The sequence below is a fragment of the Roseobacter sp. HKCCA0434 genome (assembly GCF_032464675.1).
Taxonomy (GTDB): domain Bacteria; phylum Pseudomonadota; class Alphaproteobacteria; order Rhodobacterales; family Rhodobacteraceae; genus Pontivivens.
In genome coordinates this window covers 56,652-102,432 of record NZ_JAWDKL010000012.1, presented here as the reverse complement: position 1 = coordinate 102,432, position 45,781 = coordinate 56,652, and the positions used below count along the sequence as shown (strand labels likewise).

Annotated in this window: 37 protein-coding genes, 1 pseudogene and 1 other annotated feature (1 of these 39 running past the window's edge); of the genes and pseudogenes, 26 read left to right on the top strand and 12 right to left on the bottom strand. The window is 63.2% G+C overall.

Annotation, left to right across the window (positions count from 1 at the left end):
* The first annotated feature begins 638 nt into the window (after window positions 1-638).
* From RX333_RS09440 to RX333_RS09420, 5 genes are all read left to right on the top strand, one after another.
* Entirely contained in the window at window positions 639-1,007 is a 369-nt protein-coding gene (locus RX333_RS09440) for a hypothetical protein (protein ID WP_316014686.1), read from the top strand.
* A gap of 61 nt (window positions 1,008-1,068) precedes the next feature.
* A complete protein-coding gene (locus RX333_RS09435; protein WP_316014685.1) occupies window positions 1,069-1,593 on the top strand; it encodes a hypothetical protein in 525 nt (174 codons plus the stop codon).
* Window positions 1,590-2,036, top strand: coding sequence for a hypothetical protein (locus tag RX333_RS09430; protein WP_316014684.1), 447 nt, complete (start codon window positions 1,590-1,592; stop codon window positions 2,034-2,036). Before RX333_RS09435 ends, RX333_RS09430 begins: the two co-directional genes overlap by 4 nt.
* Window positions 2,033-3,385: a DUF4942 domain-containing protein gene (locus RX333_RS09425; RefSeq protein WP_316014683.1), complete on the top strand. Its 1,353-nt coding sequence runs from the start codon at window positions 2,033-2,035 to the stop codon at window positions 3,383-3,385. The genes RX333_RS09430 and RX333_RS09425 overlap by 4 nt, the downstream gene beginning before the upstream one ends.
* A gap of 65 nt (window positions 3,386-3,450) precedes the next feature.
* Window positions 3,451-4,251 carry a phosphoadenosine phosphosulfate reductase family protein gene (locus RX333_RS09420; RefSeq protein WP_316014682.1) on the top strand — a complete coding sequence of 267 codons (801 nt, stop codon included), beginning with the start codon at window positions 3,451-3,453 and terminating at the stop codon, window positions 4,249-4,251.
* Between the two features lie 154 nt (window positions 4,252-4,405).
* Here the strand turns inward: RX333_RS09420 and RX333_RS09415 are convergent, their stop codons facing one another.
* Complete coding sequence (locus RX333_RS09415; RefSeq protein WP_316014681.1) at window positions 4,406-6,283, bottom strand: hypothetical protein; 1,878 nt, start codon at window positions 6,281-6,283, stop codon at window positions 4,406-4,408.
* Between the two features lie 51 nt (window positions 6,284-6,334).
* On the opposite strand from RX333_RS09415, the gene RX333_RS09410 reads away from it, so the two are divergent.
* The 9 genes from RX333_RS09410 to RX333_RS09370 all read left to right on the top strand — a co-directional run bounded on the left by RX333_RS09410 (window position 6,335) and on the right by RX333_RS09370 (window position 12,928).
* The gene (locus tag RX333_RS09410) at window positions 6,335-6,952 is read left to right on the top strand and encodes a hypothetical protein (protein ID WP_316014680.1); all 618 of its coding nucleotides are present in this window, start codon (window positions 6,335-6,337) and stop codon (window positions 6,950-6,952) included.
* A 756-nt stretch (window positions 6,953-7,708) separates the two neighbouring features.
* Window positions 7,709-7,897, top strand: a complete 189-nt coding sequence (locus tag RX333_RS09405) for a hypothetical protein (protein WP_316014679.1) — start codon at window positions 7,709-7,711, stop codon at window positions 7,895-7,897.
* Complete coding sequence (locus RX333_RS09400) at window positions 7,894-8,091, top strand: hypothetical protein (protein WP_316014678.1); 198 nt, start codon at window positions 7,894-7,896, stop codon at window positions 8,089-8,091. The genes RX333_RS09405 and RX333_RS09400 overlap by 4 nt, the downstream gene beginning before the upstream one ends.
* A gap of 354 nt (window positions 8,092-8,445) precedes the next feature.
* On the top strand, window positions 8,446-9,321 hold the full coding sequence (locus RX333_RS09395) for an ArdC family protein (protein ID WP_316014677.1): 876 nt from the start codon (window positions 8,446-8,448) through the stop codon (window positions 9,319-9,321).
* Window positions 9,322-10,154: 833 nt separating this feature from the next.
* On the top strand, window positions 10,155-10,358 hold the full coding sequence (locus RX333_RS09390; RefSeq protein WP_316014676.1) for a hypothetical protein: 204 nt from the start codon (window positions 10,155-10,157) through the stop codon (window positions 10,356-10,358).
* Between the two features lie 889 nt (window positions 10,359-11,247).
* Window positions 11,248-11,637, top strand: a complete 390-nt coding sequence (locus RX333_RS09385) for a DUF3768 domain-containing protein (protein ID WP_316014675.1) — start codon at window positions 11,248-11,250, stop codon at window positions 11,635-11,637.
* Between the two features lie 13 nt (window positions 11,638-11,650).
* Window positions 11,651-11,995: a hypothetical protein gene (locus RX333_RS09380; protein ID WP_316014674.1), complete on the top strand. Its 345-nt coding sequence runs from the start codon at window positions 11,651-11,653 to the stop codon at window positions 11,993-11,995.
* The gene (locus RX333_RS09375; protein WP_316014673.1) at window positions 11,992-12,516 is read left to right on the top strand and encodes an SANT/Myb-like DNA-binding domain-containing protein; all 525 of its coding nucleotides are present in this window, start codon (window positions 11,992-11,994) and stop codon (window positions 12,514-12,516) included. The genes RX333_RS09380 and RX333_RS09375 overlap by 4 nt, the downstream gene beginning before the upstream one ends.
* A 262-nt stretch (window positions 12,517-12,778) precedes the next feature.
* Window positions 12,779-12,928: a hypothetical protein gene (locus RX333_RS09370; RefSeq protein WP_316014672.1), complete on the top strand. Its 150-nt coding sequence runs from the start codon at window positions 12,779-12,781 to the stop codon at window positions 12,926-12,928.
* An 897-nt stretch (window positions 12,929-13,825) separates the two neighbouring features.
* Here RX333_RS09370 and RX333_RS09365 read toward each other — a convergent pair.
* Complete coding sequence (locus tag RX333_RS09365) at window positions 13,826-14,161, bottom strand: hypothetical protein (protein WP_316014671.1); 336 nt, start codon at window positions 14,159-14,161, stop codon at window positions 13,826-13,828.
* A complete protein-coding gene (locus RX333_RS09360) occupies window positions 14,158-14,937 on the bottom strand; it encodes a ParA family protein (protein WP_316014670.1) in 780 nt (259 codons plus the stop codon). The genes RX333_RS09365 and RX333_RS09360 overlap by 4 nt, the downstream gene beginning before the upstream one ends.
* A gap of 502 nt (window positions 14,938-15,439) precedes the next feature.
* Here RX333_RS09360 and RX333_RS09355 point away from each other — a divergent pair.
* The 4 genes and pseudogenes from RX333_RS09355 to RX333_RS09340 form a co-directional block, all read left to right on the top strand.
* Window positions 15,440-20,656 carry an AAA family ATPase gene (locus RX333_RS09355; RefSeq protein ID WP_316014669.1) on the top strand — a complete coding sequence of 1,739 codons (5,217 nt, stop codon included), beginning with the start codon at window positions 15,440-15,442 and terminating at the stop codon, window positions 20,654-20,656.
* Between the two features lie 65 nt (window positions 20,657-20,721).
* Entirely contained in the window at window positions 20,722-24,135 is a 3,414-nt protein-coding gene (locus RX333_RS09350) for a type IV secretory system conjugative DNA transfer family protein (RefSeq protein ID WP_316014668.1), read from the top strand.
* Window positions 24,132-24,539, top strand: a complete 408-nt coding sequence (locus RX333_RS09345) for a hypothetical protein (RefSeq protein WP_316014667.1) — start codon at window positions 24,132-24,134, stop codon at window positions 24,537-24,539. Before RX333_RS09350 ends, RX333_RS09345 begins: the two co-directional genes overlap by 4 nt.
* Before the next feature lie 88 nt (window positions 24,540-24,627).
* Window positions 24,628-25,886: pseudogene (locus tag RX333_RS09340) on the top strand (IS3 family transposase); the annotation flags it as partial.
* Window positions 24,953-25,059: a sequence feature (AL1L pseudoknot), on the top strand. Its footprint overlaps the pseudogene before it by 107 nt.
* 35 nt (window positions 25,887-25,921) lie before the next feature.
* Here the strand turns inward: RX333_RS09340 and RX333_RS09335 are convergent.
* On the bottom strand, window positions 25,922-26,851 hold the full coding sequence (locus tag RX333_RS09335; protein ID WP_316014666.1) for a LysR family transcriptional regulator: 930 nt from the start codon (window positions 26,849-26,851) through the stop codon (window positions 25,922-25,924).
* Between the two features lie 105 nt (window positions 26,852-26,956).
* Here RX333_RS09335 and RX333_RS09330 point away from each other — a divergent pair, with 105 nt between their 5' ends.
* The 8 genes from RX333_RS09330 to RX333_RS09295 all read left to right on the top strand — a co-directional run bounded on the left by RX333_RS09330 (window position 26,957) and on the right by RX333_RS09295 (window position 36,818).
* On the top strand, window positions 26,957-28,117 hold the full coding sequence (locus RX333_RS09330) for an acyl-CoA dehydrogenase family protein (protein WP_316014665.1): 1,161 nt from the start codon (window positions 26,957-26,959) through the stop codon (window positions 28,115-28,117).
* Entirely contained in the window at window positions 28,117-29,211 is a 1,095-nt protein-coding gene (locus RX333_RS09325; RefSeq protein WP_316014664.1) for a CaiB/BaiF CoA-transferase family protein, read from the top strand. The genes RX333_RS09330 and RX333_RS09325 overlap by 1 nt, the downstream gene beginning before the upstream one ends.
* A 2-nt stretch (window positions 29,212-29,213) precedes the next feature.
* A complete protein-coding gene (locus tag RX333_RS09320) occupies window positions 29,214-30,056 on the top strand; it encodes a MaoC family dehydratase N-terminal domain-containing protein (protein ID WP_316014663.1) in 843 nt (280 codons plus the stop codon).
* A complete protein-coding gene (locus RX333_RS09315) occupies window positions 30,050-30,838 on the top strand; it encodes a CoA ester lyase (protein WP_316014662.1) in 789 nt (262 codons plus the stop codon). The genes RX333_RS09320 and RX333_RS09315 overlap by 7 nt, the downstream gene beginning before the upstream one ends.
* Before the next feature lie 5 nt (window positions 30,839-30,843).
* A complete protein-coding gene (locus RX333_RS09310; RefSeq protein WP_316014661.1) occupies window positions 30,844-31,548 on the top strand; it encodes an alpha/beta fold hydrolase in 705 nt (234 codons plus the stop codon).
* A 33-nt stretch (window positions 31,549-31,581) separates the two neighbouring features.
* Window positions 31,582-32,340 carry an electron transfer flavoprotein subunit beta/FixA family protein gene (locus tag RX333_RS09305; RefSeq protein WP_316014660.1) on the top strand — a complete coding sequence of 253 codons (759 nt, stop codon included), beginning with the start codon at window positions 31,582-31,584 and terminating at the stop codon, window positions 32,338-32,340.
* Complete coding sequence (locus tag RX333_RS09300) at window positions 32,340-33,275, top strand: electron transfer flavoprotein subunit alpha/FixB family protein (protein ID WP_316014659.1); 936 nt, start codon at window positions 32,340-32,342, stop codon at window positions 33,273-33,275. Before RX333_RS09305 ends, RX333_RS09300 begins: the two co-directional genes overlap by 1 nt.
* A gap of 105 nt (window positions 33,276-33,380) precedes the next feature.
* Window positions 33,381-36,818 (top strand): pyruvate carboxylase, encoded by a 3,438-nt coding sequence (locus tag RX333_RS09295; RefSeq protein WP_316014658.1) that lies wholly within the window; start codon window positions 33,381-33,383, stop codon window positions 36,816-36,818.
* Between the two features lie 36 nt (window positions 36,819-36,854).
* On the opposite strand, the gene RX333_RS09290 is transcribed toward RX333_RS09295, so the two are convergent.
* The 8 genes in view from RX333_RS09290 to RX333_RS09255 are tightly spaced (at most 59 nt apart) and all read right to left on the bottom strand, a layout consistent with a single transcriptional unit that may run on beyond the window.
* The gene (locus RX333_RS09290) at window positions 36,855-39,398 is read right to left on the bottom strand and encodes a CARDB domain-containing protein (RefSeq protein ID WP_316014657.1); all 2,544 of its coding nucleotides are present in this window, start codon (window positions 39,396-39,398) and stop codon (window positions 36,855-36,857) included.
* A gap of 34 nt (window positions 39,399-39,432) precedes the next feature.
* On the bottom strand, window positions 39,433-39,813 hold the full coding sequence (locus tag RX333_RS09285; RefSeq protein WP_316014656.1) for a hypothetical protein: 381 nt from the start codon (window positions 39,811-39,813) through the stop codon (window positions 39,433-39,435).
* On the bottom strand, window positions 39,810-40,892 hold the full coding sequence (locus tag RX333_RS09280; protein WP_316014655.1) for a hypothetical protein: 1,083 nt from the start codon (window positions 40,890-40,892) through the stop codon (window positions 39,810-39,812). Before RX333_RS09280 ends, RX333_RS09285 begins: the two co-directional genes overlap by 4 nt.
* Before the next feature lie 4 nt (window positions 40,893-40,896).
* Window positions 40,897-41,610 carry a hypothetical protein gene (locus tag RX333_RS09275; protein WP_316014654.1) on the bottom strand — a complete coding sequence of 238 codons (714 nt, stop codon included), beginning with the start codon at window positions 41,608-41,610 and terminating at the stop codon, window positions 40,897-40,899.
* A gap of 59 nt (window positions 41,611-41,669) precedes the next feature.
* Window positions 41,670-43,001 (bottom strand): hypothetical protein, encoded by a 1,332-nt coding sequence (locus tag RX333_RS09270; RefSeq protein ID WP_316014653.1) that lies wholly within the window; start codon window positions 42,999-43,001, stop codon window positions 41,670-41,672.
* Window positions 42,986-44,044, bottom strand: a complete 1,059-nt coding sequence (locus RX333_RS09265; RefSeq protein WP_316014652.1) for a TrbI/VirB10 family protein — start codon at window positions 44,042-44,044, stop codon at window positions 42,986-42,988. Before RX333_RS09265 ends, RX333_RS09270 begins: the two co-directional genes overlap by 16 nt.
* Window positions 44,044-44,709, bottom strand: coding sequence for a VirB8/TrbF family protein (locus tag RX333_RS09260; RefSeq protein WP_316014651.1), 666 nt, complete (start codon window positions 44,707-44,709; stop codon window positions 44,044-44,046). Before RX333_RS09260 ends, RX333_RS09265 begins: the two co-directional genes overlap by 1 nt.
* Window positions 44,706-45,781 carry the 3' portion of a type IV secretion system protein gene (locus RX333_RS09255; RefSeq protein ID WP_316014650.1) on the bottom strand. It continues 37 nt past the right edge of the window, so the window shows 1,076 of its 1,113 coding nt (coding positions 38-1,113); its start codon lies off the right edge, out of view; the stop codon is at window positions 44,706-44,708. Before RX333_RS09255 ends, RX333_RS09260 begins: the two co-directional genes overlap by 4 nt.

Sequence of the window (45,781 nt, the reverse complement as noted above, 5' to 3'; positions counted from 1 at the left end):
TCGGGCTTCCCCCTGTCGGAATCCGTCATGGGCCAGGCTCTAGGGCGGCACGCCGCCCCCGCGCCAGCTCGGCCGAGGTCCGGTGGCGAGAAGCACCGCCGGCCGTCTCCCGAAGGGAGCCGCCCCGCGGCACGTCGCCAGACCGGCCCCTGGCCGATCGGTCGCGGCCCATTCGGGTGACGATCCTTGAGGCAGGGCAGGGGGCATCCCGATCGCTCCATCGCATCCGTCCCGCAGATCCTGGTCGAGATCTCATTCGGTGGAGATCCGCGCGAGGGCGCGCGGATCGAGGAGGGCAGGGGGCCGGCCCGCCTCCGCTGACGCTCCGGTCGAACCGGACACCTCTCTCTTTTCCTTTATCCGCCCACCATCGCCGAGCCCGTCGGTCAATCGGCAAGCGCCACGCTCGCGCGCGTCGTCTTCGGCCCTCCCGTGTTGCCGGTGCCAGGGCACCGGCTGCCCGCTCCTTCGGGCCTGCGACCGATGACAGCCGGTCCCGTCGCCGTGGGTCGGGCTGACGCCCTCTCCCACTTGGTTCCGGAAACATGCGGGGCCTGTTTCCAGACCAGTGAAAGAGGCGCCGCCCATCAGCGGATGTGGCCCAAGGCCGCAACCGCCTCGCCACGAAGGAAAGACCTATGAGCAAGTCCAATACCGTCGTCCACACGCAAGACCTCGGCGACAGCCAGTTCCGCGACGTGACCGTCTACTACGAGAAGGGCGGCATCAACTATTGGGATTATTCCCGCAAACCGATGGGCATCTATGTCAGCGTCACCCGCTACCGGCGCGAGGGGGCCATTCGCACATGGTCCACCGGCCAGAAAGGCGACGGCTATCTCCTGATCGTCCCGCTCGACCGCTATCGCCGCCGCGCCTTCACCGACACCACCGAAGCCGTGAAGGCCAATATCGAGGAATTCCTCGGTCGCTGGGATGCAGGCGATCCCGATGGCGTCGCAGCCCTGCTGACCGGCCAAGCCGAACCCGCAGCCGCCGCCGCCTGATCCTACATACCGGGCCGCTCGCACCGGGCGGTCCCCCTCTCCCTACATCCCGGAGCCTGCCATGAGTATCCTCTCCAGCCGTCATGCGGTTCACACCTTTGCGCGTAGCAATGCCTTTCCGCACATCCCGGTAATTGATGTCACCGGACACCGGCGCGCCCAGATCGTCGCGCGCATTATGTTCGAGCGGACCGGCATCCACCATCTGAACTGTGACCCTGCAATGGCCGTCGCGAGCTTCAAACCCGGCGCGATTCGAGAAATGTCGAGAGACGGCGCAACCGCTCTCTTGCAGATCGCTGAGGCAGAAATGCGGGCCGAGGCCGCAGACAACCCCGAAGCGCTTCCCAAATGGCATCTGCTCATCTTCGATCACGGGGCTTCGACCGATGTACGCCCGAGGTTTCAATATTCGCTCTATCTCGACGAAGACATCGACGTGATCCGCCGCTGCCGCGCGAACCCCTCCCTGATCGAGACCATCCCCGTCTTTGCCGAGGCCATCGACCATCGAGAAGCGGAGGCCCTGTTCGATGCCTTCGTTGCCGAGCGCATGGCGCAGACCGGAGAGGGGGACGCGGCATGAGCCTCGCATTCGCGAACCCGCATTACCTGCGCGCGCTCCTCACCGACGCCGAGACCGGCAGCGACCTCGCGCGGCTTCAGGACCGTTGGGCCTACACCGACGCCAGCGGTGTGCTCTGCACCCATCCCACGCAGGAGGGCGCGGAACGGCTGGCCGCGCGCGAGCGGCGTAATACCGTCCCCGCGCAGGCCGAGACCCCGGCCCCTGCCACCCAGGCACCGGACGCGAGCGAGCTGATCCATCCCGCCTCGTTGGCGCGCACCATCGAGATCGTTGAGCTGGCCTATAGCCACGCCACCGATCCGACCGAGCAGCTGCGCTGGCTTCTGTGCGACCTGCGCCACTTCGCCGACCATCACGGGCTGGCCTTCGGCAATATCGACCGATCCGCGCACCAGCTCTACCGCGACGAGCAGGACGCCCGCCCGGAGGGCACGGCATGAAGGACGCGAACGACATCCCCCGCATCGGTGAAGGCGGCGACGAGACCGCCGCCCTCCCGGCGCATCGCCTCTCCCTGCCCGAGATCATCGCCGATTACATCACCAAGGCCGAGGCCATCCCGCAGCGGATCGCCGAGTTCGAGGCGGCGATGCAGCAGCTCAACAGCGGCACCAGCATTGGCGGAGCCTATGGCGGATCGGTCTTCCGTTCGGAGCCGTCGCTCTACGAGCGCGACCTGCAAGCCACCCTCCTCAAATCCGCATGGCGGCATGTCCATGACGGCTTGCGCATCGGCGATGTCGCCACCGCCAAGGACCGGAAGCGGATCGCGCTGATGCTGGAGAACCCGCCGCCCTTCACCCTCACAGACATCCGCGACCAGTTCGGCGACTATCTGCTCGATCCGCGCCTGCACAAGCTGCGCGGGCTGGCCGAGGTCTTTTGCGACCTCGACCCCGCCTACCGCTCGCATTCCAAGGTGAAGATCGGCGTCGAGGGCCTGCCCAAGCGCATCATCATCGGGCATTGCGCCGATAGCTGGAACAGCTGGGGGCGGGAACGTCTCAAGGACACGATCAATGCCCTGCGCACCTATCGCGGCGAGCCGCAGATCGAATATGCCGAGTTCGAGGCCATGATGCGGGAGGCGCGCCGCTGCGGCGAGAGCGATTTCGGGGGCGGCATCCTCAAGCTCTTCAAGAACGGCAACGCCCATCTGCATTTCGACGGGGCGGCGCGGCTCGACATCAACCGCGCGCTGGCCGAGTTCTATGGCGACGTTCTGCCCGACGCGCCCAGCGAAACCGAAGCGAAGCGGCCGAGTACCGAGGTCGCGCGCGACCTGCAATTCTACCCCACCCCGAGCGCGGTGATCGACACGGTGCTCCACCAGCTGCATTTCACGGACGGGGCGCGTGTGCTGGAGCCGTCCTGCGGCGACGGCCGCATCCTCGATGCGCTCGCCGACTGGCACAATCAGGGCAACCAGTACAAGCGACGGCAGGCGCTCCAGATCTTCGGCATCGAGTACGATGCGGGCCGCGCCGACCTCGCGCGCCGCAAGGGGCATTCGGTGCTGATCGGGAATTTCCTCGAACAGCCCGCGCAGCCGAGCTTCGATTTCGTGGTGATGAACCCGCCTTTCTACGGTCGGCACTACAAGAAGCATCTGGATCACGCGCGCGAGTTCCTGCGCCCCGGCGGAACCCTTGCCTGCATCCTGCCCGCCAGTGCCCATTACGACCACGGCAACAGCATCGGAACCTGGCACGACCTGCCCGTCGGCTCGTTCTGCGAAAGTGGAACCGGCGTGCCCACCGGCTTTTGCATCTGGCGCAAGCCCGGCTGATCCCGTCACGCGGCGGCCGCGCGATGCGCGGCCCCGCCTTCCCCTTTCCGATCACAAGCCCCGCCATGATCCAGCACATCGTCAACATCTCGGGCGGCAAGGACAGCGCCGCCTGCTATCTCCTCGCCCTTCACCGTGGCGTACCCTTCCGGGCCGTCATGGCCGATACCGGACACGAAGCGCCCGAGACCTATGAGTGGGTCGCGCGCCTGCCCGAGCGCACCGGCGGGCCGAAGGTCGAGCTGGTCCGGGCCGAGTTCGCATCGCGGTTCGCCGCGAAGCGCCGCACTATCGCGACCCGCTGGCGCGCGAACGGCATTGCCGAGGTCCGCATCGAGCGCGCCCTCGACCTGCTGCACCCCACCGGCATCCCCTTCCTCGATCTATGCATGATCAAAGGACGCTTCCCCTCGGTGAAGGCTCGCTTCTGCACCGAGGAGCTGAAGGCCATTCCCATCGACACCCAGATCGTGCGGCCCGCCCGGCTACGATCCGGCGTCATCCGCTGGCAGGGCGAACGCTGCGACGAAAGCCCCGCGCGGCGCGGGCTCCCTCGGACCCACATCGTCCGCGAGCGCGGACTGCACAGAATGGTTCTCTACCGCCCGATCCGCGCTTGGTCCCGGTCAAACGTCTTCGAGCTGCACCGGCTGTTCGGTCTCGATCCCAATCCGCTCTATGCGCGCGGCTTCGATCGCGTCGGCTGCTTCCCCTGCATTATGGAGAGCAAGAAGGGGCTCAGCGTCCTCGCGCGCCATCACCCCGAAGCCGTCGCGCGCCCCGGAGTGGGAGGCGCTGGTAGCCGATGTCTCGAAGCGCGGGGCCACGACTTTCTTCGGCCCCAAGACCATCCCGCACGGCCCTGACGCGCAAGGCCGACACCCCGGCGCGGCTCAGGTCTTCGCATGGTCCGGCACCACCCGCTGCGATGCGGCCGCGCCGTAGGACCGTGATGCAGGAGCCATGTGTTCGAGCCAGTACGCCCTTTGCGAGTGAGTGAACTCAAAACAAAATTATGAATTATGCCTCAAGAGAAGTGTCAAGAGATAGCATTATCCAAACCATTTCAACGCCACTATATAAGATTCCGTCGTGCATCCAGGTATCGCCATTTAGATCTGGTTCGTGGAGAGTGGAATCTTGATTCCAAATATCATCATTCCAAATATAATCTTTATCCGAGTATTCGATTATAAGTAGATCTGAACTGCCATTCATGACTACATTCGTCAATGAATGATTTCCGAAATCTGGGTTGCCAAATGAGGTATAGGTCCCGTTACCATTTGACACAAAGGTCGTGTTTGCCGCGGGATCGTTCAGTTCTAAAACTTCTACGTCGATCAAAGCTACGTAATCATAGTTTGAGACGCCACCTCCTTGGCCGAAGAATGCTCGACCCTGCTCAATGTTTAGGATTGCACTTTCATTTGTTTTAGCAATATCAATCCCTTCACCGCCGTCAATAATACGGTAACGATTGCTCAGGTCACCTGAAAATACTACGCCTTCTCCAGTATTGAATTGGAACTCATCATCTCCGGCTCCCCCCTCAATCGTTCGAGTATCATCTGCCACAATCATCACGTCATTGCGATTGGTGCCTATAACGTGTTCGAAGTCTTTGAACGTCGTAACGGTACCGTCACTGGTTCCAAGCGTATAAAACTCGAACTCATCCTTTCCTATCTCGATTCCCGAATTCGCTGAGGTCTCAAATTCGTAATGAGAAAAGTCTAGGATATCGCCATCTGCTGGTCTGGCACCGTCATGTCCACCTGCATCAATTACCGACGCCTTCTGGATTAGACCATCTATATCGCCCCGAATAATCGCGCGATCATCAGCGACCGTCATTTCGACTTGCTCTACATCATACAGATCATCGTAAGCGTTCAATGCGTAGTCGATCTCTGATCCCAGAAGTTTAAAAACTTTCTCCTGTGAGCCGGCACCCGGGACGAAACTAGTCCACTCCCAAACGACCGCCTTGCTCAAACCCTCGTATTTCACGACGTCTATCCCATCTCCGCCATCAATTAGATGCTGACGGACGACATAGTCCGAAACATAGATAGTATCCTGACCATCCGCCGCAATTATATGGCTGTCATCATCGCTAGTAGTGAATGCTCCATTGGAGTTTTTCTGATCCATTTTGATAGTGCTTCCTCCAGAAAGTACTGAAAGGGACAGATCCGAAACCTCAATAGGCCGATTGTATTTTTGGAAGTACACTGCTTGACCCTCCGCATATGCAAGCGCGCTAGTCGCTGCGCCCTCTGCGGCATCCCATATTCCCTGTTCAAAAAATTGCTCGCCAAGCTCCCCAAACCCATCCGGCGAAATCTCGATACCTGCGGCCGCGGCGGACTTTATCAGCGCCATCAAATCGTAGCTGTCGGTAGGGTCTTCGAGAATGTTCTGGCTGAAAAACGAACGGACGCCCAGAGGGACCATCAAGAAGTTGCCTGACCAAATCGCGGGATCGTCACTAAAGGCAGCGAGGGCTTCCAAGGCTTTAGTCGCATCATGCTCGCCGATCTGTTCAAGGCTCGGTAGCGCTCCTGTTGCTAAGATATCGGCCACCACAGTACTTGCAATTGCGTCGGACGCTTCATCCAGCAGCGCCGGCGATAGAGCCTGGCCGGTCCGTATCTCCACTTGGGAAGACGTATAAGTCCGGATCAGATCTGACGCCGGGCCTTCTCCGCGATTGGTGAGGCGCGCCGCAGAAAACCAGGCAATCGTGTTGCCGGGTGCCGAATTCCCGTACACATCTGTGTCTTTGATGTACGTGTAAATCAGGTCATAGGCGTCAGCAAAAGGCTTTTCTGCATCCTGATTCAGCGATGCGGCTTCGATGGCATCAAGTTGATCTTGCGAGAAAACAAACATTGGCTTCACCTCTAGGTTGTGCGATTCTGACCATCCCACAAAGGGGGGATCATGACGAGCTTTGTTGTATCTGGGTCTGCTGTGAAACTGGCTTGCCTTGTACTGCTTGGCTGCAGCTCAATGGCCACCGCCCAAAATGACTTTCCCGGGCTGCCCTTCGGAACGGAAATCATCGAGATGGGCGGACACCAGCTTCGAATTGCCACCCCTGGGAATGCCGGTCTGCGGGAAGAGCCGTACTCGCTCTCTAACACTATGGGTGTTAATGGTTTTTACGATGGTAACGGTTTGGAGTCGGCGTTTCTTATCGGATCCGTTTTTCTTGAAATCCCGACGGATTATTTTTTAAGGAACTACAATAACGGCCACCCTCGCTTTACGCATCGTCGTGACGAGACTATTGCTGGCTATACGGTCCGGTCGAGCGCACCTGTCACCAGATTTTTCTTATTTGAATCCAGCGAAATTGATGGGTATTTCGTTTGCACGACAAGAGACCTGCACGCGATAGAAATCGATGAAGGCACAATATTTAATCACTGCGATATCAATGTCGAGTATGGGAATCTATTTATAGATATTGATACTTATTTCGTAAGTGATATAAGTTTGCTTTGGCCAATTGCAGAGACAGCGGTAAAGATACTTGATCAATACAAGATTAAATGAGGCGCAGTTACTGTCGGTTGCATATGGATCAATTTCGAATATCTCGAATATCGGTAATTGAACCGGATATCTATCCAATTTTTATTGGACGGTAGCAATGCGTCAGTCGTTCCCGGTCTCGGCCGCACGAGATCGTATCGTCATCGCTGCGCTTAAACTAGGAACCTACTGCAGATTGCTTGAAAGGACGTCGATGTCAGCCTTCGGGCCAACGGAAAGAGTGTCCGACGGAGAGAGTGAAGCACCGTCATCTCTGCGATGAGTTCAAACGTTAGGCGGTAGACAGCATGATACTACGCGCTCCAACCATCGCGGATGTCGCTACCCCATTTGGTCGGTCCGACTTCGAATGATGGTCCACCGCGAACCGGCGCTCTATCGCTATCAGCTCACGCGCGGCTTCGATCGCGTCGGCTGCTTCCCCTGCATCATGGACAGCAAGAAGGGGCTCAACGTCATCGCGCGCTACCACCCCGAAGTTGTCGCGCGCCTTCTGGAATGGGAGGCGCTAGTGGCGGATGTCTCGAAGCGGGGGGCCGCCACCTTCTTCGGACCCAAGACCACACGGCCCGGATGCACGAGGCTGACACCCAGGCGCGGATCGGGTCTTCGCATGGTCTGGCACCACCCGCCGCGATGCGGCCGCGCCGTAGGACCGCGATGCCGGAGCAATGTGTTCGAGCCAGTACGCGCTTTGCGAATGACAGAGCCAGCAACTTTCTTGGCTCACCGGACATTATATCCTATAGATAGTTCATGGGCGATGAAGCCTGCCACGACAGGATAATCGACATAACCGACAAGGACATCTACGAGATCGAGCTTATCAAGGCCCAGACCGCGCTCGCGCTGAAACAGGCGCAGACCGAGTTCTGGAAGATCGGCATCGCCACCACGGTTGCAGGTGCGGCCATCGGTGGCGTCATGGTCCGCGCTCTCTTTTGACACCTGACGAGTTCAAAGCCGCCCGGCAATCGCTGGGCCTTTCCCAGCGCGACCTCGCGGCGCGCTGGAGCATGGGCCGCAATGGCGAGCGCACCATCCGCCGATGGGAACAGGGCGATGTGCCGGTCAATCCTATCGCGGCTTACTGCATCACGCTTATGATCGACCATCAGCCCTCTATCTCTTCGTCCTGATCCTGCAATGGTGATCCGCGCACAAGCGCGGATCGAGGAGGGCAGGGGACCGGCCCGCCTCCGCTGACGCTCCGGTCGGGCCGGACACTTTTCCCATTCCTGGTCTTGCGGATCGGTGAGGCCGATCCGCTCTTAGGGGCGCTGCCCCTCGCGGGGTCAACCCAAATAGACGGGGCCGTGTCCTCGCCCCGATGGGGCTGCGGGCCGCACCACCCCCGTCGATTTGCGCTGACCTGTGCGCACCCCGGACTTCGCCAGTCGGTCAGGTTTTAGAGACGACGCCCTTTCAGGGCTCGGCTCAAAACCCGCCCCAGAAGGGGCACCCATCAGACCGATCCCAACGGGGAAACCGACATGGCAAAATTCGATATTCATCAGGAAGTCACCGACCGCATCATCGCAGCACTGGAAGACGGCAAGACGCCGTGGCAGTGCCCGTGGGTCGGCGGCGGCTCCACCATGCCGCTGCGCGCGACCGGCCAAGCCTATCGCGGCGTCAATGTGCTCATGCTCTGGGCGCGCGCCATGCAGGACGGCTACACCGCCCGGCGCTGGTTCACCTTCAAGCAGGCGAAGGAGCTGGGCGCGCAGGTTCGTAAAGGCGAGAAGGGATGCAAGGTCGTCTACTACAAGGTCGCCGAGCGCGAGCGCGAGGACGGCACCGAGGCGCGTATCCCCTTCCTCAAATCCTACACTGTGTTCAACGCCGAGCAGATCGACGGCCTTCCCGAGACCTGCGCGAACGACGCCGCCGAGATCCCCTTGCCCGGCACCACCGTTTCCGAGAGCCTGCAAGGCTTCTTCCGTCGTGCGGGCGTGACCCTCGACCACAGCGACGAGCGCCGCGCCTATTACGACATCAAGGCCGACCGGGTGCACATGCCCAACCCCGAGACTTTCCACAGCGAGCAGGGGTATTTCGCGACGCTGGCCCATGAGAGCGTCCACTGGACGGGCGCGGCGTCCCGCCTCGACAGGTTCCAGACCTTCAACACAAAGAAGGACCTCGCTCGCGAGGAGCTGGTCGCCGAGATCGGCGCGGCCATGCTCTGCGCCATGCTCGGGATCGAGAACGACTACGACCAGAACGCCGCCTATCTCGACAGCTGGCTCGACTGTCTGCGCGAGGACAAGCGCGCGATCTTCAAAGCTGCGACCGCCGCGCAAGCGGGTGCGGATTTCGTGATGGAGGCCGCAGACGCCGCTCTTGTGCTCGGGGAAGCCGCCTGACACGGACCCCATCGGCCCCGGCAGCAGTCGGGGCCAGTTCCTCCGAACGGTCGGGCCACCGGCTCGCTGCTGGCCCGGCACCCTTACTGACGCCTCCCCAAGGGGGAGGCGCGAGCCGATCAAAAAAGTCCAGGGAGGTGGACAGGGAAGCAGACCGGCTCGCGCCTTATGCGCAGGGGCAGAAGAGGGGGGACTGCCCTGCGCGATCTGTCTACCCGAGCAGCTGCGAAGCGCAAGACAGCTATCGTCTCGATTTCGATGCAAATCCGCACATTCCAGCCTCGTGCAACGGAGACCCGCGCCAGACGCGCGGGTCGCGCCTAAGCTGGGCGCGCGGCCCCGGCCTGGCGGCGTGGGGCCGCGCGCGATGGTCCGGGTGGGGAAGTGTCTGCGTGGGGCGGGTCGGGCCTCCGGAACAGGCGGAGAGCGGTCGAGCCCGCAGCTCCCCGCTCGATCTCCATGCACCTCCTTCGCGCGCCGCACAAACGATCTCTTGAAGGGTCGGCACTGGCCCGAGCGTCTTCCGCGCTGCCGCCCTCCCCGGTCTCCTTGCGGGTGCGGCTTCGCTTTAGCCGTTGCGCCTGGTGCGGGCGGCGGGTGGTGCCCCGTCCTCTCGATCGGATCGCGGAGCCGCGTCGCCTGGGCAAGGCCCCTCCCTGTTTCTCTGAGACGCATATCTGGCGGACCTCGGGTCGGCAGCAAGCACGAAACCACCCCTTCGGGCCTGCGGTTTCCACGGCGCACGCGCCGCGGACCCTCCGCTTTCGTGCTTGCTCCCGCCCCTTGACCGGTCCGCCCCTTCGATCTGCGTCGAAACAGAAAGGAACCTCACCATGGCGACCACCTACTACACCGCGACCGTCCCCTTCGAAGACAGCAAGGGCAACACCCGCTACCGCCGCGTCGGCGCCCTCTTCGAGAACACCCGCAAGGAGACCGGGGAGGTCTACTTCAGCCTCAAGCTCGACTTCGCGGTTGCCGTCAAAGAGATCGTCTGCTTCGCGCCGAACGCGAAGGAGGGACAGGACGACACCTGACGGGACAGGCGGGGCGGCCTCGGCCGCCCCGCCTTCGTCCTGTTCGCCCCGACCCGCCGGGCACCGCGTTCTCCGGGCCGGGACTGTGACCACGGCCCGGAGAACGTCGATGACCCGGACTTGGCAGCATATCGACTCTACAACCTTCGGTGGTTCTGTGCTCTGCAATTCTGCCCGACGTGATGTCGGATAGTCTGGCTTTCCGGCACTTGAGCCGTGTCAGCAACAGCTCGGCAAGTTTGGTCAGACGGGGCTCTCCCGCGCCAAGGCACGGGACCGGGCTCTAGTCGGCTTCGCCTCCCGAAGCCCCGCAGCGCCCTCCGGCCGATCCCGACGGCCTCACGGCCTTCCGCCCGGCAACGTCTCGCCACGGCGAGCCGCCCCCGGACGGGCGGGACCTGGCCGGATGACGCCACGGGTCTTCGCCCATTCGGGTTTCGATCCCTGAGCCGGGCACCGGCGCGCCTCGATGTCGATGCCGGCACCAGGTTCCAGCCGGCGGGATGACGATGGAGATCCGCGCGAGGGCCCGCGGATCGAGGGGAAGGGGTCGGGGACGCCTGCGCCGTGACGGCTTCGGCCTCCCCGCCAACTATTCCGTTTTCTTCTATCCGCCCACCATCGCCGGGGCCGTCGGTCAATCGGCAAGCGCCGCGCTCGCGCGCGGCGTCTCCGGCCCTCCCGTGTTGCCGGTGCCAGGGCACCGGCTGCCCGCTCCTTCGGGCCTCCGACCGATGACAGACGGTCCCGTCGCCGTGGGTCGGGCTGACGCCCTCTCCCACTTGGTTCCGGAAACATGCGGGGCCTGTTTCCAGACCAGTGAAAGAGGCGTCGCACATCAGCGGATGTGGCCCAAGGCCGCAACCGGATCGCCACGAAGGAGACACCCATGTCCGATGCGGACCTCATGCCCAACCCTGAAACCGCTCTCGCCAACTGCGCCATCCTGCGCGCGCAGAACGATGCCTTCCGCACGTCGCTCGGCACCGATCCCCGTTACCAGGGTCGCGTGATGATGACCCCCGGTATCCTTCAGCTGTCCCCAGAGGCGCAAGAGCGCGCCTGGGACGCGATCGTCGAGGAGTCCGTGTTCGATGACAATGACCCGTTCGAGGAACACGGCTCGGGTTCGGTTGAGGTCACGATCGAGCAGGGGCCGGTAACGCTTTGTTGGAAGATCGACTGCTACGACCTCGCCTATGAGTTCGGCTCCGAAGACCCGACTGATCCCGGCCGCACCCGTCGCGTCCTCACCCTCTGTTTCCCCAGCGAATACTGAGGAAGGGCGCGCCATGCTGATCCAATCCATCCATGCACCGAGCCGCGCTGGCGGGTTCGAGTGGAACGACCATGCCGGGCTTCATGCCTTCTTCACCAGCGGGTCGCGCGCCAGCCGAGGACAGCGCGGACCAAGCTCTCTCATCCTCGACCTCACCGAGGAAGACATCGAGGACCTGATCGACCTTCTCTGGAAAGGCTACTTCCCCGTCTCGCGTGAGGTCGGCGTCTCGATCGCGCGGCAGAAGAGCATTGCCGAGGAGAACCGTGGCCGCGACCGGGGAATGTGCGATTGGGCGCTGAAAATCCTGCGCTCCGGTGGCATTGTCACCTACACGGCAAGCTGGGGGACGAAATGACCGCCGAGATCACCTATTCCGAAAACGAAAAGGGGGGCCGCCAGCGGTCGCTCTATGTCGTCGCCAGCGATCAGGCCACTTGGCTGCATTTTCTACGCGATGATCAGATCATCGAACTGACACCGCGCGATGCGGAGTTCCTGATGCGCGGCTTCGCCGCCCTCATCGGCGACGTGCCCCGGCTCCTCGGCCGCGTGGACGGCAACCCGCTGTCGAATGGTCCGGCAGACCGGACGGCAGCCGCGCCGATCGACAGGGTGGACGCAAAGGCTGATCCCGAAGCCAAGGCAGTGTCCACGCAAGGGGATCGCCCAGGACGAGCGGGTGCACGCTGGACCGAGGAAGAGGAGGACCGGATGCGGGAGCTCCTGCAAGAGCATGGCAACGACATCAACGCCATCTCGAAGGCGCTCGACCGTACCCCCTCCAGCATCACCAGCCGCCTTCTCAAGATCGGCTGGGTCAGCATCGCGCTCGACCGGGACAAGATCTTCGGGGAGGCGGCGGAAGAGAGCGAGTGAACAGTTACTATGCGGACAAAGCCGCTTTTATATGTCGTAGCTCATATGTCCGCTTCTGCGATTCAAAAGCGTCGACGGCATGCGTCCACGCATAGGCGGGCAGTTCGACGCGGCTAGCACTTGCCCTTCGTTTGCTTGGACAGCAGGATCGCCAGAACGATGGCGGCGGCGAGACCGGCGGTCCCTACGAGATATTGCTGTCCCACACCACTTGTAAGTCGGCTGGGCTATCCGGGTCGATATCTTCTTGAAGGACTGAGCGATGCCCCTGATTCTTCAAATCTTCCTCGGCGCTGCAATCGGTTTTGTCCTGGGCATCGGCCTTGTTTATGCCGCCCATCCCTTCACGCAGCGCGTGTGGCGCTTGAGGTTTCGGGCCATTGTCCGTTCTGTTCGTGGTGGTAGCGGGTAATGCGTTGGCTGACTAATACACGTGTTTTGTAGATCGCTAGTGGCCTCGCCAATAGGCCGCGCACCACGACTGCCGAGGCTGCCCCGCAGGATCAGTGAGCGGGTCCGGCTCGGCCGGGGGACCCGGCCGACGCGCAGTCGCGCGGTGTTGTCCTGCTGCCTCCCGCGGTGACGGCCGACCCTGCGCCTGGCCGGTCCCGGCCCTGCACTCCGGTCGGAACGAGCAAGCTCGCCCCTCCCTCCATTCCGTGCCGGTCCTCGCCCTGTCGCCGGGCCAGTGCCGCCACCAGCTGACCGGGCTGGCACCACACACATTTCGCAAGCCTATCCTCCGGATGCGCCCCGGAATCGCGCCGCGTCAAGGATCGCAAAACTCTTCGGCACCGGCAGCGCGCGCATCGAGGTCGCGCCGATCGTCGAGGTCGCGGCGAGTGCAGCGGGATCTCGTGGAAGACTTTTCCGCCCAGCGGAGCTGGCGCCTTCGGCGTCCCTGACCCGACCCGATTCCGCGTCGGGGGGAGGGGCAGGCTCGCGCAATGGTGCGGGGGCCTCTCACCATACGAGACACCGACATGCCGAAACTCAGCTTCATCACGCCCGCCAACTGGATCGTCCTGGGCACGCTGACCACACTGCTGATCGTGCAACTGATCTGACATCGAGCCGGAGCCTTCGGGCTCCGGCCGCTTCGCGTTCGATGCGACGGTGCAAAGGACCACGGGTGGCGAGAATTGGAGAGCGCGGGACACGCGGAACGGGCCTTCGGCCCGCCCTCCGGGTAGGTATTCCGCGTGGGACCAAGTCGGAGACGCCGCGCCTCCGGCGCTGAGTGTGGCCGGCGGCATCGCGGGATTCAGCCATTGCGCGGAAGATCTGCTGAGATGGGGGCGAGGATGATCTACCGTCCCGACTTCAAGTCCGAACTGGAAAGCTGCGTCTCGGCGATTTCGATCATGCGCTCGAAGACGCTGATCTTGGTCTCACGCGGAAAGTGCTCTCGGCAGATCGCCTCGAACCGATCGGCATACTCCTGGGTGCACCGGAAATAGAGGCGCGCGCGTGAGCCGCTTTCGTCAGCGGACGGTTCCGGTTTCTTAGCAGGGGGGGTCGTCCGTGCCGCCGGTACGGCGGCATCGGTCTTGGTTTCCTCTCCCGGCGGTGGCGGCAGGTTCTCGAAGCCTGCGGGCTTCGGCTTGGGCCGGTCGAATTTCGTCATGTCGAACTTCTCGCTCATACTGCCTCCTGTTCTTCTTGACTGAACGATCGCCCAAAGGCTTCCGCGAGTGCTGGCAGCAGGAGAGCTGCCGCCTCACGCGCCCTGTCCTGTCCTCCGACATCCGAATGGTTCGGCAGGTCTTGCAGCAAGCATCCCGACTGGTAGGCCGCGCGGAAGGCGGCCTTGTCGTAGAGGCGCAGCTTGCAGACGGGCAGATCGCTTGCTTCGAGCTGTTCCTTGATGCGCCGCTCCACCTTGTCCTCGATTGTGGCGGAGGTCCGCACGCGAATGGCGACGGTCGGGATATGGCGGCGCTGCTGTTCCATGACGTCGCGGACGAAGGAGTGTGCTTTCAACCCTTCTTCGAGATCCTGCTGACCGCTCTGAATCGGGATGATGACCATATCGCTGCGGGCTATCGCGAAGGTGCCCTGGACGTTGTTCGTGCCCTCGGTATCGACGATCACGACATCGGCCAACTCGCGGGCTTCGGCAATGGTGCGGCTGATCGTGGAGCCATCCGACTTTTCATCGAACAGGATGTGCAGCCCGTCGATCCCTTCCAAATGACCGTGGGACTGCCAGGTCTGAAGAGGCGCGTTGGGGTCGGCGTCGATCAGACAGACGCTTGCGCCCTGACGGATCAATTCGGAGGCGATGACGATCGCAGTCGTTGTCTTCCCCGCACCTCCCTTGCTCGAATACAGCGTCCAGACCTTGCCCATTACGGCGGTGCCTCCCTCATGTTGATCGCGTACAGGCAGAAGATGCCACAGCGAGGTGGCCGAAGCCACCTCTTGCCACCTCTTGCCGCCTAAAGCCACCTTCGGCCACCTGTTGCCACCTTTAGGCGGCTTCGGCCACCGGGAGCCACCTCTTGCCGCCGTCGGCCACCTAATGCCGCCTCCTGCCGCCTTGAGCCACCTGCGGCCACCTCTTGCCGCTTGCCAAGCGTCTCGCTTGACAATTCGTCGGACAAATCACCCGTCATTCTGCCGGGCAATTTGTCTGACGTACCGCCACTGATCGAGGTCGCGTCTCGGGTCGGCCGTCGGGCCAAGCCCATGCGTATCTTTCCTCCGGTCTGTTCGGTCGCGGAGCTCCCGAACCCCCGCTTTGCGATACGGAGCCGACCGTTGGTCGGCCCGCCTTTGGTTGGTCCGCTTCGCCCTCGCGCGCTTCGGTCCCGAAGCGGACAGGCGGCGGAGCCGCCATCCGTCCAATGTCGGCGAAAGCTGAAAATTGGAAAGGCACGCTTATACTCAAACCTTGCGGTTCGAGTGATTGGATGGCACGGTGATCGCGAGCACTCAGAAGGCCAAGGCAGTGGCGATCTATCATTTCAATGTTCGGGTGATCGGGCGGACGACCGGCGGCAACGCTGTCGCCTCCGCTGCGTATCGTCACGGAACAAGAATGGTCGATGATCTCAACGGGCGCACTCGGGACTATTCGGGCAAAGCGGATGAAGTGGCCCATGCCGAAATCGGCCTTCCTGAGAACGCTCCTGAATGGGCCAGAGCTGCCTATGGTGGGCAGGATGCAACTGCTGCATCGGCTCGTCTCTGGAGCGACACGGAGGGCGTCGAGAACCAGACGCGACACCCCGGCCGCGCCCAGCTCGCACGGTCCTTCACCATCTCGTTGCCAATCGAATTGACGCTCGATCAGCAGATCGAGCTTGGCCGCGACTTCATCAAGCAGGAGATGACGGATCGCGGGATGGTGGCGGATTGGGTGATCCATGCCAAAGAAGGCAATCCGCACATGCACGTCATGGTCTCCATGCGAACGCTTGGCGACGAAGGGTGGGGGCCGAAGGAGCGGGTCTGGAACCAGCGCGGGTTTCTTCGACAGTGGCGCTTCGCCTGGGCGGAACTTGCCAATCTCGCGCTGGAGCGGGCAGGTCACGAGGCGCGGATCGACGCGCGCTCGCTGGCCGATCAGGGAATTGCCTTGGAGGCGTCTCATCAGTTCACCCATGCGGCAGATACCGTCGAGGCGAGCGGTGAAATGGCAGAAACCCGCGCCAAGGCTCAGGAGATCGCGTTGCGCAACGCGCAGTACCTGCGCGCGAACCCCGAACACATGCTGGTGGTGATGGCGGCGTCGAAGCCGGTCTTCTCGGAGGCCGAGCTGCGCGCGGCGACGGGCAAGCGGGTCGATGCGGTGCTCGGGCCGGAGGCGACGGAGGCGATCGTGACGGCGGCACTGGCCTCGGGCGAGCTGGTGGCGCTTGATCGTGAGGGGCCGCAGGGCGAGGTGCTTCACACGTCCCGCGTGCAGGTCGAGATGGAGGCGCGGCTGGTCGAGGACGCGCTGCGGCTCAGCGGTGAGCGGATCGACCTCACGGCGGCGGATGCGCTGGGGTCGGAGCGGATCAACTCGGGCAAGTGGATTTTCCCCGATGTCACCGCGCTCAGCGAGGACCAGAAGCGCGCTGTCAGCGAAATGATGTCGGGCCAGCGGCTGTCGCTGGTGACGGGTCATGCCGGGGCGGGCAAGACCCATGCGATCGCGGTGGCGGCGGATATGTGGCGCCTGCGCGGCTGGCAGGTGCTGGGCGGGGCGCTGTCGGGCAAGGCGGCGGCGGAGCTGGCCGCGGTGCCGTCGATCGAGGCGGGGACGCTCGCGCAATGGGAGGCGCGCTTCGCCTCCGGCGCGCTGCCGCAGCGGGGCCGCTTCGTTTTCGTGCTCGACGAGGCGGGCATGGTGGGGGCGGCGGCCTGGGCGCGCCTTCAGGCGCGGGTCGATGCGATGGGCGGCAAGCTGGTCGCCGTGGGCGACGGGGAGCAGTTGCAGCCGGTCTCGGACGGCTCGGCCTTCCGCTCGATCGAGGCGCAGACGGGCTCGACGGTAATTGAGCATATCCGGCGCCAGTCGCAGGAGGCGCACCGGGAGGCTACGCGGGCCTTCGCGACGGGCGACGCGCGGGCGGCGCTCGCGACCTACCAGGCCGAGGGAGCGATCCGCTGGAAGACCAGCACCGGGGCGGCGATCGCGGATCTGTCGCATCGCTATGTCAGCGAGGGCAAGACGGGCGAGACGAGGATCGCGCTCGCCTGGACCAATCGCGAGGTGGCGCTTCTCAATGCGGCGATCCGCATGGAGGCGGCATCGCGCGGGCAGGTGGATCTCTCCGAGCAGATGGCCTTCCGCCAGCGCGACGGGCGCGAGGTCGAGATCGCCAAGGGCGACCGGGTGCGGTTCACGCGGTCCTGGCGCGAGGGCGGCGTGACGCGCTCGACCTTTGCAACGATCGAGGCGATCGAGGCAGGCAAGCTCAAATTGCGGATCGACGGGTCGGGGGTAGAGCGCACGCTCGATCCCGCCACCTTCGCGGCGCTCGATTACGGCTATGCCGCGACGGTGCACAAGGCGCAGGGCATGAGCGTCGATCACGCGCATGTGCTGGCCTCGCCCGGCATGAACAAGCACCTGGTCTACGTGGCGATGTCGCGGCATCGCGAGAGCGTCGCGCTCTACGTTCCGCAGGACCGGATCTCTGACTTGGCCGCGCTGGAGCGGATCGCGCAGCGGTCGGGCCATGTCGATCTGGCGGAGGTCGCGGGCGAGGCCAGCCAGTCGCTGCGCAGCCTGACGCCGCAGCTCGACGAGGTGGATGCAGGGTTGGCCGCGCGGCAGGATGCAAAGCCGCTGCGGGATCGCGAGGCGGTGATCGAGGCGGGCGATGCGGAGATCGTGCAGGTCTCGGCGCGGGCCTCAGGGCTGCTGGCGGCCGAGTGGCAGTCGGGCGATCCGGTCACGCCCGAGGGCGATCCGCGCGGCTATGTCGAGACCCCCGAGCGGGTGGTGGAGGATCTGCTGGCCGAGCGGTCGGTGATCCGGGCGGCGGATGTGGCCGAGCGGCTGAGCGCGGTGGTGGCCGAGCCCGACGCGTTCCGCCGACTCTTCGCCGAAGCCATGTCGCATGACGATCTGATCGTGCTCGCGGAGCGGGACGGGCAGGGCGGGGGCCGGGTCTATTCCTCGCTGCCGCATATCGAGCGGGAGACGGCGATGGCCGACCGGGCTGGGCGGCTGGCGATGGCGCGCGGCGCGGGCCAGGTCCGCGTGGCCGAGCGCGTCATCGCGCGCGCGACCCAGCGCAGCTTCGGGCGGCTCAGCGGCGAGCAGGAGGCGGCGCTGCGCCATGTGACGGCGCCGGGGCGGCTGGCGCTGGTCACGGGTCTCGCGGGCTCGGGCAAATCCTCGATGCTCGACGCGGTGCGCGAGGTGCATGAGACGGTCTATGGCGAGCAGGGCGGTCGCGTGATCGGGACCGCGCTTGCGGGCCGGGCCGCCGCGGCGCTGGAGGACAGCTCCGGCATTCGCTCGCGCTCGCTCGCCGCCCTGATGACGGCCCTCGACGAAGAGCGGATGGTTCTCGGCCCGCGCGACATGGTGGTGCTCGACGAGGCGGGCATGATCGACGCGCGCGCCTTCGACGATCTCCTGATGCGGATCGAGCGGTCGGGGGCGAAGCTGGTGGCCGTGGGCGATCCGGGCCAGTTGCAGCCGCTGCGGCCGGGCGGCGCGTTCCGCGCGCTGGTGGACCGGATCGGCGCGGTGGAACTGACCGAGATCCGGCGGCAGGCGGACGAGACCCATGCGAAGGCGGTGCGCGCGCTCTCGCCGGGCGGGCAGGGGGTCGAGGCGGCGGTCGAAGCCTGGGAGCGGGCGGGCGTGCTCGTTCCCGCCGGAACGGCGGAAGCGGCGCACGACAGTCTGGTGACGAGCTGGCTGGCCGACCCGGCGCAGGACAAGGTGGCGCTCGCCCATGCGCGGGCCGATGTGGAGCGGATCAACCGCGCGATCCGGGGGCGCGAGGCTGCGCGGGACGCGGACATCGCCGAAGCCGCCGGGCGGGCAGCGCCCGAGGTGCTGCGCCTGACCCGCGCGGACGGGGCGGAACTGGATCTCGGTGTCGGCACGCGCGTCCTCTTCACCGCGAACGATCATGGCCGGGGGCTGCTCAACGGGATGCAGGGGCAAGTGGTCGCGCTCGATGCGCGGGACGGGTCGGCGAGCATCCGCGTGGGGCAGGGGGCCGAGGCGCGGCATGTGAAGGTGACGGCCCAAGACGGGGCGTCGCTCGACTATGGCTATGCAATGACGGTGCACCGGGCGCAGGGTCTGACGGTGGACAGCGCGCATGTACTGATGTCGGGCGGCTATGACCGGCACCTGACGCTGGTGGGGCTGTCGCGGCATCGCGACCGGCTGAAGGTCTATATGCCACGCGGGGCGGAGACGGCGCGGGCCTGGTTCACGGGGCTCGCGGCGCGCGACCGCTCGGCCGGATCGGTGCTCGATCACGGCTTCGACCGCGACCGCGGGCTGGTGCAGGCCCAGGCAACGCAAGCCCCGGAGGCGACGGCCTTGCCGCGGTCGGTGACGCGCGCGCTCGACCGCATCCGCGGCGTGGCTCAGCTGCATATGCCCGACACGCAAGCGATCGGGCGGGCGCTGCGCGCGGCCCCCGGCCTTCCGGCGCGCTCGCTGCGGCTGGGGCTGAAGACGATCGGCAACGAGAGCGAGGAGCAGGCGAGCCGAATGCTGCTGCGCGCGATGCTGGCGCAGATGAAGTCGAAGCCGGTGGTGGAGCGACTGCCCGAGAAGGAGGTGAAGGTGCGCGAAGAGGGATTGATCGGGCGCGCCCGCGACGCGGCGGCGGCGCGCGAAGCGGACCAGGCGCTCAAGACCCGGCTCGACGGGGCGATGGCGATGGTGCAGCTCGTCACACGCGAGGTCTTGCCGAACGATCCGATCCACGACACGGCGCTGCATCGCGATGCCTACCAGCTGATCGGGGCGCTCGACGATCAGACCAAGCAGATCGCGGCGCTGCCACGCGCGGAGCGCGACCGGGTGAACGGTGCCATCGCGAAGCGGGTCGGCGAGATCGTCGAGGCGCGGCGGCGGGATCAGGTCGGAGTGCGGATCCTCGGAGAGATGGGATATTCGCAGAAGCTCGCGCGCATTCATCTGAAGGACCCACAGTTGTCGGGCGTGAAAGCGCAGGACAAGGTCATCTTCAAGGATGCCCTGAATTCGGCTTTGAAGACGACGGGACGGGCGGTTCCGACCGAGATCGACCGTCTGGTCGCTCTCGCCGAAACCCGACGGGATGCGCTTACGACGGAACAGCAGCGTCTCACCCGCGCGCTTGGCACCGCTGCGCGGCAGGGCGTGTTCGAGGCGGGCGCGACCGTCACCGAGGTCCGGGCGCGGGTGGCCGAGGAGCTGGCCTCGGGCAAGGCGCTCGATCCGACGCGCTTCACTCGTGATCTTCTGTCCTCGCATACGCTGCGCGAGGTCGGCGCGCTGGCGACGAAGGATGGCAAGCTGCCCGCCTCGCTCGGCCATATCGACACCGCCGCGCAGAAACGGGCGCATGACGCGATGCGCCGTCTGCCGGAGAACCAGCGCGGCTTGGGCAACATCGTGGGGATAGCCGCCCAGGCGTTCAAACAGGCGATCGCAGATATGGGATGGGGGATGGGCCGATGAACCGGGATTGGTTAGAGGGACTGGTGATTGCGGGATTGTGGGTCTGTGGCGGCCTTCCACTTGTGATGGCCCTCTACACGCTGGTCGCGTTCAATCCGGATAGTTGGAGCGGGAGACGGATTTACTGGAACTTCACGGACTGGCCTGTCATGGTCGGCCTCGGGCTGTTGTCGGTCTTCGTCCTGATCTCGGCGTTCCGTCGAGTCGACCGCGACAGCCCACTTCAAGGCGGACTGGTGATTGCGGGCTGGGGGGCGATGCTTCTCGCAAGCCCGGCGGTCGATCTCAATCTGGCCGGGCGGCTGAGCTTTGCCTGGTTCGGACGTATCATGGAGGCGGTGATCCCGGCGCTGCTGCGCGGCGGGCGGATCGCGCCGGAATATTATTCGGTAGTCGCGGTCGGGACGCTCGGTCTCCTCGCGCTCGTCGGTGGCGTGCTGCTGATCGTGATGGGGATCCTGCACCAGACGCAACGCTATGCGCAGCCCGACCAGGTGAAGAAGGTCCAACGCACGAAGCAGGCCCGCTGGGCGAAGGCAGCGGAGATCGACGAGGTGCTGGGCAAGACCGGCATCGTGGTCGGTGAACGGCTCAACCCGGCTGAGCGGCGCGGCCGCTTCGACCCGACGCGACCCGCGACCTGGGGGAAGCAGGGCAAGTCGCCGCTGATCCACCTCGATCCAAGCCGCGGCAACGGGCATATCCTCGCCTTCAGCTCCTCAGGCACCTACAAGACCACGGGGCTCGTTATTCCGAACGGTCTGACCTATCGTGACCAGATCGTCGTTATCGACCCCAAGGGTGAGATATTCGACGCCTGCGCCTCGTCGCGGCGGGCGATGGGGCGCAGACCCGTCCGGATCAGTACCGAGAACGGTCTCGATCCCTTCGCGCTGCTGCGTCCGCTGACGGCGGCCGATCCTGGGCTCTACCCGCAGCTCGCGGCGTTCCTGTTCAGCCCCAAGGGTCAGATGCGCAGCGTGGACGAGTTCTTCGAGGCGCATTCCAATAAACTCGCGGCTGCGCTGATCGCGCATTTCGATCGCGAAGGTGCGACGGATATTTCGCGCGAGATCTACCGGCTCATCAGCCGCGATAGCGACACCTTCTCCGAAGTCGTCGAAGCGATCGCGGCCGATGCAGAAGAAGCAGAGCTGGATCACATCGCCTTCCCGATGAACCAGTTTCGCGGGACCGGGCGGGAGCACACCTCGAACGAGGATACCAAGAAGACGCTCTCGAATGCGGTGGCCTTCGCCGCCTATCCGAACCTGCGGCAGTGGCTGCTACAGGGGCCGGGCGCGCCGACGGCCGAGGAGATCGTCGAAGGCAAGGTCGATCTCTTCATCACCATGCCCACCAATCAGATGAAGGCCCACGCCTCCGTCGTGCGGCTGATCCTCGGCGCTATCTACCTGCTGATCGAGCATCACGAAGGCATCGCCCGCTCGGGGCGGCACCGGCTCTTCATCCTCGACGAGGCGAATGCGCTCGGTCGAATGCCGATCCTGGAGTCGGCGCGAGACGAGGGCCGCGCGAAGGGTCTGCACATCATGCAGATCTTCCAGAGCTACCAGCAGCTCGTGCAAAACTACGGCCAAGACGGGGCCAGTGCCTGGGAGCAGGGCACCGATCTGCGGATCTGGGGTCCGGTCTCCGACATGCAGAGCGCGCGGGCGCTCGCTACGATGATCGGGCAGGAAAGCGTGAAAACCCGCTCGACCTCGACCCGCCATTCGAGCGCGCCCGGCTCGCCGATCTCCAACTCGGTCGGCGGCGGCACGTCGGATCAGCTGCGCGACATGGCCTTGATGGATGAGGCCGAGCTGCGCGCGCTGCCGCCCGAGACCACGATTCTGTTCCATACCGGGCTGCGGCCGCTGATCGCGTCGAAGGCGATCTGGTTCACGCGGCAGCCCTGGTTGAAGGCGAAGGAGGAAGCGGATCGGAAGTACGGGCAGGGCGACGTGGCCGCCCTGCCGCCGCCCGCGCCGGACGATCCTGCGGGAGAGCCCACCCCGCCCTCACCGCCGCCAGCGCCAACCCGGCCATCGCTGGGACGACGGGCGATGGCGGCGATGCTCGATCGAAAGGCGACGCCCCGACAGGAACCGACCGGCGCGGTGCCTGTGGCCCGCGCGCCGATCGTGCTGCCGTCTCAGGCAAGCGCGGTCCCCGCGCTCGATTCCGATGAGACGATGAAGAATGATGGGGAGGCAGGGGTGGAGACGCCCTTGGTCTCCGCATGGCCTGCCTCGGGGGCACCCCGGCCGATACAGATGCCGCCGCCAGATCCGGTTCCGCAGATCGAGGTGCAGCCAGAGGGTGAAGACCATCAGCCGGACGGCGAAGCCGGGAGCGACATCGAGGAACGGCAGATGGCAGAGGTCGCGCCACCAGCGGCGGCATCGACGGAGCCGACCGTTGCCCCACCCGGAAACCAAGACCCCCAAAACGCCATGCAGGCGCAGATCACGGCCATTCAAGATCAGCTTGCGGCCATTACCGCGACCCTTGAGCAGCTCAGCGTGACGGCAGCACCGGCTACGGCACCGATTAAGGCTGCGGAGCCATCATCGCCCGAAATTCTCTCGGCGACGATCGAGGTGCCAACCGAAGCGGAAACGGAGGCAGACGATGCGCCGATGCTCCCCTTCGACGGGCCGGTGGATAGGTTGATCGAGCCAGGCACTGCCTTCGAGGCCGAAGTCGTCAATGCCGAAACGGCCGATCCCGACGAGACCAGCAGTACGCTTGATGCCTCCGAGCTACTTGAAGAGCCGACATCGGCAGAACCTGAAACCACGAACCCGGAAATGTCCTCGCAAGACGAGGACGAAGCGCCGGTGAAGCCGCAGCCGGTAAAGCCTCAGAGCAAACCGGCACCGCCGAAGCCCGCCAAAAAACCGCGATCGTTCAAAAGCGAAAAGGCCGAGCTGGACGCGCTGGGACAAGAGCTTGGCTCGCAAGCGTCCTGGGCAGATGGTCTCGGTGTTCCCCTATACGAGAAGCGCACGACTGCGACCGATGACGAACCACCGGCCGATTCCCCTGCGAATGTCGGCCCCACCAAGAAAGAAACCAAACCGTCGCTGGATTTCGACCAGCTCATGAAGGATGCGGAACAGCGCACGCGCAATGACGCGCGTATCTCGGCTCTCCTCCATGAGCGGCGGGCGGTGTTTGCGAACTCGCCTGCGGCCCGTCTTGTCGCGTTGCTGCCGCCGCGGCCAGGTGCGGAAATCGGGTTCATCGAGGCGGACAGCCTGCCGGAAAGCGATGCACACCGGATGCAAGACTCGATCATCGTCAGCGATGATGAGCAGGTCTTCCGCTACATCCTGAACGATGCTAACGATCAGGTCATCGAGGCGATCGGGCCGCTGGAGATCACCGATAATGTGCGCCAGATGTTGCGCCCCGACACGATGGCGCGGATCCGGCAGGAGATTGCCAATCATGGGGTGGCATTCGCATGAGTCGGCCCGAGGACATTATCGCGCGGCTCGACGAGGAAATGGAGGCGACGCTCACTGAACAGGAGCTGCGCCTGATCCGGGCCGCGCACGAGACCGGCTTCCTCGACTTCCGCATGTCGCTCAAGGAACTGCGCGCGATGTTCAAGGCACACATCGCTAGTCTCGATGCCCCCAAACGCTCCAAGCTCAAGAGGATGAAGATGTCGAAGGAAGCCGCCGCGGCGCAGAAGCGCAAGGACGAGACCCGTATCAAGATTCTGCTCGGGGCCTACCTTCAGGCCCGCCTCGAACACTTCCCCGATCATCGAGAGGAGCTGCTGCGCGGGCTGGAGAGTTTCATTCGGTCAGACGAGCGGGAACACGCCGTCAGAAAGAACCTCGATTTGATGAAGGGGTATCTGTGATTGCAAAAGGCGTTGCCAAAACAAGGGGGGATGGATAGTGAACCGCCCCGGGTTTCCCGGAGGCTCCAGACTGTGAGAGGACGGAGCCATGGGAACGACATCAGCAAGGTATGCGCCTGAGGTGCGCGAAAGGGCGGTTCGGATGGTCGGCGACCACACGACCGATCATGCGAGCCAGTGGGCGGCGATCCAGTCGATTGCGCCGAAGATCGGCTGCACGTCGGAGACACTGAGAAGATGGGTTCGCGAGGCTGAGAAGGCAGCCGTGCCTGGAGCCGAGGCGCGAGCCGCGGAGGCGGCCGGGTGAAGGCGCTTGAGCGTGAGGTGCGGGATCTGCGCCAGGCCAACGAGATTCTGCGCAAGGCGAGCGCATATTTTGCCCCTTCCGTGCATGTGAACATGCACTGCCGGGCAGCGGGACGGAGCTCGACCGCCCACTGAAGCGATGATCGCGTTCATCGACGCGCATCGAGCGTCCTACGGGGTCGAGCCGATCTGCCGGTTGCTGCCGATCGCCCCATCGTTCTATCGCGCGCATCGGGCGCGGCAGGCCGACCCTTCTCGCCTCCCCGACCGCGCCAAGCGGGACGCCGAGCTGCAGGTCGAGATCGCGCGCGTCCATGCGGGGAACTTCGGCGTCTACGGCGCCCGGAAGGTCTGGCGTCAGCTGCGCCGCGAAGGCTTCGAGGTGGCGCGGTGCACCGTCGAGAGGCTGATGCGTGCTATGGGCCTGCAAGGCGCCGTCCGTGGCAAGAAGATCAGGACGACCATCCCCGACCCAACGCAGCCATGCCCACGCGACAAGGTGAACCGCCAGTTCCAGGCGCCAGCACCCAACAGGCTCTGGGTGAGCAACTTCACCTACGTGGCGACCTGGCGGGGCTTCGTCTACGTCGCCTTCGTCATCGACACCTACGCGCGGCGGATCGTGGGATGGCGGGTGAGCGGCCGCGCGACTGCGGGCTTCGTCCTCGACGCTCTGAAGCAGGCGATCCACGACCGAAGGCTGATAAAGGGCGCCGGTCTCATCGTGCATTCGGACCGAGGTTCCCAATACCTCGCCATCCGCTACACCGAGCGCCTCGCCGAGGCAGGGATCGAGCCGTCGGTCGGATCGTCGGCGACAGCTACGACAACGCGCTGGCGGAGACGGTGATCGGCCTTTTCAAGACCGAGGTCATCCGACCGCGCGGACCGTGGCGCTCGCTTGAGGCCGTCGAATTCGCGACCCTCGAATGGGTCGACTGGTTCAACAACCGCCGCCTACTCGAGCCGATCGGGCACATCCCTCCCGCAGAGGCCGAAGCCTCTTACTATGACCGGATCGAGATGCAGCCGCGAGCCGCGGAACCCAAGCCAAACAGCCTCCGGAAAACCCGGGGCTATTCAGACAAAAGCCGCGCCCCGGACCACGTCTCGACCAGAATCAGGTCACTGACTATCTGCCGGAGCAAGTCGGCTACGACCATCTGCGCCCGTGTTACAGGCCGCCCGGTTGGCAAGGTCAAATAGACCCGTCGACGCAAGTCATCTCCTTCGATCTGACTGACCGACAGCGTGCCTGCTTCCCGTTCGGCCCGCACCGCATGGGCAGGCAGAATTGACGGGCCGAACCCGTTTGCCACCAAGCTTTTGATATTGGCATAAGAATCAATTTCCATAGCTACACTTACGGTGACACCGACGGATTGCAACTTCTCGTCGATTAGATCTCGCAATCCATGCCCCTTGCTGGGCAGGACCAAAGGCTGCCCTTCGATCGCGTTCAGAGACAAGCGCGCGGGAAAGGCGCTGTCGGGCTGAGAGAGGATCACCAAGTCTTCTTCCAGCAAGAGTTCAGACCGAGACCCCGGCAACCCGATATCGCGATAGAGAATGGACAAGTCCACCCGATCTTCAGCCATCCAGGCGGCGACAAAACCGCTCATCGCTTCAGCGATGTTGATCGTTACACGAGGGTACCGCTTGTGTGCAGCGGTGATCAAAGGAAGTGATACCATGGAACTGATCGTACCCGGCAAGCCGATACGCACCACGCCCGAGGGATCTGAATTCAGTGTGTTGATATCATCGATCGTACGCGACATCTCATCCAGTATGCGGCGAGCGCGTTCGGCCAGCAACAGCCCGGCCTCGGTCGGAATCACGCCACTGCGCTGCCGCAGCATCAGCGGCGTCCCCAACTGATCCTCAAGTTTTCGTAGCTGTAACGAAAGCGCCGGTTGCGCCACCCCCAAGGTGTGTGAGGCACCAGTAATCGATCCTTGCTTCGCAATCTCCAGAAAATATCGCAGCTGCCGCGTGTCCAGCATGTTCTCCCCCATACCAGTTGTGCATGGGAGAGATAATAAACATATATTTGCGGAATGCCAGTGAGTGCCGCTACGACGTCTCAAACTAATCACGGGAATCCAGCGATGAATTTTTTGACCGACGACTATCAAGACATCCGCGACGGTGTAAAAGCCCTGTGCGCCCAGTTTCCTGCTGAATATCACCGCAAGGTCGACGAGGAAAAAGCCTACCCCGAAGCCTTCGTCGATGCGCTGACGCAGGAAGGATGGATGGCCGCACTGATCCCTGAGGAATACGGCGGGTCGGGCCTTGGTCTGATTGAGGCCAGCGTCATCATGGAAGAAATCAACCGCGCGGGTGGAAACTCTGGCGCGTGTCACGGGCAGATGTACAACATGAACACGCTCGTCCGGCATGGATCGGAAGAGCAACGACAAAAGTTCCTGCCCAAGATCGCCGCGGGTGAATTGCGCATTCAGTCCATGGGCGTGACCGAGCCCACCACTGGCACCGACACCACAAAGATCAAAACCACCGCCGTCAAGAAAGACGGCCGCTATGTGATCAACGGTCAGAAGGTTTGGATCAGCCGGGTGCAGCACTCGGATTACATGATTCTTCTGGCAAGGACCACGCCGCTGGCCGAGGTGAAGAAGAAATCCGAAGGCCTGTCGATCTTCCTCGTCGATATTAAAGAGGCCATGAAATCGGGCATGACGGTCCAGCCGATCCCGAACATGGTCAACCACGAAACCAACGAGCTGTTCTTCGACAACCTTGAAATCCCGGAAGAAAACCTGATCGGGGAAGAAGGTAAGGGCTTCAAATACATCCTGACCGGCCTGAACGCCGAACGCGCCCTGATCGCGGCGGAGTGTATCGGCGACGGCTACTGGTTCACCGACAAAGTCACCGCCTATGTCAGCGAACGTCAGGTCTTTGGCCGCCCCATCGGGATGAACCAGGGCGTGCAGTTCCCTATCGCCGAGGCCTTTATCGAAGTCGAGGCCGCCAACTTGATGCGCTATAAGGCCTGTGCCCTGTATGACGCCGGCCAGCCCTGTGGGGCCGAGGCGAATATGGCCAAGTATCTTGCCGCAAAAGCAAGCTGGGAAGCTGCGAACGCCTGTATCCAGTTCCATGGCGGGTTCGGTTTCGCCAACGAATACGACGTTGAACGCAAGTTCCGTGAAACGCGTCTCTATCAGGTCGCGCCGATCTCGACCAACCTAATCCTGTCCTACGTCGCCGAGCATATCCTCGGCATGCCGAGGTCGTTCTGATGCTGCCGCTCGAAGGAATTACTGTCGTTGCAATCGAGCAGGCCGTCGCCGCTCCGTTTGCAACTTCCAAGTTTGCGGACGCAGGGGCCAAGGTGTTCAAGATCGAGCGTCCCGAAGGCGACTTTGCCCGCGGATATGACGATGTGGCCAAAGGGCAATCGAGCTATTTTGTCTGGCTCAATCGTGGCAAGGACGCGGTGACGCTGGATCTCGGCTCGGACAAGGGAAAGGAGGCGCTCGAAGCGCTTCTCGCCGACGCCGACGTCTTGATTCAGAACCTAAAACCAGGATCTCTGGCGAAACTCGGGTTTGGGACCGAACGATTGCGCCACGATTATCCGCGTCTGGTCACCTGTTCGATTTCCGGATACGGCGACCACGGCCCGATGGCGGACCGCAAGGCGTATGACCTCCTGATCCAAGCCGAAAGCGGCCTTTGCTCGCTGACTGGCGGACCGTCCGAACCTGCACGTGTCGGCATTTCTATCGTCGACATCGCGACCGGCGCGACGGCCTATGCGGCCATTCTCGAAGCGCTGATCCGTCGTGGCGTCACGGGGCAGGGCGCCGACATTTCGGTGTCGATGTTCGACGTCATGGCCGACTGGCTGACCGTCCCGCTTCTGAACCACGAAGGCGGCAAGAGCCCGAAACGCATCGGGTTGGCGCACCCTTCGATCGCACCATACGGCGCGTTCCAGCCCAAGTCCGGCCCCGCAATCCTGATCGCGATCCAGAGCGACCGCGAATGGCGGATGCTCTGCCGCGATTTCATGGGGGACGAGGCTTTGGCCAGCGATCCTCGGTTCGCCACCAACGTGGCCCGCGTCAACAACCGTACGGAAACCGATACGGTCGTCGCGGCAGCCTTCAGCAAGTTGGATTCCGCCGCCGCGCTGGAACGGCTGTCAGTCACGGGTATCGCCTTGGCATCAGTAAACGACATGGCCGGTCTGTCCGAGCATCCGCACCTACGTCGTATCACCGTCGACAGCCCGAACGGACCTGTCAGCTTGCCCGCGCCCGCCGCGCGTTTCGTCGGCGAAGAGCGCAGGTACGGCTCCGTGCCCGCCTTGAAACCTCTGGAGAAGTGACGATGCAAATCGAGATCGCCAAACTGAAAGGCTGGATCGGGCGCGAGCAGAAAGACAGCGAAGTTCTCTCGAGCATGCTGGTGCGCCAGTTTAACGCCACCTTTGACCGGACCTCCGAAACCGAACAGGGGGACGAGGCGCCACTCTTGATCCACCTGTGTCTTGCCCAGCCGACGGCGCCCATGTCTGAACTCGGCCGCGACGGTCACCCCGCGCTTGGCGGCTTTTTGCCGCCGGTGCCTCTGCCGCGACGGATGTGGGCCGGTGGCGCCTTTACATTTCACAGCGGGATACGCATCGGCGAAGAGGTTACGCGTCATTCGACGATCACCGATGTCCAGCTGAAAGAAGGCCGCTCGGGCGCATTGTGCTTTGTCACAGTCCAGCACGAGGTCTCCGCCAATGGCCGCGCCGTGCTGAGTGAACGTCAGGACATCGTGTATCGCGACATCCCCGCCGGTTCGCAAGGCAAACCCAAGGCCGAGCCCACGCCTGCGGCGGTCGGAGCGCATTCACGGGTCGTGGAACCACACCCGACGCTGCTTTTCCGCTACTCCGCATTGACCTTTAACGGCCACCGCATCCATTACGACAAGCCGTTCTGCATCGATGTCGAAGGGTATCCCGGTCTCGTGGTGCACGGCCCGATGCAGGCCACCATGCTGTGTCAGTACGCAGCCGACCTGCGTGGGCATGCACCGAAGACCTTTGCGTTCCGTTCGCTCTCGCCGATCTATGACAACGCCGATTTCACGGTGAACGCGGCGGAGGAGGGCGATGCGCTCAAACTCTGGACAGCCCGCACCGGCGGCCCCGTTGCAATGGAGGCGACGGCACAATGGTAAGCTCTATCGTAACGCCGCTTTTCGTGCCCGCTTCCAAGCCCGAGCGGTTCGTCAAGGCCGCAGCTTGCGGCGCGGATGCGGTGATCCTCGATCTCGAAGATGCCGTCGCCGCCGCAGACAAGGATACGGCCCGCGCTGCGCTTGATGCGGCGTTCACCGATTTGCCGGTGATCGTGCGCATTAATGCTATCGGCACTCCGTGGCACGCGGCAGACCTTGCCGCAGTCTCTGGCAAGGGATTTGCCGCTGTCATCCTGCCGAAATCCGAGACCGCCGAAGCGGTGGCGCAGGTTGTGGCCACCCTGCCGGGGCTACCGGTCATCGCGCTGATCGAGAGCGCGCTCGGCCTTGCCAATGCGCGCGCGATCGCGGCGGTTGACGGGGTTGCGCGTCTGGCGTTCGGCTCGGTCGATTTCTGCGCCGATCTAGGATGTGCGCATCTGCGCGACATCATGTTGCCGGCACGCAGCGAACTGGTGCTCGCTTCCCGCCTGGGCGGTATCGCCGCTCCGATCGACGGGGTCACGGTCCAGCTCGACGATCCAGCGGTCACCCGTGACGACGCGGGCCATGCCCGTGATCTCGGTATGACCGGAAAGCTCTGCATCCATCCCAAACAGATCACCGAGCTCAAACGCGCTTTCGCCCCGTCCGAAGACGAGATTTCCTGGGCCAAACGCGTCCTTGCTTCAGGGGACGGTGCGGTCTCTGTGGACGGTGCCATGGTCGACGAGCCTGTGCGCATCCGTGCGCGCGCGATCCTCGCCGCCGTACCGGAGTAGGGGTCGTGACGCTTCCGCAGCTCATACTCATTCCGGGTCTTTTGAACGACGCAGACCTCTGGCGCGATCAGGTGGCCGATCTCGGTGACGTGGCTCGGCCCGAAGCGGCCGACATTACACAAGGTACGACACTTGAGGCTCTGTCCGAAGATGTCCTCGCCCGCGCCGAGGACCGATTTGCGCTTGCGGGCTTTTCATTAGGCGGGATCGTCGCGCTCGAGATCATGCGTCGTGCGCCCGAACGGGTGAGCCACCTCGCACTGCTCGATACGACGATGCTGCCGGACGACCCCGACCGTGCCGCCGAGCGCGACAGGCTGGTCGAAACCGCAAGGTCCGACGGCAAGTTCCACGGGTTCGGCGAAAGACTGCTGCGCAGCTATCTCGCGCCGGAAAATCTGAAGAACGCTGCGATGGCGGATCGCGTGCGCGCCATGACGGAGCGCCTCGGCCCCGATGTGTTCGTCCGCCAGAGCCTGATCGCACGTCCCGACAGCCGCGCTTCGCTCGGCGACATCACTTGCCCGACCTTGGTCCTGTGCGGTGAGCATGACGCTTGGACGCCGCCGACCATCCACCGTGACATGGCCATCGCCATTCCAAGCTCGCAGCTCGTCATCGTCACAGGCAGCGGTCACCTGACCCCGATCGAACAGCCCAATGCCGTATCGCGAGCGCTGCGTACGCTACTTGCGCGCAAGAGCGACTGAAAGCTCTAATCCCAAATTCGAAAAGGACTACAGATGAAGATATTAGTGCCTGTGAAGCGGGTGATCGATTACAACGTCAAGGTTCGTGTTAAGGCGGACGGGACGGGTGTCGATCTTGCCAACGTTAAGATGTCGATGAACCCGTTTGACGAGATTGCGGTCGAAGAGGCCATTCGTCTGAAAGAAGCCGGTGTCGCCAGCGAAATTGTCGTCGTGTCGATCGGCGTCAAGCAGGCGCAGGAAACGCTGCGCACGGCGCTGGCGATGGGTGCGGACCGCGCGATCCTTGTGACCGCTGCCGACGATGTCCACGCCGATATCGAACCGCTGGCCGTCGCCAAAATCCTGAAGGCTGTCGTCGATGAGGAACAGCCCCAGATCGTTCTGGCCGGCAAACAGGCCATCGACAACGACATGAACGCCACCGGCCAGATGCTGTCGGCGCTGCTGGGCTGGTCCCAGGCGACCTTTGCCTCCGAGCTCAAGGTCGAGGGCGACGCCGCCGTCGTGACCCGTGAGGTCGATGGCGGTCTGCAGACAATCAGGGTCAAGCTGCCCGCCATCGTCACCGCCGACCTGCGCCTGAACGAGCCGCGCTATGCGTCGCTTCCCAACATCATGAAGGCCAAGAAAAAGCCTTTGGATGAAAAGACGCCCGCCGATTACGGCGTTGACGTCACGCCGCGCCTGACCGTCGTGAAAATGTCGGAACCGGCCGTGCGCGAAGCCGGTGAAATCGTCGGTTCGGTCGACGAGCTGGTTGCGAAACTCAAAGAAGCGGGGGCCGTGTAATGTCTGTACTTCTTCTTGCCGAAGTAACCAATGGCGAACTGGCGCTGGACGCCACCGCCAAAGCCGTAACTGCCGCCAAAGCGATCGGCGATGTGACCGTTCTGTGCGCGGGGGCTTCGGCCGCTGCGGCGGGCGACGCTGCTGCCAAGATCGACGGCGTGGCCAAGGTTCTGGTCGCCGAGGACGCCTCGCTCGGCCATCGTCTAGCCGAGCCGACCGCGGCATTGATCGTGTCGCTGGCCGGCGGGTACACCCACATCGTGGCACCCGCGACGACCGACGCGAAAAACATCCTGCCCCGCGTTGCGGCATTGCTGGATGTGATGATCCTGTCCGACGTAACCGGTGTTGTTGACGCCGACACGTTTGAACGTCCGATCTATGCCGGTAACGCCATCCAGACCGTGAAATCGGGCGATGCGACCAAGGTCATCACTTTCCGGACCTCGACGTTTGACGCCGCTGGTGAGGGTGGGTCGGCCGCTGTGGAAACCGTTTCGGCCGCTGATGCGCCGGGCGTGTCCGAGTGGGTCGAAGACAAGGTCGCCGAGAGCAATCGCCCCGAACTGACCTCGGCCGGTGTGGTCGTGTCGGGTGGTCGTGGCGTCGGCTCGGAAGAGGACTTTGCCCTGATCGAAAAGCTGGCCGACAAACTGGGCGCAGCGGTCGGTGCCTCGCGCGCAGCGGTCGACAGCGGCTATGCCCCGAACGACTGGCAGGTCGGTCAGACCGGCAAGGTCGTCGCTCCCGAACTTTATGTCGCCGTCGGCATCTCGGGCGCGATCCAGCACCTTGCAGGCATGAAAGACAGCAAGATCATCGTCGCCATCAACAAAGACGAAGAGGCCCCCATCTTCCAAGTTGCAGACTACGGCCTCGTCGCAGACCTCTTCGACGCAGTCCCGGAGCTAATCGAAAAGATTCGGACCCCCTAACAACCGTGCTGCATCATGGCAGAACGGCTGTGGGAAGCATTATTCTCCCCTGCTTCCCGCGTCCGGGCAACAATGCCCGGACGCCTTTACCAAAGGATAACACTCTTGTTCGACAAAATTCTAGTTGCCAACCGTGGTGAGATTGCCATTCGCGTGATGCGGGCTGCCAATGAGATGGGGAAACGTACAGTCGCGATTTATGCAGAGGAAGACAAACTCTCGCTGCACCGCTTCAAGTCCGATGAGGCTTATAAGGTCGGCGAAGGTCTGAGCCCCGTTGCCGCCTATCTGTCGATTCCCGAGATTATTCGCGTCGCCAAGGAATGCGGTGCCGATGCGATCCATCCTGGATATGGGCTTTTGTCGGAAAACCCCGATTTTGTAGATGCCTGCGCCGCCAATGGCATCACCTTTATCGGTCCCAAAGCCGAAACCATGCGCGCGCTTGGCGATATAGCCTCGGCCCGCCGTGTGGCGATTGCGGCGGGGGTGCCGGTAATCCCCGCCACCGAAGTTCTGGGCGATGATTTCGACGCCATCACCAAGGAAGCCGCCGAAATCGGCTATCCCCTGATGCTGAAAGCCAGCTGGGGCGGCGGCGGTCGCGGGATGCGCCCGATCAACGGCCCGGAAGAGTTAAAGGAAAAGGTTCTGGAAGGTCGCCGTGAGGCCGAAGCCGCCTTTGGCAACGGCGAAGGTTATCTGGAAAAGATGATCACCCGCGCCCGCCACGTCGAGGTTCAGATCATTGGCGACAGCCACGGCCAGATCTATCACCTGTTCGAGCGTGACTGCTCGGTCCAGCGCCGCAACCAGAAGGTCGTCGAACGCGCCCCCGCGCCGTACCTGTCCGAAGAACAGCGCACCGAGATTTGCGAGCTTGGCAAAAAGATCTGTCAGCACGTGAACTATGAGTGCGCCGGTACTGTCGAGTTCCTGATGGATATGGAAACCGGCAAGTTCTATTTCATCGAGGTGAACCCCCGCGTTCAGGTGGAACACACCGTGACCGAGGAAGTCACCGGCATCGACATCGTTCAGGCCCAGATCCTGATCGCCGAGGGCAAACCGCTGGCCGAAGCCACCGGCGCCCCCAGCCAGGCCGACATCACGCTGCACGGCCACGCCCTGCAAACCCGCGTGACGACCGAAGACCCGACCAACAACTTCATCCCCGACTATGGCCGCATCACCGCCTATCGCTCGGCCACCGGTATGGGCATCCGTCTGGACGGCGGCACGGCCTATGCGGGCGGGGTGATCACCCGCTATTATGACAGCTTGCTGACCAAAGTGACCGCGTGGGCGCCTACGCCCGAGGCGGCCATCGCCCGCATGGACCGCGCCCTGCGCGAGTTCCGTATTCGCGGCGTTTCCACGAACATCGACTTCGTGATCAACCTGCTCAAGCACCCGACCTTCCTGTCGAACGAATACACCACCAAGTTCATCGACACGACGCCGGACCTGTTCAACTTCAAGGCCCGCCGCGACCGCGCGACGAAAATCCTGACCTATATCGCGGACATCACCGTGAACGGGCATCCGGAAACCGCTGGCCGCCCGAAACCCTCGGCCGAGGCGCGCCAGCCCCGCGTACCTGATCTGCGCGTCGACACCCCCGCCGCAGGCACCCGTCAGTTGCTGGACGAAAAAGGCCCGCAGGCCGTGGCCGATTGGCTGTCCGCCCAGACCGAACTGAAGCTGACCGACACCACCATGCGTGACGGCCACCAGTCGCTGCTGGCCACGCGGATGCGCTCGATCGATATGATCAAGGTGGCCCCCGCCTATGCCGCCAACCTGCCGCAGCTGTTCTCGGTCGAATGCTGGGGCGGCGCGACCTTTGACGTGGCCTATCGCTTCTTGCAGGAATGTCCGTGGCAGCGCCTGCGCGACATCCGCGAGAAGATGCCGAACCTGATGACGCAGATGCTGCTGCGCGCCTCGAACGGGGTTGGCTATACCAACTATCCCGACAACGTGGTGCAGGCCTTTGTCAAACAGGCCGCCACCAGCGGCGTCGATGTCTTCCGCGTGTTCGACAGCCTGAACTGGGTCGAAAACATGCGCGTTGCGATGGATGCTGTGATCGACGCGAACAAAGTCTGCGAAGGCACGATCTGCTACACCGGCGATCTGTTCGACCCCGAACGGTCCAAGTACGACCTGAAATACTATGTCGCCATGGGCAAAGAGCTGCGCGAAGCTGGTGCGCATATCCTTGGCCTGAAAGACATGGCGGGCCTTCTGAAACCCGCGCAGGCGCGCGTGCTGATCAAGGCCCTGAAAGAAGAGGTCGGCCTGCCGATCCACTTCCACACCCACGACACCAGCGGCGTGTCGGCGGCCACCGTTCTGGCGGCAGCGGACGCAGGCGTTGACGTGGTCGACGCGGCGATGGACGCCTTCTCGGGCGGCACCTCGCAGCCCTGCCTTGGCTCGATCGTCGAGGCGACCCGCCACACCGACCGTGACACCGGCATCGACGTGGGCGCGGTGCGCGAAATCTCGAACTACTGGGAGGCCGTGCGCCACCAGTACACCGCCTTCGAGGCCGGTCTGGAAGCCCCCGCTTCCGAGGTTTACCTGCACGAGATGCCCGGCGGCCAGTTCACCAACCTCAAGGCACAGGCGCGTAGCATGGGTCTGGAGGAACGCTGGCACGAGGTCGCACAGGCCTATGCCGACGTGAACATGATGTTTGGTGACATCGTCAAAGTGACCCCCTCGTCCAAGGTTGTTGGCGATATGGCCCTGATGATGGTCAGCCAGAACCTGACCCGGTCCGAGGTCGAAGACCCGCAGCGCGACGTGTCCTTCCCGGACTCGGTCATCGACATGATGAAGGGCAATCTGGGCCAGCCTCCGGGCGGGTTCCCCGACAACATCGTCGCTAAGGTGCTGAAGGGCGGAAAGCCTGACGCCACCCGCCCCGGCGCGCATCTTGCCCCCGTCGATCTGGAAGCCACCCGCGCTGAACTGTCGGCGAAACTGGACGGTCTGGATGTCGACGATGAGGATCTGAACGGCTATCTGATGTATCCCAAGGTTTTCCTTGATTACATGGACCGACACCGCGACTACGGCCCCGTCCGCACCCTGCCGACGCCGGTCTTCTTCTATGGGATGGAACCGGGAGACGAGATCAGCGCCGAGATCGACCCCGGTAAAAAGCTGGAGATCCGCCTGCAAGCTGTGGGTGAGACCGACGAGGCTGGCGATGTGAAGGTGTTCTTTGAACTGAACGGCCAGCCGCGCACCGTGCGCGTGCCGAACCGCATGGTCAAATCCGCCACCGCCGCCCGCCCCAAAGCGCAGGCTGGAAACGCCGACCACATCGGCGCACCGATGCCCGGCGTGGTGGCCTCGGTCGCGGTGCAAGTCGGCCAGAAGATACACAAAGGCGATCTATTGCTGACCATCGAAGCGATGAAGATGGAAACCGGCCTGTCGGCTGACCGCAACGCAACCGTCAAAGCCATCCACGTCACCCCTGGCGCACAGATCGACGCCAAGGACCTGTTGATTGAATTGGAGTGACCTCGAATACCTAGTTTAACATAATGATTATTACAGCTAGAAATCAAATCCATCGTCATTCATGAGTGCCGCAACGATATCTCGATATTCAGAGGTCTCTTCTTCAATCCAGCCCGGCTCGGACTGATCGGTCGAAATTCGTGGTGCAGGAGGATCGAGCATAACCGGGACATGGGGAGTCGCGGCCTCAGCAAATACGAAACTGTCCTCAATCACATGGATATGCAGCATACTCGTGACGTTGTTACCCTCATTAGCTTCTCGAATCTGATTATAGGGATCGAGTTCGATATAAATCCAATAATTCCCGGCATCTAGGATCGGAATATCGATGTCATTTAAGTATATAGCTCGCAGTTTTCCTGGAGACGCTGCATGTACCTCTCGGATTTCGAGGATCTGATCTCCATCATCGGCAATGGGGTCATCTGATAACCTCAGTGCTACAAATGTCTCACTATCAGGTGCAGAAGTTCCCAAGTTTCTGAAATCGGTATAGACGCTAAATGATTCTTCTGACCTAAACTGATTTGAGTTTGTATTGTTGAACCAAAGTTTGTCCGCAGCGTATTCAACAGTGCCACTGTTGTCATCATAAAATGTAATTGTACCTAGCGATACTATATTGTTGGCGTTGTTTTGGTCCGAGTAGTCTTCCGATCCGATGGTCGCCAGTACGTAGTATTCTCCGCCCAGCTCATATCCGGGCAGTCCAACATACTCACTTGCTTTGTTGACCACACCCGGATTGCGATTTGATAGCTCATTTCCATCGTAAATATCATCTGACGAAAGAACGTCGTCACGAGAAAGGTAGATGTGACTGGTGGTATTCACGCCTACTGTGCCGAAATTTCCGACATACCATTCTACAGGCACATTGCGACCGTCGCGCGTATTTCGATCAACAAATATATCAAAGCTATCGGGCTGAATTACGCCAAGATCAGCACCCTCCTGAAGTGGCTCATTGATCAAGTAGAAAGAGTTCCAATGGACTTCGTCTTTTGCATCAAACCCGTCATTTCCAATTTCTGAGAATCCTACGTATAACTCTCCTGTTCCGTGCTGGGCGAGATAATCGCTTATTACAAAGCTATATTTACGATCGAATTGGTCGGGATCTATCTCATCCAAATTCTTTTCAAAGATAATTTCGTCAGCGGAAAACTGATCGTCTTCGCTTAGGAAAACTGCGCCTCGTAAATCCTGAACGCCTTTACCGGATGGATCTGCGGCACGAATGTCTAGATAAACATGATTGTTTGGAAAAGCGACGTTCTCATTGACCTGACTTCCGTACCATTCAACTTGTGTGCGATCAGTTGGGCCGTCGCCTGGATCGCTTGGACCATCGTCTGACCCACCTTCAGTCCCATCCCCGTCAGAGCCGCTGTCTTCGCTACTGTCCTCTAGCCACAGCTCGACGATCGCGGCTTCCGCGATCGACAACTGCTCGGTCACGACCCTCACATCCCGCTCGGTAGCATCGTTGATTGTAGCGTAAGTCAACAGCGTCTCGGCTGTATAAAAATTATCGCCGAACTGGAATGTCTCAAAACCAGCAGCAAGATAGGCAGTTTCGGACGACCTTGAGACGATGACGAATGTTTGATGGTCGTGGTCTGCATAAACGCGGTAGGCACTCACAGTGTGCTGAAAACTGATGAGATCGTTGCCCCGTCCAGCCCACGCCACGCCTGATGACGGCCCCATATGGAAGGTGTCATTGCCATCACCAGTGTAGGCGCCTTCGACGTTCTTCAGAAGTTCCGTGCCCCACGATCCGGCCGTGGCAGTAGCCTGAGGTGTCGCTCCCCGAAAGTCGATGGTCCAGGTCACATTGGATTGATGTGACGCGAAATCGACGATGTCGAAGCCACCTTTGCCGTCAAACTCGTTCCAGCCTGAGCGCCCGAGCATAAGGTTGTCCGCGTCGTTTCCTTCTACCGCACTGGGCTGCGGGGCTTTCGCTTCTGCAATTCGCGGCGTTTCGATGATCGGATCAGATGGCGGCTCGTTATCCGGATCGATCAATAGTTGCAGCTCTGGCTTCTCCTCCAGCCACAGCTTGACGTTTTCATCATATGTATCAGCAGCAAACTGGCGCGCGCGCTCCTCCAAAGTGAATGAGTAAGCAATACCGCCAGCTATACGCCCAGCAGCTATACCAAGCGCGGCCCCTATAGGTCCTCCTAATGCCCATCCAACGCTGGTCAGGCTAAAAGTAGTTAACGTTACAAAAAGAAGCTCAAATGTTAACGAAACGGCCTCAATATAACCCTGCCTGACAACTGCATTAGGTCCATTTTCTTCCTGCTCTATTATTCTACTTCTAGCGCTAAGGACATCTACACCAGTCAAGATCTTCCCGGCCCAGTCATACGAAAATTTCGAAGGCAATACGCCTCTGATATCTCCGTCAATGTACTCACCAAGATTTTTGTAAACCCTATCCGTTAGCGGCTCGGGTCCGTCATAAAACACGATGTCTTTGATGATAAGATCGAAAGTGGTTGTCTTGTAATCGGAAATCCACCCCAAGACGTCCAGGAATCTATCTCTGTCTTCTTCGCTCATGTGCGGACGCCTGTGCCAACTGGAATCTTGGTATTTACCAAGGATACAGAAAAGTCTTAATCACAATCAACGGTCTATAGAAACCGACAATATGGGCGTGAGCGACTGGCCCCAGCACCGATGAGTCCAGTGGGTATTCCCCCTGCCCGACCAGCACGTATCCCTCGCCTACTCTGCGCTCAATCTGCTTGATAACGGGCCGCCCATCGGGGTTGCCGGGCTGGCATAGATGCGCGGGCGCGCGGATGCCGGGGGGCAGCTCGGGCAGACAGAAGGTCACATAGGTCGCGCCCGACTCCGAGCTGCGGATATAGAGGCCGACCGGCACGCTCGGCGTTCGGACCAGCAGCAGATGCGGCGAGGCTGCCGCGATCACGCCCAGGACCCCCCCGACTGTCAGCAGCACCCACTTCATCGGCTCGCCTCCGTCCCGAACAGCAGCGCCTCGTCGAGATGCGTCGTGTAGAGCACCGGCCGGTCGATGAGGCGCGACCAGCTCCGGCCGACCTTCTCGCGCAGCACGTCGATCGGCGTCGGCTTCAGCCAGGTATCGTTCGAGGCGATCACCACCGGCCCCGGTTGGTCCGACCGCAGGAGGCCCAGCCAGCGCAGCGGCACGAACGCCTCGAAGCAGATCATCCAGTCGATGTCCCGCATCGAGCCCGGATCGGGTTCGGTTTGCTCATCACCGAACCCCCAGCCGGACGTGACCATCGGAATGCCGATCACACGGTCATAGACCTGCCGCGCCCGGCAGGCCCCGTCCTCGTCTCCGAAGCGCCAGATCTGCGATGCGCCGTCCCGGCGCAGAACGCCGCTATAGAGTTCGACATCATGCTCTTCAGCGAGGCGGCACCATTGCGCGGCCCAGGCGCTGCGCGATCGCGCGTCGATCAGGTTCTCGCCGAAGACGAGGGTTTCGCCTGGGGCTGCGGCGGAGACGGCGATCTCGACCGCCATGTCCACGCTGAAGGCCGGGATCTTGCGCAACTCCATCACCACCACCGGTCGATCGGGCGGTGCGGGCACATCCGCGATCGAGACGAAGACGGGCAGGATCGCGGCCGTGCCGACCGCGATCCGCCGCATCCAGATCCTCGGAGCATGGGCCGCGGCCACGAGCAGGAGTACGAATGCCCACAGAGCGCCGAAGCCCGGTGCGAAGAGAGCGATCTGGGCCGGGTGCCACGGCACCACTGCAATCACCAGCACGGCCAGCGGGATGCTGCGCCAGGCGATGAGGGCCGAGACCGCGACCAAGAAGGCGGCGTAGCCGATCCCGGCGAGGATCGACCCGGTGATCGAGATCAGGCCCCAGCCCGAGGTGACGAAGACGAGCGCATGAAAGATCGCGACATGGGCCAGGCGCCAGCGGAACCGCGGCTCCAGGCAGGCAATAAAGACGGGCAGCACCGCCCAGCCGAGCGGCGCTCCCATCACGTAGAAACCGAGCCACCCTGCCCCGGCCGAGATCGCAAGACACCCCCAGCGCATCGCTCTACTGCATCGCGTATGGATCGCGGTCGAAGACGATGCGCACGGAGGACCCGAGGCTGTTGTTCTCGCTCATGCTGCGGATGATGCCGTTCATTTGCGCCAGCTCGCGCAGCTGCGACTCGTAGACGGAGACGTTGAGCGGAGCGGCCGTCAGGCCGGCGCTCGCGATCGCGGTGCTGGCGGTGCCGACAGGTTCGTCGCGCAAGGCCGCGAGGAAGGCGGTCTCGCTCATCAGCGCCCGGTTGCCCGCGATGCCGGCATAACGGGACTGGCCCCGGTCGGGACCGCTCAATGCCGGGAGAGCTGCCCAGATGCCCGCGAGACAGGTGCCCCATTCCCGAAGCCGCGCCTCGGACGGGCGCGGCCCGCAATCGGCGATCAGCTTGCGGGCAAGATCGTCCTGGATCACCGGGGAGAACACCGTCTCGCGGGGTATGCCGTACCGATCCACGAGGTCGCGCAGCGTGGTGTAGATAATCTGATACCGACCGGCGGCGGTCGAGCGGGTCCGGTGCCGGATCGAGAGCTGCCAGTCCAGCACCTCGCCGATGGTCATCGAGGTCAGGTTGGCCGGCTTGTCCGGAGCGCCGCCATAGACCTGCCCGTAGCCCAGCGGGGCCTCATGCTCGCCGATAAAGTCCAACAGCCGGTCCGCCCGCGCCGTCGCGGGGCACAGCAAGGCGATAGCGAGCACGAGGCCCAGGATCCGTCCCATTCGTCTCTCCTTCCAGTGCGGCCGGGGGTGGTGCTCCCGGCCGCATGTTTGCGTTCACGTCATGCAGCGAGTTTCCGGGCGGCCTGCGGCACGGCGAAGACCAGCGTGAGGGCCAGCACTTCGATCATCAGCCCGAGGATCGCGAGGGTCAGGCCGACCGCTTCCTGCCGCGCGGTGCGCAGCATCTCCACGGTGATGAGGATCGTGAGCATCGCGGTCCCGAGCAGGAGCGCGCTGCCGAGGAATGCCTTGAGGAAGCGCAGCGCGATCGTGCGGGTGTTCTCGAAGCCGCCGAAGCCCAGCCCGAACAGCGCCACGGTCATGATGACGAAGCTCTGGGCGTAGTAGTAGGCGATGAGCGCGAGCTGGAGCCCGCCGAGCAGGACCATGAGAATGGCCGCGACGACCACCCCGACGAAGACGCCCAGGGCCTCGCGCCGCGACTGTTCGATCATGGCGATGGTGGCGGACATCTTCTCGCGGCCGAGCGCGCCGAAGCTGAAGGTGAAGCCGTCCCGGCCGAGATCCGCGATCGCCTGCGCACTTGCGCTCACGAGGTCGACCAGCTGCGGCCCCTTCGCGAGCAGGAAGACGAAGAAGCCGACGATGATGAGCTTGGTGAACTTCATGCTCACGATCGTCCCCAGATCGTCGCCGTTGATGGCGGCGCGGGCAAAGGCCAGCGAGAAGTCGATGATGGCAAGTGCCGCGATCAGGGCGAGAGCCGCGCGCGCGAGCGGGATCTGCAATTCGGCCGCGACCTCCGAGATCTGTTCGAGGAACCGATCGACATTGATGAGCTGGAGCGTCACCGTCCGGATGCCTTCGGAGACCCGGATCGCGTCTTCGAGCGCGATCTCGCAGCTGATGAGACCGAGATAGACATCGGGGCTCGTCAGCGCGCGGTTGCCCGCGATGCCTTCATAGGCCGATTGCCCGCGCCCTGCCCCGCTCACCTTCGGGAGCGCGGCCCAGACGCCGGCGACGCGGTTGGCCTGTTCCACGGCCGAGAGCCCCGGCCGTCCCCAGCCCGCCTCGCGCAGGAGGTGTTCGCCGAGGCGGTCCTGCGTGCGTTCGTCGAACCGATCGCTGCGCGAGACGACGCCTTGATCGACCAGACCTTGCAGGGTCGGCCGGATGATCTGGTATCGGCCGGAGGCGGTGGAGACGGAGGTGCGCGCCGCTTCCGCCTGCCATTCCAGCACCTCGCCGACGCTCATCGACGTGACGGGGCGCGGCGGCATGTGGGTGATGCCGGTATAGATCGTGTCGTAGCCTCGGGGCGCTTCCAGCGTCCCGATGAACTCCAGCATGTCATCCGCACTGCACCCGAGGGCCGGGACGGCCCCCAGGCACAGCCAGAGGATGAGGGCGATCAGCCGCGACGCCATGGCGGGAGCCAAAGATCGCGGGCCAGCTCGACACTGACACGTTCGCCCGCGCGGACCTCGAAGACGGCGGCGGCATCGACCGCGCGGCGCAGATAGGTGTCGGCCACGCTGGCGGAGGTGCTTTGCGAGGCTTCGCGGATCGCGTCGGCGATCTCGCTGTCGCCATCGCCGAAGAGCCCGCGCAGGCCGGGTCCGGTCGCGAGGTTGAGCGCGAAGGTGGTGCCGAGCGTGCTCCACAGACCACGGGCGCGGTCGCCCTCGATGCCCGCCTGCCCGGCGAGATCGGTGCCGGTCGAGGCGTCCAGTTCGGCGATCGAGCCGTCGGGAAGGCGCAGCTGGTTCCAGAGCACCAGCACGCGGTCCTGGTTCAGCGCGGCCCCATCGCCATAGGTGCCGATCAGCTCCGATCCGGCGGGCAGCAGAACGATGCCGCGCCCTGCGCTGTCGAGCACGTCGCGCCGGACCATGCCGTGAACCGTGCCGGAGAGCTCGGTATTGAAGGAGCGGGTGATGGTGATGGGCAGGACCGAGCCCTGTTCGAGCTGGAACAGCCCGCGCCGGTCGGGCGTGGGGTCGGAGACATCCGCGACGGCCGGCGCGACGGGGCGTTCCAGGTCGCCGAGCGGCCGGTCGCCGACCCGGCTTTCCTCGTAGCGGACCTGGACGCTGCCCCCGAGCGGCGCGCGCAGGGCTTCGAGCATCATCTGCCGCTCGAAATCCTCCTCGGTCCTGATCCGCTCCATCTCGCGCTCGATGGTCTCTTGCGTGATCGGCGAGACGGGCTGCTGGGCCGGTGTGTCCACGATCACGGGCTGCGGCTCGGCCTGGGCGACGACCGTGGCATTGTTGCGCGCCGAGGTGAGCAGGGTGGACGGCATGACCCGATCGACCTCGCGCGCCTCCGCCGACAGGTTGCTTTGCGCCGAGCTGCCCCCGCCCATGACCCCGAAGATCAGGAACATAGAGGTGGTGACACCGGCCATCGAGAGCAGGATGTTCTTGCGCAGCTGCGCGGCGGAGCCGCGTGTGTTCAGAAAGCCCATCAGCGCGTCTCCTCCTGGATGTCGATATGCTCGACGATGAGGCCGAGCGGGTTCTCGTTGAGCGAGCCGGGATCGGCGATGGCCCGGTCGCCCAGCACCACGACCGCGACCATGCGCGCTTCGCTCTGATGCTCACCGGTCATGCGGTTGCGGACGGTCTCGATCCACTCGATGCGCCAGCTTTGCCCGCCCGTGTAAGTGACGGAGGTGGCATCGACCTCGACGGTCTGGCGCTGGATGCGGGTATAGGGATTGGTGTCCTCGGCCTCGTAGAACCGGCGCAGGTAGGAATGGACCTGCGAGCCGTTGCGGACATAGGTGAAGAGCCGTTCGAGATCGCGGGTCAGCACTTCCTCGTCGGCCGGGATGGCGCGGGCGCGCTCGATGAAGGTGCGGATCTCGCGCTTGATGACCGGCTCGGGTATGTCTCCCTCGAAATTCGCCGAGGACAGCACTTCGGCTCGGCCGAGATCGTCGATGGCGACGAGATAGGGGATGTACTCGCTCTTCACGCCCGCCCAGACGCCGAAGCCGACGCCCACGGCGCCGACGGCGAGACCCATCATGGCGATGAGGCTGAGGAAGCGGGCCTGGCGCTTCCAGATGTCCATCTCGGAATCCCAGTTGCGCGCGGCGCGCGCGTAGGGGTCGGTTTCCATCGTCATTTCTTACGGTCTCCCAGGAACTGCGCGACATCCTGTTGCAGGCGCGTGGTGGCGCCTTCGCTCATTGCAAGACCACGGGCCGCTCCCACGGCGCCGCCCTTGGCCCCGCCAGCCAGTGCGGCACCTGCATATTGCGCGCCGCCCGACACGTCCGCGTTCGCGGCTGCCGCGCGCACGCTGCCGATCGCGCCGGAGGCCGCGCCATAGGCGGCACCGGAGCCGGTTCGCGTCGCGACCTTCCCGGCCTTGAACGCGATCATCCCGGCACCCCCGCCCAAGAGCGCGGCGGCCGAGGTCCCCCCTGCCGAGCCGGTGATCGACTCGGCGGCCGAGGGCAGCTGGATCATCAGGAACACGCCGATGATCTGGATCATGAGGATCTGGAGAAGCGCGATGAGATCGCCGCTCGTGTCGAGCGCGGAGTTCACCACGCCGAAGATGATCCCGAAGACGATCTGCACGGTCATCAGTTTGAAGCACTTGCCGAGGATCATCTTGAGATAGCCGATGGCAATATCGCGGCTGGCTTCGAGTGCCCCGAAGCCGAGCGCGATCATGGTCGCCACGGCCATGAGATACAGCTCTGCATAGGCGACGATGAGGAAAGCGACGCCGACGGCAGCCGCGATCGCCACGCCGATGCAGACCATGATGATGCCGAAGGCGCGACCCGGCTCGAAGAAGCTCATATCGTCGAGAAGTTCACCGATCAGTGTCAGCACGTCTGCCAGCATCCCGTCGGGGCTGGGGTCCACCGCCTCGGGCGACATGGATGCGATCACGCTCGCCGTCTCGATCGCGAGAGCCACGAGATCGTCACCCATGCGGATCACGAAGATGAAGAAGCCGATGACGATCAACCGGGTGAAGAGCTTGACGAGAATCTGGTTGAGACCGCCGCCCTGAATACTCTCCTTGGCGAAGGTCCAGGCAAACTCGATCGCGGCGAGAGCCAGGAGCAGCGAGGTCGCGGCCATCGCAATCCGGCCCGACATCTGCGAGGAGACATCGCGCATATTGATGATGACGCCTTCGAGGTTGCCGCTCTCCTGGGCGAACCCGACGGAGGGCA

What these genes read in the sequence shown, in the direction of transcription:
- RX333_RS09320 (WP_316014663.1), top strand. Translation starts at nt 29,214, where the DNA reads ATGCAAATCGAGATCGCCAAACTGAAAGGCTGGATCGGGCGCGAGCAG.
- RX333_RS09435 (WP_316014685.1), top strand. Translation starts at nt 1,069, where the DNA reads ATGAGTATCCTCTCCAGCCGTCATGCGGTTCACACCTTTGCGCGTAGC.
- RX333_RS09410 (WP_316014680.1), top strand. Translation starts at nt 6,335, where the DNA reads ATGACGAGCTTTGTTGTATCTGGGTCTGCTGTGAAACTGGCTTGCCTT.
- RX333_RS09335 (WP_316014666.1), bottom strand. Translation starts at nt 26,851, where the DNA reads ATGCTGGACACGCGGCAGCTGCGATATTTTCTGGAGATTGCGAAGCAA.
- RX333_RS09385 (WP_316014675.1), top strand. Translation starts at nt 11,248, where the DNA reads ATGTCCGATGCGGACCTCATGCCCAACCCTGAAACCGCTCTCGCCAAC.
- RX333_RS09370 (WP_316014672.1), top strand. Translation starts at nt 12,779, where the DNA reads ATGCCCCTGATTCTTCAAATCTTCCTCGGCGCTGCAATCGGTTTTGTC.
- RX333_RS09265 (WP_316014652.1), bottom strand. Translation starts at nt 44,044, where the DNA reads ATGGGCTTTCTGAACACACGCGGCTCCGCCGCGCAGCTGCGCAAGAAC.
- RX333_RS09315 (WP_316014662.1), top strand. Translation starts at nt 30,050, where the DNA reads ATGGTAAGCTCTATCGTAACGCCGCTTTTCGTGCCCGCTTCCAAGCCC.
- RX333_RS09430 (WP_316014684.1), top strand. Translation starts at nt 1,590, where the DNA reads ATGAGCCTCGCATTCGCGAACCCGCATTACCTGCGCGCGCTCCTCACC.
- RX333_RS09425 (WP_316014683.1), top strand. Translation starts at nt 2,033, where the DNA reads ATGAAGGACGCGAACGACATCCCCCGCATCGGTGAAGGCGGCGACGAG.
- RX333_RS09300 (WP_316014659.1), top strand. Translation starts at nt 32,340, where the DNA reads ATGTCTGTACTTCTTCTTGCCGAAGTAACCAATGGCGAACTGGCGCTG.
- RX333_RS09290 (WP_316014657.1), bottom strand. Translation starts at nt 39,398, where the DNA reads ATGAGCGAAGAAGACAGAGATAGATTCCTGGACGTCTTGGGGTGGATT.
- RX333_RS09415 (WP_316014681.1), bottom strand. Translation starts at nt 6,283, where the DNA reads ATGTTTGTTTTCTCGCAAGATCAACTTGATGCCATCGAAGCCGCATCG.
- RX333_RS09350 (WP_316014668.1), top strand. Translation starts at nt 20,722, where the DNA reads ATGGCCCTCTACACGCTGGTCGCGTTCAATCCGGATAGTTGGAGCGGG.
- RX333_RS09405 (WP_316014679.1), top strand. Translation starts at nt 7,709, where the DNA reads ATGGGCGATGAAGCCTGCCACGACAGGATAATCGACATAACCGACAAG.
- RX333_RS09375 (WP_316014673.1), top strand. Translation starts at nt 11,992, where the DNA reads ATGACCGCCGAGATCACCTATTCCGAAAACGAAAAGGGGGGCCGCCAG.
- RX333_RS09345 (WP_316014667.1), top strand. Translation starts at nt 24,132, where the DNA reads ATGAGTCGGCCCGAGGACATTATCGCGCGGCTCGACGAGGAAATGGAG.
- RX333_RS09440 (WP_316014686.1), top strand. Translation starts at nt 639, where the DNA reads ATGAGCAAGTCCAATACCGTCGTCCACACGCAAGACCTCGGCGACAGC.
- RX333_RS09330 (WP_316014665.1), top strand. Translation starts at nt 26,957, where the DNA reads ATGAATTTTTTGACCGACGACTATCAAGACATCCGCGACGGTGTAAAA.
- RX333_RS09365 (WP_316014671.1), bottom strand. Translation starts at nt 14,161, where the DNA reads ATGAGCGAGAAGTTCGACATGACGAAATTCGACCGGCCCAAGCCGAAG.
- RX333_RS09420 (WP_316014682.1), top strand. Translation starts at nt 3,451, where the DNA reads ATGATCCAGCACATCGTCAACATCTCGGGCGGCAAGGACAGCGCCGCC.
- RX333_RS09395 (WP_316014677.1), top strand. Translation starts at nt 8,446, where the DNA reads ATGGCAAAATTCGATATTCATCAGGAAGTCACCGACCGCATCATCGCA.
- RX333_RS09280 (WP_316014655.1), bottom strand. Translation starts at nt 40,892, where the DNA reads ATGCGCTGGGGGTGTCTTGCGATCTCGGCCGGGGCAGGGTGGCTCGGT.
- RX333_RS09380 (WP_316014674.1), top strand. Translation starts at nt 11,651, where the DNA reads ATGCTGATCCAATCCATCCATGCACCGAGCCGCGCTGGCGGGTTCGAG.
- RX333_RS09305 (WP_316014660.1), top strand. Translation starts at nt 31,582, where the DNA reads ATGAAGATATTAGTGCCTGTGAAGCGGGTGATCGATTACAACGTCAAG.
- RX333_RS09390 (WP_316014676.1), top strand. Translation starts at nt 10,155, where the DNA reads ATGGCGACCACCTACTACACCGCGACCGTCCCCTTCGAAGACAGCAAG.
- RX333_RS09275 (WP_316014654.1), bottom strand. Translation starts at nt 41,610, where the DNA reads ATGGGACGGATCCTGGGCCTCGTGCTCGCTATCGCCTTGCTGTGCCCC.
- RX333_RS09260 (WP_316014651.1), bottom strand. Translation starts at nt 44,709, where the DNA reads ATGACGATGGAAACCGACCCCTACGCGCGCGCCGCGCGCAACTGGGAT.
- RX333_RS09285 (WP_316014656.1), bottom strand. Translation starts at nt 39,813, where the DNA reads ATGAAGTGGGTGCTGCTGACAGTCGGGGGGGTCCTGGGCGTGATCGCG.
- RX333_RS09325 (WP_316014664.1), top strand. Translation starts at nt 28,117, where the DNA reads ATGCTGCCGCTCGAAGGAATTACTGTCGTTGCAATCGAGCAGGCCGTC.
- RX333_RS09270 (WP_316014653.1), bottom strand. Translation starts at nt 43,001, where the DNA reads ATGGCGTCGCGGCTGATCGCCCTCATCCTCTGGCTGTGCCTGGGGGCC.